Annotated in this window: 49 protein-coding genes and 1 riboswitch (1 of these 50 cut by a window edge); of the genes, 30 read left to right on the forward strand and 19 right to left on the reverse strand. The window is 74.5% G+C overall.

Annotated elements, in window-relative coordinates:
* A partial coding sequence (locus tag FHS34_RS17785; RefSeq protein ID WP_184966393.1) for an MBL fold metallo-hydrolase occupies window positions 1–319 on the reverse strand: 319 nt, incomplete at its 3' end.
* A 308-nt stretch (window positions 320–627) separates the two neighbouring features.
* Here FHS34_RS17785 and FHS34_RS17790 point away from each other — a divergent pair.
* From FHS34_RS17790 to FHS34_RS17805, 4 genes are all read left to right on the forward strand, one after another.
* Window positions 628–1,116, forward strand: coding sequence for a GNAT family N-acetyltransferase (locus FHS34_RS17790; RefSeq protein ID WP_184966395.1), 489 nt, complete (start codon window positions 628–630; stop codon window positions 1,114–1,116).
* A gap of 354 nt (window positions 1,117–1,470) precedes the next feature.
* Window positions 1,471–1,839, forward strand: coding sequence for a hypothetical protein (locus FHS34_RS17795; RefSeq protein ID WP_184966397.1), 369 nt, complete (start codon window positions 1,471–1,473; stop codon window positions 1,837–1,839).
* A gap of 52 nt (window positions 1,840–1,891) precedes the next feature.
* Complete coding sequence (locus FHS34_RS17800) at window positions 1,892–3,646, forward strand: sodium/solute symporter (protein WP_184966399.1); 1,755 nt, start codon at window positions 1,892–1,894, stop codon at window positions 3,644–3,646.
* A gap of 34 nt (window positions 3,647–3,680) precedes the next feature.
* Window positions 3,681–4,895 (forward strand): sensor histidine kinase, encoded by a 1,215-nt coding sequence (locus FHS34_RS17805; RefSeq protein ID WP_184966401.1) that lies wholly within the window; start codon window positions 3,681–3,683, stop codon window positions 4,893–4,895.
* A 28-nt stretch (window positions 4,896–4,923) separates the two neighbouring features.
* Here the strand turns inward: FHS34_RS17805 and FHS34_RS17810 are convergent, their stop codons facing one another.
* The 7 genes from FHS34_RS17810 to FHS34_RS17840 all read right to left on the reverse strand — a co-directional run bounded on the left by FHS34_RS17810 (window position 4,924) and on the right by FHS34_RS17840 (window position 12,201).
* A complete protein-coding gene (locus FHS34_RS17810; RefSeq protein ID WP_184966403.1) occupies window positions 4,924–6,354 on the reverse strand; it encodes an amino acid permease in 1,431 nt (476 codons plus the stop codon).
* A gap of 201 nt (window positions 6,355–6,555) precedes the next feature.
* Window positions 6,556–7,245 (reverse strand): GntR family transcriptional regulator, encoded by a 690-nt coding sequence (locus FHS34_RS17815; RefSeq protein ID WP_184966405.1) that lies wholly within the window; start codon window positions 7,243–7,245, stop codon window positions 6,556–6,558.
* A gap of 22 nt (window positions 7,246–7,267) precedes the next feature.
* A complete protein-coding gene (locus FHS34_RS17820) occupies window positions 7,268–8,269 on the reverse strand; it encodes a proline racemase family protein (protein WP_184966407.1) in 1,002 nt (333 codons plus the stop codon).
* An 11-nt stretch (window positions 8,270–8,280) separates the two neighbouring features.
* Window positions 8,281–9,177, reverse strand: coding sequence for a dihydrodipicolinate synthase family protein (locus tag FHS34_RS17825; RefSeq protein ID WP_184966409.1), 897 nt, complete (start codon window positions 9,175–9,177; stop codon window positions 8,281–8,283).
* A 69-nt stretch (window positions 9,178–9,246) separates the two neighbouring features.
* Window positions 9,247–10,749, reverse strand: coding sequence for an NAD(P)/FAD-dependent oxidoreductase (locus FHS34_RS17830; RefSeq protein WP_184966411.1), 1,503 nt, complete (start codon window positions 10,747–10,749; stop codon window positions 9,247–9,249).
* On the reverse strand, window positions 10,742–11,044 hold the full coding sequence (locus FHS34_RS17835; RefSeq protein ID WP_184966413.1) for a (2Fe-2S)-binding protein: 303 nt from the start codon (window positions 11,042–11,044) through the stop codon (window positions 10,742–10,744). The genes FHS34_RS17830 and FHS34_RS17835 overlap by 8 nt, the downstream gene beginning before the upstream one ends.
* The gene (locus FHS34_RS17840; protein ID WP_184966414.1) at window positions 11,041–12,201 is read right to left on the reverse strand and encodes an NAD(P)/FAD-dependent oxidoreductase; all 1,161 of its coding nucleotides are present in this window, start codon (window positions 12,199–12,201) and stop codon (window positions 11,041–11,043) included. Before FHS34_RS17840 ends, FHS34_RS17835 begins: the two co-directional genes overlap by 4 nt.
* Before the next feature lie 183 nt (window positions 12,202–12,384).
* Between FHS34_RS17840 and FHS34_RS43465 the strand changes: the two genes are divergently transcribed.
* From FHS34_RS43465 to FHS34_RS17880, 10 genes are all read left to right on the forward strand, one after another.
* The gene (locus FHS34_RS43465) at window positions 12,385–12,507 is read left to right on the forward strand and encodes a putative leader peptide (protein ID WP_263978406.1); all 123 of its coding nucleotides are present in this window, start codon (window positions 12,385–12,387) and stop codon (window positions 12,505–12,507) included.
* 79 nt (window positions 12,508–12,586) lie between these two features.
* Complete coding sequence (locus FHS34_RS17845; RefSeq protein ID WP_184966415.1) at window positions 12,587–13,474, forward strand: glutathione S-transferase C-terminal domain-containing protein; 888 nt, start codon at window positions 12,587–12,589, stop codon at window positions 13,472–13,474.
* 78 nt (window positions 13,475–13,552) lie between these two features.
* A riboswitch (SAM riboswitch) is annotated at window positions 13,553–13,663 on the forward strand.
* A gap of 32 nt (window positions 13,664–13,695) precedes the next feature.
* Window positions 13,696–13,845, forward strand: coding sequence for a hypothetical protein (locus tag FHS34_RS17850; RefSeq protein WP_184966417.1), 150 nt, complete (start codon window positions 13,696–13,698; stop codon window positions 13,843–13,845).
* 171 nt (window positions 13,846–14,016) lie between these two features.
* Window positions 14,017–15,000, forward strand: a complete 984-nt coding sequence (locus tag FHS34_RS17855; RefSeq protein WP_184966419.1) for an amino acid ABC transporter permease — start codon at window positions 14,017–14,019, stop codon at window positions 14,998–15,000.
* Window positions 14,997–15,788: an amino acid ABC transporter ATP-binding protein gene (locus FHS34_RS17860; protein WP_184966421.1), complete on the forward strand. Its 792-nt coding sequence runs from the start codon at window positions 14,997–14,999 to the stop codon at window positions 15,786–15,788. The genes FHS34_RS17855 and FHS34_RS17860 overlap by 4 nt, the downstream gene beginning before the upstream one ends.
* 55 nt (window positions 15,789–15,843) lie before the next feature.
* Complete coding sequence (locus FHS34_RS17865) at window positions 15,844–16,863, forward strand: ABC transporter substrate-binding protein (protein WP_184966423.1); 1,020 nt, start codon at window positions 15,844–15,846, stop codon at window positions 16,861–16,863.
* A 60-nt stretch (window positions 16,864–16,923) separates the two neighbouring features.
* Window positions 16,924–17,733, forward strand: a complete 810-nt coding sequence (locus FHS34_RS17870) for a GNAT family N-acetyltransferase (RefSeq protein WP_184966425.1) — start codon at window positions 16,924–16,926, stop codon at window positions 17,731–17,733.
* 14 nt (window positions 17,734–17,747) lie between these two features.
* Window positions 17,748–17,861: a putative leader peptide gene (locus FHS34_RS43800; protein WP_313149281.1), complete on the forward strand. Its 114-nt coding sequence runs from the start codon at window positions 17,748–17,750 to the stop codon at window positions 17,859–17,861.
* Between the two features lie 125 nt (window positions 17,862–17,986).
* Window positions 17,987–19,189, forward strand: a complete 1,203-nt coding sequence (locus FHS34_RS17875) for an LLM class flavin-dependent oxidoreductase (protein WP_184966427.1) — start codon at window positions 17,987–17,989, stop codon at window positions 19,187–19,189.
* 25 nt (window positions 19,190–19,214) lie between these two features.
* On the forward strand, window positions 19,215–20,591 hold the full coding sequence (locus FHS34_RS17880) for an NtaA/DmoA family FMN-dependent monooxygenase (RefSeq protein WP_184966437.1): 1,377 nt from the start codon (window positions 19,215–19,217) through the stop codon (window positions 20,589–20,591).
* Window positions 20,592–20,841: 250 nt separating this feature from the next.
* On the opposite strand, the gene absR1 is transcribed toward FHS34_RS17880, so the two are convergent.
* Complete coding sequence (absR1, locus tag FHS34_RS17885) at window positions 20,842–21,927, reverse strand: beta-glucuronidase AbsR1 (RefSeq protein ID WP_184966439.1); 1,086 nt, start codon at window positions 21,925–21,927, stop codon at window positions 20,842–20,844.
* A 95-nt stretch (window positions 21,928–22,022) separates the two neighbouring features.
* Here absR1 and FHS34_RS17890 point away from each other — a divergent pair, with 95 nt between their 5' ends.
* Window positions 22,023–23,762 (forward strand): LuxR family transcriptional regulator AbsR2, encoded by a 1,740-nt coding sequence (locus tag FHS34_RS17890; protein WP_184966441.1) that lies wholly within the window; start codon window positions 22,023–22,025, stop codon window positions 23,760–23,762.
* A gap of 190 nt (window positions 23,763–23,952) precedes the next feature.
* Here the strand turns inward: FHS34_RS17890 and FHS34_RS17895 are convergent, their stop codons facing one another.
* The gene (locus tag FHS34_RS17895) at window positions 23,953–26,565 is read right to left on the reverse strand and encodes a CHAT domain-containing protein (protein ID WP_221509107.1); all 2,613 of its coding nucleotides are present in this window, start codon (window positions 26,563–26,565) and stop codon (window positions 23,953–23,955) included.
* A 75-nt stretch (window positions 26,566–26,640) separates the two neighbouring features.
* Here FHS34_RS17895 and FHS34_RS17900 point away from each other — a divergent pair, with 75 nt between their 5' ends.
* Genes FHS34_RS17900 through FHS34_RS17910 form a run of 3 tightly spaced genes read left to right on the forward strand, consistent with a single transcriptional unit; the run spans window position 26,641 to window position 29,185 of the window.
* On the forward strand, window positions 26,641–28,065 hold the full coding sequence (locus tag FHS34_RS17900; RefSeq protein ID WP_184966445.1) for a S8/S53 family peptidase: 1,425 nt from the start codon (window positions 26,641–26,643) through the stop codon (window positions 28,063–28,065).
* Window positions 28,062–28,700, forward strand: a complete 639-nt coding sequence (locus FHS34_RS17905) for an RNA polymerase sigma factor (RefSeq protein WP_184966447.1) — start codon at window positions 28,062–28,064, stop codon at window positions 28,698–28,700. Before FHS34_RS17900 ends, FHS34_RS17905 begins: the two co-directional genes overlap by 4 nt.
* Complete coding sequence (locus FHS34_RS17910; RefSeq protein ID WP_184966449.1) at window positions 28,697–29,185, forward strand: hypothetical protein; 489 nt, start codon at window positions 28,697–28,699, stop codon at window positions 29,183–29,185. Before FHS34_RS17905 ends, FHS34_RS17910 begins: the two co-directional genes overlap by 4 nt.
* Window positions 29,186–29,220: 35 nt before the next feature.
* On the opposite strand, the gene FHS34_RS17915 is transcribed toward FHS34_RS17910, so the two are convergent.
* From FHS34_RS17915 to FHS34_RS17945, 7 genes are all read right to left on the reverse strand, one after another.
* Window positions 29,221–30,012 (reverse strand): N-formylglutamate amidohydrolase, encoded by a 792-nt coding sequence (locus FHS34_RS17915; RefSeq protein ID WP_184967186.1) that lies wholly within the window; start codon window positions 30,010–30,012, stop codon window positions 29,221–29,223.
* A 207-nt stretch (window positions 30,013–30,219) separates the two neighbouring features.
* The gene (locus FHS34_RS17920; RefSeq protein WP_184966451.1) at window positions 30,220–32,439 is read right to left on the reverse strand and encodes an NADP-dependent isocitrate dehydrogenase; all 2,220 of its coding nucleotides are present in this window, start codon (window positions 32,437–32,439) and stop codon (window positions 30,220–30,222) included.
* Window positions 32,440–32,476: 37 nt separating this feature from the next.
* The gene (locus FHS34_RS17925) at window positions 32,477–32,947 is read right to left on the reverse strand and encodes a DUF4186 domain-containing protein (RefSeq protein WP_184966453.1); all 471 of its coding nucleotides are present in this window, start codon (window positions 32,945–32,947) and stop codon (window positions 32,477–32,479) included.
* 67 nt (window positions 32,948–33,014) lie between these two features.
* Window positions 33,015–33,932, reverse strand: a complete 918-nt coding sequence (locus FHS34_RS17930; RefSeq protein ID WP_372478581.1) for a restriction endonuclease — start codon at window positions 33,930–33,932, stop codon at window positions 33,015–33,017.
* 207 nt (window positions 33,933–34,139) lie between these two features.
* The gene (locus FHS34_RS17935; protein ID WP_184966455.1) at window positions 34,140–35,234 is read right to left on the reverse strand and encodes a mechanosensitive ion channel family protein; all 1,095 of its coding nucleotides are present in this window, start codon (window positions 35,232–35,234) and stop codon (window positions 34,140–34,142) included.
* 186 nt (window positions 35,235–35,420) lie between these two features.
* Window positions 35,421–36,959, reverse strand: coding sequence for an amino acid permease (locus FHS34_RS17940; RefSeq protein ID WP_184966457.1), 1,539 nt, complete (start codon window positions 36,957–36,959; stop codon window positions 35,421–35,423).
* 250 nt (window positions 36,960–37,209) lie between these two features.
* Window positions 37,210–38,196 carry a hypothetical protein gene (locus tag FHS34_RS17945; protein WP_184966459.1) on the reverse strand — a complete coding sequence of 329 codons (987 nt, stop codon included), beginning with the start codon at window positions 38,194–38,196 and terminating at the stop codon, window positions 37,210–37,212.
* Window positions 38,197–38,451: 255 nt separating this feature from the next.
* Between FHS34_RS17945 and FHS34_RS17950 the strand changes: the two genes are divergently transcribed.
* From FHS34_RS17950 to FHS34_RS17960, 3 genes are read left to right on the forward strand one after another with little or no spacing between them, the layout of a single operon-like run.
* Window positions 38,452–39,882, forward strand: coding sequence for an FGGY family carbohydrate kinase (locus FHS34_RS17950; RefSeq protein WP_184966461.1), 1,431 nt, complete (start codon window positions 38,452–38,454; stop codon window positions 39,880–39,882).
* Window positions 39,879–41,309: an FAD-dependent oxidoreductase gene (locus FHS34_RS17955; RefSeq protein ID WP_184966463.1), complete on the forward strand. Its 1,431-nt coding sequence runs from the start codon at window positions 39,879–39,881 to the stop codon at window positions 41,307–41,309. The genes FHS34_RS17950 and FHS34_RS17955 overlap by 4 nt, the downstream gene beginning before the upstream one ends.
* Window positions 41,306–42,538, forward strand: a complete 1,233-nt coding sequence (locus tag FHS34_RS17960; RefSeq protein WP_184966465.1) for an NAD(P)/FAD-dependent oxidoreductase — start codon at window positions 41,306–41,308, stop codon at window positions 42,536–42,538. The genes FHS34_RS17955 and FHS34_RS17960 overlap by 4 nt, the downstream gene beginning before the upstream one ends.
* 273 nt (window positions 42,539–42,811) lie before the next feature.
* On the opposite strand, the gene FHS34_RS17965 is transcribed toward FHS34_RS17960, so the two are convergent.
* Window positions 42,812–43,576 carry a crotonase/enoyl-CoA hydratase family protein gene (locus FHS34_RS17965; protein WP_184966467.1) on the reverse strand — a complete coding sequence of 255 codons (765 nt, stop codon included), beginning with the start codon at window positions 43,574–43,576 and terminating at the stop codon, window positions 42,812–42,814.
* Between the two features lie 45 nt (window positions 43,577–43,621).
* Window positions 43,622–44,635: a lysylphosphatidylglycerol synthase transmembrane domain-containing protein gene (locus FHS34_RS17970; protein WP_372478580.1), complete on the reverse strand. Its 1,014-nt coding sequence runs from the start codon at window positions 44,633–44,635 to the stop codon at window positions 43,622–43,624.
* 168 nt (window positions 44,636–44,803) lie between these two features.
* Here FHS34_RS17970 and FHS34_RS17975 point away from each other — a divergent pair, with 168 nt between their 5' ends.
* From FHS34_RS17975 to FHS34_RS18015, 9 genes are all read left to right on the forward strand, one after another.
* Window positions 44,804–46,714, forward strand: coding sequence for an ABC transporter ATP-binding protein (locus tag FHS34_RS17975; RefSeq protein ID WP_184967190.1), 1,911 nt, complete (start codon window positions 44,804–44,806; stop codon window positions 46,712–46,714).
* Between the two features lie 203 nt (window positions 46,715–46,917).
* Window positions 46,918–47,454: a 2Fe-2S iron-sulfur cluster-binding protein gene (locus FHS34_RS17980; RefSeq protein WP_184966471.1), complete on the forward strand. Its 537-nt coding sequence runs from the start codon at window positions 46,918–46,920 to the stop codon at window positions 47,452–47,454.
* Window positions 47,455–48,450, forward strand: coding sequence for an FAD binding domain-containing protein (locus tag FHS34_RS17985; RefSeq protein ID WP_184966473.1), 996 nt, complete (start codon window positions 47,455–47,457; stop codon window positions 48,448–48,450). It abuts the gene before it with no gap.
* Between the two features lie 18 nt (window positions 48,451–48,468).
* A complete protein-coding gene (locus FHS34_RS17990) occupies window positions 48,469–50,592 on the forward strand; it encodes a xanthine dehydrogenase family protein molybdopterin-binding subunit (protein ID WP_184966474.1) in 2,124 nt (707 codons plus the stop codon).
* Window positions 50,589–52,961 (forward strand): glycoside hydrolase family 65 protein, encoded by a 2,373-nt coding sequence (locus FHS34_RS17995; RefSeq protein ID WP_184966476.1) that lies wholly within the window; start codon window positions 50,589–50,591, stop codon window positions 52,959–52,961. The genes FHS34_RS17990 and FHS34_RS17995 overlap by 4 nt, the downstream gene beginning before the upstream one ends.
* A 123-nt stretch (window positions 52,962–53,084) precedes the next feature.
* Window positions 53,085–54,281, forward strand: coding sequence for an exo-beta-N-acetylmuramidase NamZ family protein (locus tag FHS34_RS18000; RefSeq protein ID WP_184966478.1), 1,197 nt, complete (start codon window positions 53,085–53,087; stop codon window positions 54,279–54,281).
* 72 nt (window positions 54,282–54,353) lie between these two features.
* A complete protein-coding gene (locus tag FHS34_RS18005) occupies window positions 54,354–55,334 on the forward strand; it encodes a GNAT family N-acetyltransferase (protein WP_184966480.1) in 981 nt (326 codons plus the stop codon).
* Complete coding sequence (locus tag FHS34_RS18010; protein ID WP_225817522.1) at window positions 55,331–56,698, forward strand: ABC transporter substrate-binding protein; 1,368 nt, start codon at window positions 55,331–55,333, stop codon at window positions 56,696–56,698. Before FHS34_RS18005 ends, FHS34_RS18010 begins: the two co-directional genes overlap by 4 nt.
* Window positions 56,692–57,484: the 5' portion of a carbohydrate ABC transporter permease gene (locus tag FHS34_RS18015; RefSeq protein WP_184966482.1), read on the forward strand. The gene runs 170 nt beyond the window's last position; 793 of the gene's 963 nt are visible here — the first part of the coding sequence; its start codon is at window positions 56,692–56,694; its stop codon lies off the right edge, out of view. Before FHS34_RS18010 ends, FHS34_RS18015 begins: the two co-directional genes overlap by 7 nt.

A 57,484-nucleotide genomic window follows, 5' to 3' on the forward strand; every position in this document is an offset into this window, starting at 1 on the left:
CGACGACGGGAATGTCGGACCGCTCGCGCAGCAGGTACGGCACGCCGCCGATGTGGTCCTCGTGGCCGTGGGTGAGGACCACGGCGACGATGTCGTCGAGCCGGTCCCGGATCGAGGTGAAGTCCGGCAGGATCACGTCCACGCCGGGCTGGGTCTCCTCGGGGAACAGCACGCCGCAGTCGACGATGAGCAGCTTGCCCGCGTGCTCGAAGACGGTCATGTTGCGGCCGATCTCACCAAGGCCGCCCAGGGCGACGACCCGCAGCCCTCCTTCGGGAAGGGGCGGCGCGGCTTTCAGCTCGGGGTGCGGATGACTCATACCCTGACGGTACCCGGAGAGCGGGACAGGGTGATCCATTGCCTGTGCCGTCTCCTTTCCCGACGGAGCGGGGCGCCCGCGGTGGGTGCCCCGGCGCGACCGGAGCGTGACCGGGGCAGGCCGGCGGCCGGAACGGGGAGCGGCGGAAGCGGTGCCATCTTCCCCGGCCGGCCACGTTCGCGCGGTGCCGGCGGCGAACGTGGCCGGCCGGGGCCTGGGCGAGCGGTTCCCGGGAGCGGTGCGGGAACGCCTGCCCGAGCAGCCGACCCGGCGCACGAAGGCGCTTCCCGGTGCGAAATACTCTCCCGATGAGTTCACGGACTTCCCCGACCAGCCAGCCGATCACGATACGGAGGGCCGTCGCGCGGGATGCCAAACGGCTCACGCGGCTCGTGCGGGGCTCCAGCGCCTACGAGGGCAAGTACGCAGCCGCGGTCGCGGGCTACCGGGTCGGTCCCGATTACATCGAGGCCCACCGCACCTTCGTGGCCGTAGACGCCGACGAGCACGGAGGCCGGGTCCTCGGGTTCTACTCGCTCGTCCTCGCTCCACCGGAGCTCGACCTGCTGTTCGTCGCCGACGAAGTGCAGGGGCGGGGTATTGGACGGCGACTCGTCGCGCACATGCAGTCCGAGGCCCGTGCCGCCGGGATCGACCGTCTCAAGGTCGTGTCGCACCTTCCCGCCGAGGACTTCTACCACCGCGTCGGTGCGGTGCGGACCGGGACCGCGTTCGCGAACCCGCCCGCCGTGCCGTGGGACCGTCCCGAGTTCGAGTTCCGCATTCCTCCGGGATGACGCGGTGTGCCGGTCGGCGGGGCACCGGCTGCGCCCGCACGGTGGCGGATCGCAGGACCCGCCGGACGCCGCGCGCTCCGTGTGTGCCGTCGCTTCTGCCCCTGAGCGGTGATCGCCCGCGCGACCGGCCTCCCCGGGCGCGCGACCGGAGCCGGTGGGTGAACCTGTGTCCTCGGAACGCGAGCCGGAGGCCGTGGGGGAGTGGTCCGGCTCGGTCTTCGCGCATGATCCGCTCATCACGAGGGCCACGGCGGACGGCCGCGACCGTGGCCGCCGGCCGGAAGCTGTCCCTTTGGTTTCCCGGTGCGTAGACTCCACAGCGAAGTGTGATCTTCGCGGGGCGGAGGACGCGGCATGGGTGCACCCGGGACTCCCCGACGTGAAGTGGTCACGGGGGCTCCCCGCGCCTCGCACCGGCCCGCCCGCCCCGTCCGGGTGCACGCGGCGGACCCCGCCGCCGACCCCCTCGCCGTCCAGGCCCTGATGCGACGTCAACTCCGGCTCGGGGCAATGGTGTTCGGTGTGCTGGCCGGAGGGACCGGACTGCTTCCCCTCGCCTTCTCCGCCCTGCCGGACCCCGCGGTGCGGCCGGGCAGCGCGCTGATCGTCTGGGCCGTTCTCGGTGTCGCCGTCTACCCCGCCCTCGTCGTCCTCGGCCGGTGGTACGTCGTACGCGCCGAACGCGTCGAACGGGACACCGCCGCGGACCTCGAAAGGTCCTGACGGTGACCGACGTCCGGCCCCCCGGACCCGGCCGCGCGCCAGGGGCCGCCGGGTGAACCAGACCTACGGCATCGTGGCCGTGTCCGCGGCGCTCGTCGCGACCCTGGTGATCGGCTCGACGGGGCTGCGCGTCTCCCGCACCACGTCCGACTTCTACGTCGCCTCCCGTACCGTCCCGCCGTACCTCAACGCCATGGCCGTCAGCGGCGAGTACCTCTCGGCGGCCTCCTTCCTCGGCATCGCCGGACTCGTCGCCGCCCAGGGCGTCGAGATGCTCTGGTTCCCCGTCGGCTACGCCGCCGGCTATCTCGTCCTGCTCGTGTTCGTCGCCGCCCCGCTGCGCCGCTCCGGCGCCTACACCCTTCCCGACTTCGCCGACTCCCGGCTCGAGTCCAAGGCCGCCCGGCGCGTCGCGGGCGTCCTCGTCGTCGGTGTCGGCTGGCTCTACCTGCTGCCCCAACTGCAGGGCGCGGGACTCACCCTCGGCCTCGTCACCGGCGCACCACGCTGGCTCGGCGGCGTGCTCGTCGCCGTGGTCGTCACCCTGGCCGTGGCCGCCGGCGGCATGCGCAGCATCACCTTCGTCCAGGCGTTCCAGTACTGCCTGAAGCTGACCGCGCTCCTCGTCCCCGCGGTCTTCCTGGTCATCGCCTGGCACGGCGACCCGCATCCGGCCCGTGCCGTGGACGAGCCGCCGACCTTCCGCCGGCACACCCAGGTCACCGTCGAGAGCACCGTCCGCATTCGGATCGACGCCCCGCTGCGGGCGGTGGTGACCGGCACCGTGGACGGCGAGGGCCACGACGGCGGCCGGCTGGTGCTGGACCCCGGGGTGCACGAGGTCCGGGCCGGGACGACGCTCCGGTTCCCGCCCGAGGCCCCGGTGCCGGGGCGCGAGGGCGACGACGTCCGGCGCGGCGGCGCCGCCGGCTGGGCGGCACCGCTGTCCGGCGGCAAGGACGATCACCCGCTGTACACCACGTACGGGCTGATCTGCGCCACCTTCCTCGGCACCATGGGGCTGCCCCACGTCCTCGTCCGCTTCTACACCAATCCCGACGGCCGCGCCGCCCGGCGCACCACGGTGATCGTGCTCGCCCTGGTCGGCGGCTTCTACCTGCTGCCGCCCCTCTACGGCCTCCTCGGCCGGCTCTACGCCCCCGACCTGCTGCTCACCGGCAACACGGACGCCGCCGTCCTCGTGCTGCCGGAACGGCTCCTCGGCGGCGTCGTCGGCGACCTCCTCGGCGCGCTGATCGCCGCCGGCGCCTGTGCCGCCTTCCTGTCCACCGCCTCCGGGCTCACGCTGTCCGTCGCGGGCGTGCTCAGCCAGGACGTGCTGCCGACGCTCGGCGTCCGCCGCTTCCGGCTCGCCACGCTCCTGGCGGTCGCCGTGCCGGTCACCGTGAGCGTGGCCGCCAGCAAGCTCCCCGTCGCCAACGCCGTGGGGCTCGCCTTCGCGGTGGCCGCCTCCTCCTTCTGCCCGTTGCTGGTGCTGGGCATCTGGTGGCGCGGACTCACCGCGCCCGGCGCGGTCGCGGGGCTCCTCACCGGCGGGGGCAGCGCCTTCACCGCGGTCGCGCTGACCATCGCCGGCCCCCTGGCCGACGGCTGGACACACACCCTGCTCGCCTGGCCGGCCGTGTGGACGGTGCCGCTCGGCTTCCTCACCATGATCCTGGTCTCCCTGGCCACCCGGGACCGGATCCCGGCCGGCACCGAGGCGGCCATGGCCCGCCTCCATCTGCCCGAACGCCCGGCCGGCCGGGGCGCGCCCACCACTCGCCGAGGAGTGACGACCCCATGACCCTCCCACGGACCGCAGCCGCCCGGACCCGCGCATGACCGGGCTGCTCGTCGCCGTGGGCGGCACCCTGCTCTTCGCCGCGGGCCTCGCCGCGGGACGGCTGCTCGCCCGCCGGTCCGCCGAGGGCGGCACGGACCTCGGCTCCCCGGTGGAACGCGCCACCTTCCACACCCTGCACACCGCCTCCGTGGCCGCGCCCCCGCTGCGCGCCGGGCTCACCGAGGACGCGGCCCGCAAGGCGGTACGACGGCTCCGGCCGCTGTTCGGCACGGCCGCGCTCGGCCTCACCGCCGACGACCGGCTGCTGGCCTGGGACGGTCCGGGCCGGCACCACGAGGACACGGTCCTGGACCGGGGGCGCCAAGTGCGGGACACCGGCCGCACCCAGACCTTCGCCGTCGACTGCCGGGACCCGGACTGCCCCGTGCGCTGGGGCGCCGCCGCACCGCTCACCGTCGAACAGCGGGTGCTCGGCGCCCTCGTCGTGCTCGGCGGCACGGAGTCGGCGTCCGTGGTCCGGGCCACCCGGGAGGTGGCCCGCTGGGTCTCCGTACAGCTCGAACTCGCCGAACTCGACCGGACCCGCACCGGGCTGATCGAGGCGGAGATCCGGGCGCTGCGCGCGCAGATCTCCCCGCACTTCATCTACAACTCCCTGGCGACGATCGCCTCCTTCGTCCGCACCGACCCCGAGCGGGCCCGCGAACTCCTGCTGGAGTTCGCCGACTTCACCCGCTACTCGTTCCGCCGGCACGGCGAGTTCACCACCCTGGCCGAGGAACTGCGCTCCGTCGAGCAGTTCCTGGAGCTGGTCCGCGCCCGGTTCGGGCAGCGGCTGGAGGTGACCCTGCAGATCGCCCCGGAGGTGCTGCCCGTGGCGGTGCCCTTCCTCTGCCTGCAGCCGCTGGTGGAGAACGCGGTCAAGCACGGGCTGGAGGAGAGCGTCGAGCGCAGCCGGATCACCATCAGCGCGCAGGACGAGGGGGCGACGGCCCGCATCGTCATCGAGGACAACGGGGTCGGCATGGAGCCGGACCGGCTCCGCCGGATCCTGCGCGGCGAGGGCAGCCCCTCGACGGGCATCGGGCTGCGCAATGTGGACGAGCGGATGCGGCAGGTCTACGGCGACGACCACGGTCTGGTGATCGAGACCGGCGTCGGGGCGGGGATGAAGATCACGGCCCGCATCCCCAAGTACCGGCCCGGAGTGCACAGCGCGCCGCCCCGCACGGCGTCCGGGAGGGGATGACCGGCCGCCGGCGGGAGGGGCGAACAGGTCACGGCACCTCGGTGGCCGGTGCCTGCTGCCGCTGCCGCCGGGCGGCCATCACGGCGTAGACGATGATCCCGGCGAACAGGAACAGCACGCCCTGGTACACCGCCGCGTAGCCGGCGCCCGCCATCAGCCAGACCGAGAAGGCGGCGGCCACCGCGGTGACCACGGAGTCCCGCACCAGCCGCGCCCGGTCGACCGCCTCGGGCCGGCCGGCCACGAGGTGGAAGATCTGCGCGGCGGCGGCCAGCAGATACGGCACGGTCGCGGTGAACGTGGTGACGAGGACCAGCACCTCGAAGACCTTGCCCGAGCCCGAGAAGTAGTTGTAGACGGTGAGCATCGAGGCGAGGACGACGGTCACGCCGACGCCGACCGTGGGCACGCCCCGCCGGCGGCGCGTGAAGGCGTTCGGGAACAGACCGTCGCGGGCCGCCGCGTACGGCGTCTGGGCGCTGAGCAGGGTCCAGCCGTTGAGGCAGCCGGTCATCGACACCAGGGCGGCGAGCGCCACCGCCGTACCGCCCCAGGCGCCGCCGAACATCGTGTTCACGGCGTCCGAGAACGGCGCGGTGGAGGTCACCAGACGGTCGTGCGGGACCGTGCCGAACACGGACAGCGTGCCCAGCAGGTACACCAGCGCGGCGCCCGCGGTGCCGATGACGGTGGCGCGGCCGACGTTGCGCCGGGCGTTCTTGACCTCGCCCGCGCTGACGGCGGCGGACTCCACCCCGAGGTAGGAGAAGAGCAGCAGGGCGGCCGACGCGGACACCGCGCCGACGGCGCCGTGGCCACTGGTGTTGAACGGCCCCAGCCGGTCGGGGTCGAAGAAGAACAGACCGCCGACCGCGACGAGCAGCAGCGGCACGAACTTCAGCACCGTCGAGACCAGCTGGACGGCGCCCACGTAACGGGTGCCGGCGAAGTTGGCCAGGGCGGGCAGCCACTGCAGGGCCAGCGCGGCCAGACAGGCGGTCCAGCGGTGACCGTTCACCGGGATCAGCACGTCGAGGTAGCCGACGGCGGCGACGGCGAGCGCGGCGTTCGACACCCAGGTGGTGATCCAGTACGACCAGGCCGCGAGGAAGCCCGCGAAGTCACCGAACGCCTCGCGGGCGTAGACGTACGGACTGCCGGTGCGGGGGTCGCGGGCGGCGAGCCGGCCGAAGACCAGGGCGAGCGCGATGGCGCCGACGGTGAGCACCACGAAGGCGACCAGGCTGACCGTGCCATAGGGGGCGATGGAGGCGGGCAGCAGGAAGATACCGCCGCCGATGATGTTGCCCATGACCAGCGCGGTGGCCACGGGCAGGCCGAACCGGCGGGCATGCCTGCCGGTGTCGTGGTCCGGGTCCTCGACGGGAACCGTGGGGGGCTCCGCGGTGATCTCCGCGGGGGCCGGAGCCGGCTGCGGGACGGTCCCGGTGCTGTGCATGGGTGGTGCGCCTCTCATGGAACTGACGTCCCGGGATCGCCGGGACGGGCCCCATGGTCGGGGATGCGTCGATCTGACACAAAATCGCCGCTCGTTGTTTCGCGCAGGACGCCTGTGCGCGCAAAAAGCGTCGTGGCACGGCCTTCGCGCCGCCGGATGTCCGGTGCCGCGCTCCTCGGGGCGTGGAGGGGACGGGCGCCGTCAGTCCGCCGCCCACAGGCCGCGCACATGACCCAGATGCCGGGTCATGATCGCGTGCACGGCCTTCTCGTCGCGCTCCAGCAGGGCGTCCAGCAGCTCCAGGTGCTCCTCGGCGGAGGCGAGCAGCCGGCCCGCCTCCACCAGCGCGGTCAGACCGTACAGGCGGGAGCGCCCCCGCAGGTCGGCGACGACCTCGACCAGGTGGGCGTTGCCCGCCAGGGCGAGCAGACCGAGGTGGAAGCGGGTGTCCGCCTCCACATAGGCGATCAGGTCGCCCGCCACCGCGGCGGTGACGATCTCCCGGGCGGCCGGCCGCAGCGCCTCCAGCGAGACCCGGTCGGCCGTGCGGGCCAGGGCCACCACGGTGGGGATCTCGATGAGCGCCCGGATGTGCGTGTACTCGTCCAGCTGCCGGTCGGAGACGGCGGTGACCCGGAAGCCCTTGTTGGGCACGGTGTCGACCAGCCCCTCCTTGGCGAGGTCCAGCATCGCCTCGCGTACCGGCGTCGCCGAGACGCCGAACCGGGTGGCCAGTGACGGCGCCGAGTACACCTCGCCGGGCCGCAGCTCGCCCGCGATCAGCGCGGCGCGCAGGGCGTCCGCCACCCGCTCGCGGTAGCTGCTCCGCCGGCCGCCGAGCCGGGGGAGCGCGGGCATCTCCGTCGGCGCCCCTCGCGTGTTCTGTGCCATGTCACGCATCACCGGGGTGAGTCTAGAGGACGAATCCTTCCGGGAACGGATCGGTCGGGTCCAGCAGGTACTGCGCGGTTCCCGTGATCCACGCGCGGCCGGTGAAACTGGGCAGCACGGCCGGCACCCCGGCCACCTCCGTCGTCCCCAGCAGCCGCCCGGTGAAGTGGGTGCCGATGAAGGACTCGTTCACGAACTCGGTGTGCAACGGGAGTTCACCGCGCGCGTGCAGTTGCGCCATGCGCGCGCTCGTCCCCGTGCCGCACGGGGACCGGTCGAACCAGCCCGGGTGGATGACCATGGCGTGGCGTGAGTGCCGGGCCGTCGCGCCGGGCGCGTACAGGTGGACGTGGTGGCAGCCGCGGATCGACGGATCCTCCGGGTGCACCGGCTCCTCCCGTTCGTTGACCGCGCGCATCAGTGCCAGGCCCGCCGCCAGGATGTCGTCCTTGCGGGCGCGGTCGAAGGGCAGCCCGAGGGCGTCGAGCGGGAGGATCGCGTAGAAGTTGCCGCCGTAGGCCAGGTCGTAGGTGACCGTGCGGCCGTCGGGCAGGGTGAGCCCCCGGTCCAGGGCGACGGCGAACGAGGGCACGTTCCGCAGCGTCACGTCGCGCGCGGCGCCGTTCTCCACCGCCACCTCGGCGACCACCACGCCGGCCGGGGTGTCGAGCCTGATGGTGGTCACCGGCTCCACGACCTCCACCATCCCGGTCTCGACCAGCACGGTCGCCACCCCGATGGTGCCGTGCCCGCACATCGGCAGATAGCCGGAGACCTCGATGTAGAGCACGCCCCAGTCGCAGTCGGGGCGGCTCGGCGGCTGCAGGATGGCGCCGCTCATCGCCGCGTGGCCACGCGGCTCGTTCATCAGCAGGCGCTTGAGGTGGTCGCGGTGTTCCCGGAAGTACAGCCGCCGTTCGTTCATGGTCGCGCCGGGGACGGTGCCGATGCCGCCGGTGACCACGCGGGTCGGCATGCCCTCGGTGTGCGAGTCCACGGCGTGCAGGACGAGCTTGCTGCGCATGGTCCGGCTCCTTACGCGAGGCCCGCGGCGACGGCCTTCTCGGTGGCCGCACGCACCGCGGCCTCCTGGTCGGGCAGCAACGGTACGCGGGGCGGGCGCACCGGGCCGCCGTACCGCCCGGCCACGTCCATGGAGAGCTTGATCGCCTGGACGAACTCCACCTTCGAGTCCCAGCGCAGCAGCGGGTGCAGCTGCCGGTACAGGGGGAGCGCGGTGTCGAGGTCGCCGGCCGTCGCGGCGCGGTACAGCTCCGCCGAGGCGCGCGGCAGCGCGTTGGGGTAGCCGGCCACCCAGCCCTTGGCGCCGGCCGCCGCCAGCTCCAGCAGCACGTCGTCGGCTCCGATCAGCAGATCGAGCTCCGGTGCGAGTTCGGCGATCCGGTAGGCGCGGCGGACATCACCGGAGAACTCCTTGACGGCGTGCACGAGCCCCTCGCCGTGCAGCCGGGCGAGGAGTTCGGGCACCAGGTCGACCTTGGTGTCGATCGGGTTGTTGTACGCCACCACCGGCAGGCCGGCCTGCGCGACCTCGGTGTAGTGGGCGACGACGGAACGCTCGTCGGCGCGGTAGGCGTTGGGCGGCAGCAGCATCACCGAGGCGCAGCCGGCCTCGGCCGCCTGCTCGGCCCAGCGGCGGGCCTCGGTGGAGCCGTACGCGGCGACGCCCGGCATCACCCGCTCCCCGCCGATCGCGGCCACGGCGGTCTCCACCACCCGGGCGCGCTCCTCGGGGGTGAGCACCTGGTACTCGCCGAGGGAGCCGTTCGGTACGACGCCGTCGCAGCCGTTCGCGACGAGCCAGGCACAGTGCTCGGCGTAGCGGTCGTGGTCGACGGAGAGGTCGTCGCGGAGCGGGAGGGCGGTGGCGACGAGGATGCCACGCCAGGGACGGTTCTCGGGGTGCGTCATGGGCGATCCCTCATTCAATGGGGTGTGACATATTACTGGTGTCGGTGCGGAGGAACGGGGCGGCGGGTCTCAGTCCGTTTCCGGCGGACCGGCGTCCGCCACCGGGTGGCCGACCTCCGCCGCCGTACGGCCGACCTCCGCCTCCGCAAGGTCGTCACCGGTCTCCGGCAGGCCGGTGTCCGTGTCCGGCAGGGCGGCCAGGACGCCGAGCGGTACCGGACGGGCGAGCGGCCGGCGCCCCGCGGTGAGCGGGCAGCCGGTCAGACCCGCCACCGCCGGAGCGCACATCCGGCCCTGGCACCAGCCCATCCCGGCCCGCGAGAGCAGTTTCACGGTGCGCAGGTCCCCGGCGCCGAGCGGGTCCACGGCGCCGCGCACCTCCCCGGCGGTGACCTCCTCGCAGCGGCACACCACCGTCTCGTCCGGAAGCCGTTCCGCCCAGCCCGCCGGCGGCGCGTACACCGCGTCGAGGGCGGCGGCGAACTCCCGCAGCCGGGTCCTGGCCCGGCCGGCGGCGGCCCAACGGCGCGGGTCGGGGGCGGTGCCGCGCAGCCGGGCCGCGGCCGAGCGTCCGGCGATGTGCCCCTCGGCGAGCGCGAGCGCGGCCCCGCCGATCCCGGTGGCCTCTCCCGCGGCCCAGACGCCGGGCACGTCGGTGCGCTGCTCGTCGTCGACCCGTACGGCGGTGCCCGACAGGGAGCAGCCGAGGGTCTCGGCGAGGTCGGTGTGCGGCAGCATGCCGTGGCCGACGGCGAGGGTGTCGCAGCGGATCCGGCGGTAGCTCCCCGGCCGGAGGCTGCCGTCCCGGTCGAGCGCCGCCACCGTCACCGCCTCCAGCCGGTCGGTGCCGTGCGCCGCCACCACCGTGCACCGGGTCAGGACGCGTACCCCGTGCCGCAGCAGCCGGGCCGCGTATCCGGCGCCTTCGGCGAGTTTGCCCGGCTGGGCGGCCAGGGCGGGTGCCTGGCGCAGCAGCGCGGCGGGACCCGCGGACTCGGCCAGCGCCGCGACCCGGGCACCGGCCGCGGCGAGCCCGCCGGCCACCGGCAGCAGCAGCGGGCCGGTCCCGGCGACCACGGCCGTCCGTCCGGGCAGCACCAGGCCGCCCTTGAGCATGGCCTGCGCGCCGCCCGCCGTGACGACGCCGGGCAGGGTCCAGCCCGGGAAGGGCAGCACCCGTTCGTAGCCGCCGGTGGCGAGCAGCACGGCGTCGGCGCGGACCACGACGCCCTCCTCCTGCGCCGGGCCGCGCAGGGCGTGCACACCGAACACCCCCGCGGCCGGATCCCGCGCCACACACCACACATGATGATCCGTCAGGTGAAGGATGCGGCCGGCCGCGCGGTGCCGGTCGAGGCCGGCCCGCAGCCGTTCCCAGGTGCGCCACTGGTGGTGCAGCGCCTGGGGCCGGCGGGCGCCGAGGGCGGCGGCCGGCTGCCGGTAGAACTGTCCGCCCGCCTGCTCGGCGGCGTCGACGAGGGTGACCCGCACGCCCCGTTCGGCCGCCGCCAGGGCCGCGGCGAGGCCGGCCGGGCCCGCGCCGACGACGGCGAGACGCGGTCGCTCAGTCATCGTCCCGTCCCGTCCCCTCCTGCGTGCGGATCACATCGCCGGGGCGTACCGGCACCAGACAGGCCCGTTGGTTCGGCCGGCCGTTGACGGTCACCAGGCAGTCGAAGCACACCCCGATCCCGCAGAACACCCCGCGGGGCCGGCCGGCGCCCCGGGTGCTGCGCCAGGCCGTCACGCCCGCCGCCCACAGCGCCGCCGCGACCGTCTGGCCCGGCAGCGCCGCGAGGGGCCGGCCGTCGAAGGTGACGGTGCGGGAAGCGCCCGGCCGGGCCCGGACCAGTTCCATGGGATTCACCGGGCATCGCCTCCATCGGTGTCGAACCGTTCCGGCCGGAACGGCGCGGGATCCAGCTCCGGGGTCTTCCCGGTGAGCGCCTGTGCGACCAACCGCCCGGTGCCGGTGGCGAGTCCGATGCCGGCCCCCTCGTGTCCGCAGGCGTGGAACAGGCCGGGCGCCCGCGGGTCGGGGCCGATGGCCGGCAGGTGGTCGGGCAGATAGGGGCGGAAGCCCGCGTACGTGCGCAGCGCGCGGACCCGCTCCAGGAACGGGAACAGCCCGATCGCCCCGGCGGCGAGCGCCCGTACCGCGGGCAGGGAGAGCGAGCGGTCGAAGCCCACCCTCTCCCGGGTGGCGCCGATCAGCACCGGTCCCGCGGCCGTGCCCTCCACGACCGGTGAGGTGCGCAGGGCGGCGGAGTCGCTGGCGACGTCGGCCACATAGTCCGCGGCGTACACCTTGTGCCGGACCGTCCGCGGCAGAGGTTCGGTGACCAGGACGAAGCCGCGCCGGGGCAGCACCGGCAGCCGGACGCCGGCGAGCGCCGCGAGGTCGCCGCCCCAGGTGCCGGCGGCGTTCACCACCGCCGGGGCGTGGATGTCGCCGCGGTCGGTGCGCACGCCGTACACCGTGCCGTCCGCCGCGCGCAGCACGCCGGTCACGGTGTGGCCCGGGTGCAGCCGGGCGCCGGAGGCGCGGAGCAGCCGGGCGGCCGCGAGCGCGGGCATGACCTGGGCGTCCTGCGGATAGTGCACGCCGCCCGCCATGCCCGGCGCCAAGTGCGGTTCCAGTTCCGGCAGTCGGTCCGCGTCGACCGGTTCGGCCGTGACGCCGGCGGTGCGCTGACCCGCGGCGAAGTCCCGCAGCGCGGCCAGGACGCCGGGAGTCGAGGCGACCACCAGGCCGCCCTTGGGCTCGTACTCGATCGCGGCGCCCAGTTCGTCGCCCAGTTCGGCCCACAACCGGGCGGACAGCAGGGCGAGTCGCAGTTCCGGGCCCGGTTCCTTGTCGGAGACGAGCAGATTGCCCTCGCCGGCGCCGGTGGTGCCGCCGGCCACCGGACCCCGGTCCACCACCCTCACGTCGAGGCCGGACCGGGCGGCGTACAGCGCACAGGCCGCGCCCACCATGCCGGCTCCGACGACCACGACATCGCAGGTCAGTCGCTTCGCCACGCCAGTACTATGTCACATGTCTCTCTCGCTGAGGAGACCCCGCACCGTTCGGGCGCGCCCGGCCGCGCGCCCTCGACCGCCCTCGTCACCCGCCCGGAGTCCCAGGCGTGGACGCCCCCTTGACGTCGTACGGAGCCGGATCGACACTCCAGGAAGGGAATCCTAGTGAACGGGTAGGGAATCATGACGCGCCGCGAGACGGGCACCGGCCGGACACGCCGGACGCCGTTGTGCGCCCCCCTGCTCACCTCCCGCCGCCACATCGACCTCCAGCGCGTCTGCAGCGCGATCAGCCGCCACCGCTGAACCGGGCCCCTCGCCCGCCGCCGGCCGGCCGCGCCCGTGCCTGAGCACCCGTCCGCACGCCCACGACCCGGGGAGAGCCATGTCCGTCACTCCGCTCGCCGCCGTCCCCTCCGCCCGTCGCCCCGCCCCCGTCTTCCGGGGCCGGATCGGCCGGGACGCGCGCAGCGGCCACTACGCCGTGCCGCACCGCTACCGGCTCCATCTGTCGACCGCGTGCCCCGAGGGGCTGAGCCTCGCCGTCGGGCACAGCCTGCTCGGACTGGGCGCCAGCTGTCCGGTCACCCTCCTGCCCCCGGTCCCGGACTGTCCGGGCGGCGGCCACGCGGCGCTGCGCCCGCTGTACGAGGCGAGCGCCCACCACTACACCGGCCCGGCGCTCGCGCCCGTCCTCAGCGACGACTGGTCCGGACGCATCGTCAGCACCCACACCCCCGAGATCCTGCGCGACCTGGACCGGTTCCGGCACGACGGCCGCACCCGCCTGTATCCCGCCGGCCTGGAGTCCGTGATCGAGGCGGTGGAGCGGATGTGCGCCGAGGGCATCGAAGCGGCGGCCCAGCGCGCCGGCCGGGCCGGCGCCGGTCCCGAGGAGCGGTCCGCCGCGCTCGACGTGCTGCTGGACACCCTGGGCCGGCTGGAACGGCGGCTGAGTGAGGAGGAGTACCTGGCCGACGGCCGGCTCACCGCCGCCGACATCGAGCTCTGGGTCTCCCTGGTGCAACTGGACACCGTCCACCGCTGCCACCTCGACGCCGCCGCCGTCCACCGCATCGCCGGCCACCGCGCGCTGTGGGCCTACGCCCGGCGTCTGGCCGCCCGTCCCGCCTTCGGCCGCCATCTCGACCTCGACGGCATCGCCCGCCGCCACCACGGCCGCTGCCAGGGACTGGAGGCCGCCGGAGCCGCGGTCCAGATCCTGGACTGGGCGAGCCACGCCGCGGGCTCCCCGGACACTCCTCGCAGGTGAGAGCGTCCCTTCCGGGTCCACCTGTCGGACGGCCGTTGACATTCGAACGGGCAACTGCCTTACTTACGGCCCAAGAACGGTCATGAGCGTCAGCGCCAAGCCCTGGCTCGCTGACCGGCAACCCTCGCACCGCGGTGGGGTGCCCCAGGTGACGACCGGACCGGACGACGTTCTCGGTAAGCGCGAGGCCCCACGGGGCCGGAACAGTGACAGGTGACGCCATGGACGCAGCTCCCAGGACGGCCGCGAGCCGTTCCCAGGGCCGCGTACCGTCGTCCGCCGGTCTGCTCGTCGCCGACCGCGCCGTCGATCTGCTCCGCGTGAACAGCGCACTGTGTACCGCGCCGGGCTCTGCCCGCCGCCAGGGCTGACCTCTCCTTCCAGCCCCCGCGTTCCCGCCGCGCACCCTCCGCCCGGTGTGCCGTTGTCCGCCCAGCCCCCGGTTCCGCGCCGGCCCGTGGGCCACCTCGTGCCGTAGCGCCGACGTGGCCCACGCCCGCCCGTCCGCGGCCCCGGGGTGTCCGACTCCGCCGGAGCCCCTCATGAGTGAACCCCCAGGCGCCGCCGTCTCCCTCGCCGAGGCGCCCACATCCACCGACATCCCGTCAAGAAAGCTGACCGCTCAGCGAGTTCAGCCGTTGCGCCGGCCCGGCCGGTGGATCGTCACCGCCGTCGTCCTCGTCCTCGTCGCGCAGATCCTGCACGGGCTTGTCACCAACCCGTTCTACCAGTGGGACCGCTTCCGCTACTGGTTCCTGCGCCCGACCGTCCTCGACGGCCTCCTCGTCACCCTCGAAGTCGCCGCGCTCAGCGCCGTCCTGGGCCTCCTCGGCGGCATCCTGCTGGCACTCGGCCGGCTCTCCGGAAGCCCCGTGCTGCGCGCGGTCAGCTGGACGTACACCTGGCTGTTCCGCTCCATACCGCTGATCGTCGTGCTGATCTTCCTGTACAACTTCAGCGCCCTGTACAGGACACTGAGCCTGGGTGTGCCCTTCGGACCGGCCTTCATCAGCTTCGACGAGTCGAAGCTGGCCACCGACATGACCATCGCCGTCATCGGCCTCAGCCTCAACGAGGCGGCCTACGCGGCCGAAGTGGTCCGCGGCGGCGTCCTCTCCGTCGACCAGGGACAGCACGAGGCGGCCGCCGCGCTCGGCCTGCCCCGCGGCTACCAGTTCCGCAGAATCGTCTTCCCGCAGGCCCTCAGGTCCATCACCCCGAACTACGTCAACCAGCTGATCGGCCTGATCAAGAGCACGTCCCTGGTGTTCTACGTCTCCCTGCTCGACCTGTTCGGCTCGGTGCAGTCGATGGGCAACACCTACCCCGGCGACATCGTGCCGCTGCTGATGGTCGCCACCGTCTGGTATCTGATCCTCACCAGCGCCGTGTCCGTCGTCCAGTTCTACGTCGAGCGGTACTACGCCCGGGGCGCCACGCGCTCCCTGCCGCCGACCCCGTTGCAACAAGCCCGGACCGCACTGACCGAGCTGCGGGCCCGGCTGCGCAGGGAGGCCGCCGTATGACCACCGCCCCGATCCTGGAGAAGACCGCACCCGCCGCGCTGGAGGTGCACGACGTCCACAAGTGGTACGGCACCCACCGCGTGCTCGACGGCATCGACCTGACCGTCCGCCCCGGCGAGGTCACGGTGATCCTCGGCCCGTCCGGCTCCGGCAAGTCGACCCTGCTCCGGGTCGTCAACCACCTGGAGAAGCCCGAGATCGGCCACGTCAGCGTGGGCGGCGAACTCATCGGGGTGAAGCGGCACGGAGGACGGCTGAGGGAACTCAGCGAGCGCGCCATCCTCGCCCAGCGGAGCCGTATCGGCTTCGTCTTCCAGAACTTCAACCTCTTCCCGCACCTGACCGTCCTCGACAACGTCGCCGCCGCCCCCGTCGCCACCGGCAGGCTGAGCAGGCCGGCGGCCCGGGAGCTCGCCCGCGAACTGCTCGAACGCGTCGGTCTCGGCGACCGCACCGGCGCCTACCCGCGGCAGCTGTCCGGCGGTCAGCAGCAGCGCGTGGCCATCGCCCGCGCGCTCGCCCTGCGGCCCGGGATCATCCTCTTCGACGAGCCGACCTCGGCGCTCGACCCCGAACTCGTCGGCGAGGTGCTGGCCGTCATCAAGGACCTCGCGACCAGCGGTACCACGCTCGTCATCGTCACCCACGAGATCGGCTTCGCCCGCGAGGTCGCCGACCGGGTCGTCTTCATCGACGCCGGCCGGATCGTCGAACAGGGCCCGCCCGCCCAGGTGCTGGACAATCCCCGGCACGAACGGACCCGGGACTTCCTCGGCAAGGTCCTCTGACCTCGCCCCGCCCCGCAATGAGACTCCAGAAAGATCCCGAAAGACAAGGACAGCCATGCCCAGCCAGTTCTCCCGACGCAGCCTGATACGCGGACTCACCGCGGCGACCACGACCCTCTCCCTCGCCGGCGCTCTCGCCGCCTGCGGCGGAGACAGCGACGCCGCCACCACCACCGAGTCGGCCGGCACGGTGACCGTGGGGCAGCTGTCCAACGGAGCCGCCAAGGAGACGAAGCTGAAGGTCTCCGAAGTGAAGTCCATCAGCGCCGAACTGCCCGCCTCCGTCCGCAGGAGCGGCAAGCTCGTCATCGGCGTCGGCGCCCTGCCCTCGGGATCCGCGCCGCTGAACTACGTGGGCAGCGACCAGAAGACCCTCACCGGCTCCGAACCCGACCTCGGCCGCCTGGTGGCCGCCGTCCTCGGCCTCGAGCCCGAGATCAAGAACTCCACCTGGGAGAACCTCTTCGTCGGGGTCGACAGCGGCAAGGTCGACGTGGCGTTCTCCAACGTCACCGACACCGAGGAACGCAAGAAGAAGTACGAGTTCGCCTCCTACCGCAAGGACAACCTGGCCTTCGAGGTGCCGAAGAAGAGCACCTGGAACTTCGACGGCGACTACCGGAACCTCGTCGGCAAGACGGTCACGGTGGGCTCCGGCACCAACCAGGAGAAGATCCTCCTGGAGTGGAAGGCCAAGCTGGCCAAGGAGGGCAAGAAGCTCACCGTCAAGTACTTCCCGGACCAGAACGCCATCAACCTGGCGCTGAGAAGCGGCAAGGTCGACGCCTACTTCGGTCCCAACCCCGCCGTCGCCTACCGCTCCCGGCAGACCGCGAACACGCCCAACCCGACCCGCAACGCGGGTACCTTCTCCGGCGCCGGCGAGACGCTCCAGGGTCTGATCGCCGCCACCTCCAAGAAGGACAGCGGCCTCGCCAAGCCGGTCGCCGACGCCATCAACCACCTCATCGAGAACGGGCAGTACGCCAAGTGGCTGGCCGCCTACAACCTCTCCAACGAGGCCGTGGCGAAGTCGGAGATCAACCCGCCCGGACTGCCGCTCGACAACTCCTGACCGGCCGTCACCGCATCCTGTCCCTCCCCGCACATCGCACCAGGAAAGGACTCCGCCTCCGTGGCACACCCGACCGACGTCCGCGGCGGCGGAGCCCCGTCCCTGCCCGATGCCCCCGTCCTCGACAACGCCGTCTGGGCCGCCCTCACCGGACCGCACACCCACCTCGCCGAGCGGCACGGCCGCGCGGCCCGCTACCGGGCGGACCGCTACGCCTTCGCCGCCCTGGCGGACCCCGCGGACCCGGCCGCCTGGACCGACCTGCACACGCTCCTCGGGCCCGGCGCCCGCGTGCGGGTCAAGCCCGTCGACGAGGTGCCGGACGGCTGGGCCGTCCTCGGCGGCGGCGAGGGCGTCCAGCTCGTCGACACCGCGCTGCGGGCCGAACCGGACCCGGAGGCGGTACGGCTGGGTCCCGACGACGTCCCCGAGATCCTCGGCCTGGTGGCCCGCACCCGGCCCGGCCCGTTCCTGAACCGCACCATCGAGATGGGCACCTATCTCGGCATCCGGCACGAGGGCAGACTCGTCGCCATGGCGGGCGAGCGGCTGCGGCTGCCCGGCTGGACCGAGATCAGCGCCGTGTGCACCGACCCCGCACACCGCGGCCGGGGACTGGCGACCCGGCTGGTGCGCGCCGTCGCGGCGGGCATCCGGGACCGAGGGGACACGCCGTTCCTGCACGCCGCCGCCGACAACGCGACCGCGATCCGGCTGTACGAGTCGATCGGCTTCGCCCTGCGCCGCCGCAACCGCATCGCCGAACTCCGCAGCCCGGGAACACCGGGCGCCGGCCGGACGTTGAGTGTCACGACGAGATCCGCCAGGCGGGCGCCGACCCGGCCCGCCGCGCCCGCCGGAGGGAGGTGACGGCCGTGACCCGAGTGCCCCCGTGGACCCGCCCCCAGCGCGTCCCGCACCCGTACCGCTCCGTCCGTCTGCACTCCCGGCCGCACATAGATCTCCAGCGCGTGTCCGCCGCGCTCTGTCGCCACTGACCTCCCCCGGCCCCCCCGGCCCGGGTCCCCCCGCCGCGCCCGCCCCCGGCCGACGCCGCCTGCCCCGGCCGGCGCCCGCCCCGCGAGCCGGTGTTCCTCGTACGGACATCAAGGAAGGCACCGCCGTGTCCTCGACTTCCCCCGCGCACCTGCATCTCGCCGTGGCCCTGGAGGGCACCGGCTGGCATCCCGCGTCCTGGCGCGAGCCGGTCGCCCGCCCCCGGGACCTGCTCACCGCCGGATACTGGACCGATCTGATCACCGAGGCCGAGCGCGGCCTCCTCGACTTCGTCACCATCGAGGACGGCCTCGGCCCGCAGTCCTCCCGGATCCTCGCCCCCGACGAGCGCACCGACCAGGTCCGCGGCCGGCTCGACGCGGTCCTCGTCGCCTCGCGGGTCGCCCCCCTCACCCGGCACATAGGCCTGGTCCCGACCGTGGTGACCACACACACCGAGCCGTTCCACATCTCCAAGGCGATCGCCACCCTGGACTACGTCAGCGCCGGGCGCGCGGGCGTGCGTGTGCGGGTCACCGCCCGCCCCGACGAGGCCGCTCACTTCGGCCGGCGTACCATCCGCCGGATCGACTCCTTCGAGGGCCCGGCCGCGCAGGAGGTGATCACCGAGCTGTTCGACGAGGCCGCCGACTACGTGGAGGTGGTGCGCCGGCTCTGGGACAGCTGGGAGGACGACGCCGAGATCCGGGACGCGGCGACGGGCCGCTTCATCGACCGGGACAAGCTGCACTACATCGACTTCGAGGGCCGCTTCTTCAGCGTCAAGGGCCCCTCCATCACCCCCCGCCCGCCGCAGGGCCAGCCGCCGGTCACCGCCCTCGCCCACCAGCCCGTCCCGTACCGGCTGGTGGCCCGCCAGGCCGACATCGGCTACGTCACCCCGCACGACCGGGCGGAGGCCCGCGCGATCGTCGCCGAGATCCGCGCCGGACAGGCGGAGGCCGGCCGCGCCGACGAGACGCTGCACGTCTTCGGTGACCTCGTCGTCCTTCTCGACGACAGCCGGGCCGAGGCGGAGGCCCGCCGCGAGCGCCTCGACACCCTCGCCGGCGAGCCGTACACCAGCGACGCCCGGATTTTCGCCGGCACGGCCGCCCAACTCGCCGACCTGCTGGAGGACCTGGCCGGCGGCGGCCTGACCGGATTCCGGCTGCGGCCCGCGGTCGCCGGCCACGACCTGCCCCGGATCACCGGGGACCTGGTGCCCGAACTACAGCGCCGCCACCGCTTCCGGGACGCCTACGAGTCCGGCACCCTGCGCGGCCTCCTCGGCCTCACCCGCCCCGCCAACCGCTACGCAGCAGTCTGAAAGCCGGAGAGGACGACCGTACGCCATGAGCAAGCCGTTGAAGCAGATCCACCTGGCCGCCCACTTCCCCGGCGTCAACAACACCACCGTGTGGAGCGACCCGGCCGCCGGCAGCCACATCGAGTTCAGTTCCTTCGCGCACTTCGCGCGGACCGCGGAACGCGCCAAGTTCGACTTCCTGTTCCTCGCCGAGGGACTCCGGCTGCGCGAACAGGGCGGCACGATCTACGACCTGGACGTGGTCGGCCGGCCCGACACCTTCACCGTGCTGGCCGCGCTGGCCGCCGTCACCGAGCGGCTCGGCCTGACCGGCACCATCAACTCCACGTTCAACGAGCCGTACGAGGTGGCCCGCCAGTTCGCGAGCCTGGACCACCTCTCCGACGGCCGCTCCGCCTGGAACGTCGTCACCTCCTGGGACGCCTTCACCGGCGAGAACTTTCGCCGCGGCGGCTTCCTGCCGCAGGACGAGCGCTACTCCCGCGCCAAGGAGTTCCTCGCCACCGCGCACGAGCTGTTCGACTCCTGGCGCGGCGACGAGATCCTCGCCGACCAGGCCACCGGCACGTTCCTCCGGGACGCCAAGGCCGGGGCGTTCGTGCACCAGGGACAGCACTTCGACATCCACGGCCGGTTCAACGTCCCGCGCTCCCCGCAGGGCCGCCCCGTGATCTTCCAAGCGGGCGACTCCGAGGAGGGACGCGAGTTCGCCGCCTCCGGCGCCGACGCGATCTTCAGCCGCTACTCCACGCTGAAGGAGGGCCAGGCGTTCTACACGGACGTCAAGTCCCGCCTCGCCAAGTACGGCCGCCGCCCCGACCAGCTGCTCATCCTGCCCGCCGCGACCTTCGTCCTCGGCGACACCGACCAGGAGGCCGCCGAACTCGCCCGCGACGTCCGCCGCCAGCAGGTCAGCGGTGCCACCGCCATCAAGCACCTGGAGTTCGTCTGGAACCGCGACCTGTCGGCGTACGACCCCGAGGGCCCGCTGCCCGACGTCGACCCGGTGGTCGCCGAGGAGCACATCTCCCGGGGCCGTGCCCAGGTGCGGATGTACCGCGACCCGGTCGCCATCGCGCGCGAGTGGCGGCAGCTCGCCGAGGCCAACAAGTGGTCCATCCGCGACCTGGTCATCAACACCGGCAACCGGCAATCCTTCGTCGGCTCCCCGGCCACCGTCGCGCAGACCATCAACGACTTCGTGCAGGCCGACGCCTCCGACGGCTTCATCCTCGTCCCCCACATCACCCCCGGCGGGCTGGACGCGTTCGCCGACCAGGTGGTCCCGCTGCTCCAGGAACAGGGCGTGTTCCGCACCGAGTACGAGGGCACCACCCTGCGCGACCACCTGGGCCTCGCCCACCCCGACGCCGACGCCCCCGCGGAGCGGGCCGCGTCGTGAGAGAGCCGTTCCAGGCGTCCCCCGAGGACCGGGGGACCGCGACGCGCAGGGCCACGGGGTGTTCCGCGGCGGCAGCGCCGGTGATCCGGTGCCCCGGTGAACGGCCGGCACGACGCACCCGCGCCGTGCCCGGTCAGGCCGGGCACGGCGCGGGAACGGCGGCGTGGCCGCGGGCGTCACCTCCCCCGTGGGTGACGCCCGCGGCCTTTCCCCCGGCGCCGGTCTGTGGCCCCCCGCCGTCCGTGTGCCGTCACCAGCACATGACCGCCGTCTCTCCCGAACCCCACGTGGAGTACAGGCGGACCCGGACGGCATAGCGTCGGCCCCTGACGAGCCGGACGCGGACGGCGGCGTTGTCCGGGGTGCCGCCGTCGTCGTGTCCCGCGAGGAAGCGCGGTTCCCCGTCACGCTCCTCGAAGACCACCAGCACGCTGTCGGCGTCGCCGAAGGTGCCCACCGTGTACGCGCGGGTCTCCGGCGGCTCGACGGCGAAGTCGGCCTGCCCGCCCGCCCCGAGACCGAGCGGCGCCGACCGGAACGGCAGCAGCGCGGCCGGACCGGACGGACCCATGGGCGGGTACCAGCGGAGCGCGAACTCCTTGTCGGCCGGGGACAGGGCGCCGGGCGGACGCAGCCCCCCGCGGTACCGCTCCGGCTCCAGCACCAGCCCCGGTCCGAACGGCAGCGTCATGACCGACTGCGGATCCCACACCGGGCCGCCCGCCTCCCCGGCGTCCAGCCGGCGCAGCACGTTCGTGTACGTCGTCTCCCGGCTCCAGAAGTTCGGCGGGCCCGCCAGCTCGGCGTACACGGCCTCGTCGTCCCAGTGCAGCCCGGCGAACGGGCTCTGGTGCTCGTGCACCATGCCGAGCGCGTGCCCGATCTGGTGCAGGACCACCCCCCGCTCCCCGGGTCCGGTCACGTCCCAGCCGAGGTTCATGGTGCGTTCGCCCCGGCCGGCCGACAGCGCGTCCCGGCCGATCGCCGACCAGGAGCCGGCACCGGCCTGGAACCCGATCCGCAGCTCCGCCTCGTGGCGGTCGCCGGTCTCGGCGAAGGTGACGCCGATGCCCAGGTCCTGCCACTCGCCGAAGCACCCGCGGACCACGTCCCGCTGCTCCTCCCCGCCGGCCCACGGCACCCGGCGCGGTTCCCCGGTCCCGGGGACCGGGACGACCGACGCGTCGGAGCGGGCGTCCAGGAAGCAGTAGTGCAGCACCGTGCCGTCGACCCACATCCGCCGCCCGGCGAGCAGCGCGTCCTGCCGCTCGGCGGTCAGCCCCGGGGCAAAGGCCGGGGCCGGCTGCCGCGGGAGCGAGCAGAGGCGTCGGGTCATGCGGCCAGCCTGCCCGCCCGCCACGGCCGGACGCCTGAGTCGGGGGCTACTCAAGTCGCCCTGTATCAGAACTGAGTACGCGTGCTCTGAACGGTGTGAGGACCTACGAGCAGGACGCGAAGACCCTGGAGTCGCCCTGGCCGTTCACCGGCCGGGTGGACGAACTGGAGCTGGTGCGCGGTGCGTCGGCCGCGGGCCGGCCCGGCATCGTGCTGACCGGCCCGGCGGGCCACGGCAAGACCCGGCTGATCACGGAGGCGGTCCGGGGCACGGACCACGCCCGGGTGACCGGCACGCCCGAGGCCCGGGAGCTGCCCCTCGCCGCGTTCGCGCACCTGCTTCCCGACACCGTGTCGCTGCCCCGCGCGGTCCGCATGCTGTCCGGCGTGCGGGTCCTCGTGGTGGACGACGCGCAGCTGCTGGACGAGACCTCCGCCGCCCTGGTGCACCAGCTGGCCGTGCACGGGCGCACCCGACTGGTCGTGGCCGCGACGGACGGCGTGCCCGCGCCCGCCGCGGTGTCCCGGCTGTGGACCGGGGAGCTGCTGCCCCGGCTGGCCCTCGGCCCGCTGTCCCGCGAGGACACCGCCCAGCTGCTGGCCGGCGCCGGGCTGGAGCCGCTCACCGTGGGCCGGCTGCACCGGGCGTGCCGGGGCGATCTGCGGCTGCTGCGCGATCTGGTGGCCGCGCTCACCGGGGCCGGCCGGCTGACGCCCGTGCCGGGCACCGGCGAACGGGCCTGGCGGGGTCCGCTGCCGGTCACCCCGGCCGTCCGTGAGCGGCTCGCCCCCGCGCTGGAGCGGTCCGGCCCGGGCGGACGCGACGCCCTCGAACGCCTCGCCTTCGCCGAGCCCCTGCCCGTGCCGCTGGACGAGCTGGAACCGGACGTCCTCGAACCCCTGGAGGCGGACGGCCTGATCCACGTCGACGACCAGGGGGGCGTCACCCTGGCCCACCCCCTGCACGGCGCCGCGCTGCGCGCCGTGGCCGGCACGCTGCGGGCCCGGCGCCTGGCCCGTGCCGTCGACGCCCACGGCCCCGCCCTCGCCGTCGAACAGCGCACCCTGATCCGGCGGATGGAGCAGTTCGACGTCCGGCCGGTGCCGGCGCCGGTGGGGGAGTGGCTGGTGGCGGAGGGCGTCCCGCTGCCCGCCGGGTACGCCCGGGTCCGCGCCCGGTTCGCGCGCCTGCGGGGCGAGCTGCGGGAGGCGGCGGCCTGGGCCCGCGAGGGACTGCGGGAGACTCCCTCGGACACCGGCTGCCGGGCCGAACTCCGCCTCGCCGAAGGACAGCTGCCCGAAGGGCGGCCGGCCGGCGGCGGTGACCCGGACGACGTCCACTCCGTCTACGCGGCCGTGCGCCTCGGTGCGCCGGAGCGGGCGGCGGGCCGGTTGCCGGCCGGCAGTGTGCTGGCCCGGCACGCGGACGCGCTGGCCCGCGGGGACGGCGCCGCCCTGGACCGGGCCGCGGAGGCGCTGGCCGAACGGGGCTTCCTGCTGTACGCGGCGGAGGCGCGGGCGCAGGCCGTGCGGGCGCACCGGGATCCGCGCGCCGCGCGGCTGTCCCGGACCCGGGCCGTCGCCCTGGCCCGCCGCTGCCAGGGGGCCCGCACCCCGGCGCTGACCGGGCTCGTCCTCGGTGAACTCACCGTCCGGCAGCGGCAGATCGTCGCTCTCGCGGCCGCGGGTCTGAGCAATCGGGAGATCGCCGAGAAGCTCACGCTGTCCGTGCGGACCGTCGGCAATCACCTGTACAGCGCGTACACGCGGCTCGGCACGGGGGACCGGGGAGCACTGCCCTGGCTGGTGGACGCGCCCGAGCGGGAGACGGCGTAGCGGGTGCAGGGCGCCGGCAGGCCGCCGCCGGTGGCGGGCCGGTCGTCGGGCGCGGGCCGGTCGTCGGGCGCGGGCCGGTCGTCGGGCGCGGGCAGGTGCCGGCCGCGCGGCTGCCGCGCCCCGCGTCCGGACACCGTCCGCTCGCTCGGGTGTCCTCGTTCCGGTGCCGTCGGCCGTGCCGGATCCGTCCTCACGCCGCCCCGAACGCCGCGAACGCCCAGCCCGTCGCCTGGTGGACCGCGTCGCCGGGCAGGGCCGCGCGGGCGTCGCGGAGGGCCTCGGCCAGGGAGAGGCCCGCGCCGAGGCCCTTGTGCAGCGCGAGCATCAGCGGCACCACGGCCGCGTCGTTCACCGGTGCGCTGCTCGCCACCACCCCGGCCGTGCCCAGCGGCAGCAACGCCGTCACCAGGCCGAGGAGTTCGTCCGCGCCGACCGAGGCGAGACGGGCGGTGTCACAGCTGGACAGGATGATCCGGTACGGGCTGCGGGCCAGCCGCTCGAAGTCGTGCACGATCAGCGGTCCGTCGGCCATCCGCAGGGCGGAGAACAGGGGGCTGTCCGCGCGGAACGTACCGTGCGCCGCGAGGTGTGCGAGACTCGCGCCGTCGAGTTCCGCCAGCACCCGGGGCACCTGGGCGTCGTCGCCCTCCAGGACCGTCGCCGTGCCGTACCGGTCGGCCAGTCCGGGCACCTCCGCGCCGCCCGTCGCCAGGCCGGGGCCGCGCACCAGGACCGGCCGGCCGGCCGGCGGCGGCGCCGTCTCCCGGGCGCGCAGCCAGCTGCTCGCCGACGGAGACACACTGAGCACCCGCTCCCGCAGCGCGGGCAGCAGCGCCCACGGCACCCGGTGCAGCGCCCCCGGCGGCACGATCACCACCGGGCCCGGGCCGAGCCGCGGCACCGCCCCGGCCAGCAGCAGCTCCTGCAGCCGCCGGCCGGCCGCCTCCACCAGCGGCAGCCGTGCCTCGGCCCCCGGGTGGGCGAGCCGGCGCAGCCCCGCCTGCACATGCTCGGCCTCCGCCACCGCCTCCGCCAGCGAACCGCCGGCGAACCGCCGTACCCTGCCCTGCCCGCACAGCAGTACGTGCACCCGGCCGTCCACCACGGCCAGTTCGAGCAGCCGCACGTCACCGAGCCGGTCCAGCAGCCGGCCCACGTCGAACCGGTCCCCGGTGTCACCGGCGGCCCCGCCCATGTGCCGGGTACGGGAACGGATCTCCCGTTCCAGGCGCCGCCGCTCGCGCTCCAGCGCGGGCACCGGGCGGCCGTCCATCCGGGCGGCCTCCGCCCGGGCCGCGATCTCCCGGTAGGCGGTCAGCCCGCTCAGCAGCGCCGGATCGTCGGGCGGCCGGGTCGGCGGTGCGGTCAGCACGGTCGCCCGCCACCGCTCGCTCCAGCCCAGCAGCCGTCGCGGACTGCCCTGGGCGAGGCTCACCTCCTGGGCCAGCGCGGCCAGTTCGGCGCCCTGCGCGCTCGCGTGGGCCCGCAGCTCCGAGGCGCCCAGCGTCATCCGGTGGTCGTCCAGCACGTCCAGGCCGCGCCGGCACGCCTCCAGCACACCCCGCCGGGAACCGGCCGCCCGCGCCCGCAGCGCCTGGGCCGCCCAGCCGGTCACCCGGGCCGGCGCGGGCCCGCAGTGCCGGCTGCGGGCGGCCACCGCCAAGTGCCGTTCCGCGTCCGCCGTCCAGCCCAGTGCCAGCGCGATCCGGCCGGCGAGCAGCGAGGCCTCCGGCGCGGCGGGCGAGCCGAAGGAGGCCAGCCGCTCGGCCACCGCCGCGGCGTCCGCCACCATCCGCCCCGACCGGCGTCCGGCCGCCGTCCGCGCCTCGATCAGCACCAGCCGGGCGTGCGTCTCCCACCACGTCCGGCGCTGCGCCGCGAACAGCCGTACCGCGAGGGCGGCGCGGGCGATGGCGGTGTGCGCGTCCCCCGCCGAGCGGGCGGCCCACGAGGCGGCCAGCAGCAGCTCGGCCTTGCGGGTGGACTGCCCGCCGATCCGGTCCAGCAGGGTGATCGCGGCGTCCGCCTCGGCCAGCGCCTCCGGGGCGAGCCCCGCCGCCATCAGCACCTCGCAGCGCCGGATCGACAGGTTGTAAGTGGGGGTGCCCAGCTTGGCGTAGCGCTCCTCGGCCTCGTCCAGCAGCCGCAGCGCGGCCGGCACGTCCCCCGACCGGAACGCGGCGAGGCCCCGGCTCTCCACCGCGTCGGCCTTGTCGTGCTCCTGGCCGGTGGTGTCCCACAGCCGTTCCGCCGCCGTGAAGTCGGCGACCGCCCGGTCCACCGCGCCGAGCGCCAGGTGCACGGTGGCCCGCAGGGTCAGCGCCCGCGCGGTCCAGATGTCGTCGGCCAGCTGCCGCAGCACCGGAAGCGCCCGCCGCACGTCCTCCAGCGCCTCCCGGTGCCGCCCCAGCACCCACCACACATAGGCCCGCCGGTACAGCACCCGGGCCCGGGTGTGACCGCCGCCCCGGGCGACCCCCCGCTCGAAGGAGGCGAGCCCCTGCCGTGTGCGCCCCGCGTGCACCAGTGCGACCCCCAGGGTCGCGAGCACATCGGCCTCCCGGTCGGCCGACTCGGCGCGGGCGGCCAGGTCCCGGGCCCGCCGCAGATGCCGGAGCGCGACGCGCAGATCGCCGAAGTCGCGCTGCCAGATGCCGAGCACCTGGTGGGCCACGCTGGCGTGCAGCGGGGACGGGCCGGTACGCAGGACGTGTTCCGCGCGTGCCCGGGCCTCGCCCGGATCGGCGAACACCATGGGCAGCAGTTCGAGAACCGGCTCGCTTCCCGCTGTCACGTCTCGCATGGTAGTGGCCTGCTGTATCAGACGGCGGCCCCGCGGCTCTCACTGTCGCACACCGTCTCCAGGGGGAGGACACGCATGGCGCCACAGCGATTCCACGAGCAGTTCCACCACATCCAGCGCTCTCTGCCGGACGTCCCGTTGACCATGGGACCGGACGACGCCGCGGGACACCTCTACGAGAAGGGTGTCGTGCTCGTCCGGGACGGCGAGGAGGCCCGGTTCGTCGAGGACGCCGTGCGCGGCCACTTCACCGAGACCGCGGGGCTCGTCCCCGACCATGTGCGCCGTGTGGGCCCGCAGGCCGGCCGCACCGGCGTGACCCGGATCCGGGTCGGCGACCCGGCGGAGGGCGAGGACACGGTGCCGCACGCCCTGCGCGCCGTACGGGAGGCCGAGGGCCGCCGGGGACGCAGGCTGGCGGGGCGCAACCACGTGCTGCACATCGCGGTCAACGCCTGCCCCGGCGACGAGCCGGTGCCCGTCCCGCGCACCGGTACCGCCAACCCGGGCACCGCCGAGGGGAGTTACGACCCGGCCACCGCGGTCGGCGTCCTGGTGGTCGACACCGGCCTGGTGCACGACCACCGCTCCTGCCCGCTGCTCGCCCACACCACCGGCGACGCCCAGCTGACCGAGACCGACGGCGACGGAGTGCTCCGCCAGTACGTCGGCCACGGCACGTTCATCGCCGGGCTCCTCGCGGCCGTCGCGCCCAACACCGACATCACCGTCCGGGGCACCCTCAACGACGCCGGTGCCGTCCTGGAGTCCGAGTTCGGCGCCCTGCTCTTCGAAGCGGTCGACCGGGACGGCTGGCCGGACATCATCAGCCTGTCCGCGGGCACCCCCAGCGCCGACACCGACGGCCTGATCGGCCTGGACGCGTTCATGCGGGAACTGCGCGACCGGCACACCCTGCTGGTGGCCGCCGCGGGCAACAACGGCAGCGACACCCCGTTCTGGCCCGCCGCCTACGCAGGCCTGCCCGAGTTCGCCGACAGCGTGCTGTCGGTGGGCGCCCTGCGCGCCGACGGCGAGGGGGCGGCCTGCTTCACCAACCACGGCCCCTGGGTGCGGGTCCACGCCCCCGGCGAGCGCCTCACCAGCGCCCTCACCGGGTTCACCGCGCCCGTGCCGTACGTCTACCAGCACTCCACCTACGACAGCTGCCGGTTCGGCGCCGACTACGCCTGCACCTGCCAGTACCCGCGCCACACCGGCGCCTTGAGCGAGGGCCGGGAGAGCACCGGCGCCAAGCCGGACCAGGTGATGTTCGACGGACTCGCGCAGTGGAGCGGCACCTCGTTCGCCACCCCGGTGGCCGCGGGCCTCGTCGCCGCCCGGATGACGGCGTACCGGGAGCGCGACCCGCGGGCGGCGGGCGCCGGCCTGCTGGCGGCCACCACGGACCGGGCCGAGGTGCGCGGGGCGCACGTCCCGGTGCTGCGTCCGCCCACCTGGCGCCCCGTGCCGGCCGTCGTCGCGGCTCAGCCCGCATGAGGTCCGGAACCCTCCACTCCACGGCGTACGATGACGTGCCGTACACAAGGGGTGGAGCCGTGGACCGAACAGAGGTCGGCGCGTTGGTCCAGTCCGCCGTCGACGGGGACGCCGCGGCCTGGAAGGCGCTGGTGGAAGGGATGAGTCCCCTGGTGTGGTCGGTGGTGCGCGCACACCGGCTCTCGGACGCCGACGGGCACGAGGTCTTCCAGACCGTCTGGTTCCGCTTCGCCCAGCACCTGGGCCGGATACGGGAACCCGACAAGGCCGGTGCCTGGCTGGCGAGTACGGCCCGCCACGAGTGCCTGAAGGTACTCAGGGGCCTGGCCCGGCTGACCCCGACGGACGATCCGAGGGTGCTGGACCGGCCCAGTGAGGACCGGACGCCCGAGGAGACGCTGATCGACTCGGAGGACGCGGCGGACCGGGCCGAGCGGGTCCGCCGGCTGTGGCAGGAGCTGGACGGACTGGGCGAGCGCTGCCGGCAGCTGCTGCGCGTGCTGATGGCCTCGCCGCCGCCCAGCTACGGGGAGATCTCGGCCGCGCTCGGCATCGCGGTCGGCAGCATCGGCCCGCTGCGCCAGCGCTGTCTGCGCCGGCTGCGGGCCCGGATGGACGCGCGGGGTGCGGTGTGAACGCGGACGACGAGAACGGGACGGCCGGGGAACCGGGCCCGGACCAGGACGCGTTCGCGGACGCGCTGCTGGAGGAGGAGCTGCGTCAGGCCGCCGCCGTCCTGGACCCCGTCCCGGCCGAGCTGGTGCAGACGGTCCTGGACGCCTTCGTGCTGCACGACCTGGACGCCCGGCTCGCCGAGCTGACCTTCGACTCGGTCGTGGACGCGCTGCCGGTCAGGGGGGTCGTGGACGCGCCGCGCATGCTGACGTTCCGCTCGGGCGAGGTGACCGTCGACGTGGAGGTCACCGGGGACGGGCTGATCGGTCAGGTGCTGCCGCCGCAGTCGGTACGGATCGAGGTGCTCGGCGGTCCGGGTGCCGCCCGCCCGGTCACCGCCGACACCCTCGGCCGGTTCACCAGCGACACCCCGCCGGCCGGCCCGTTCGCCCTGCGGCTGCGCACCGGCGCGGAGGTGATCGTCACCGAGTGGCTCCGGGCCTGAGCCCACCCGCCGGCCGGATCCCGCCGGCCCGGCGGCTACAGGGCGTCGACCAGCGCGGCCAGCGCGGTGGCGAGCCGTTCGAGCCCCGGTCCGGCGGGGCCGCCCGGCTCGGTCATGTAGGTGTCCCGCCGGATCTCCACCATGAGCGCGCCGACACGGGTGTTTGTGCCGTAGAACTCCAGCGGCACGTACGTCCCGGCGAACGGGCTGTCCAGCCCGGTCTCCCCGCACCCGGCGAACGCCTTGCGGGCGGCCTCGGTCAGCTCCGCCGGGGTGTGGAAGGCGTCCGTGCCCAGGCACACCGGCGGGCGCGGCCCGGCGCCGTGCAGTTCGTAGGGGAGCGGCTCGGACGGGTACGAGTGCACGTCGATGATGACGGCGCGCCCCGTCGCGGCCAGCCGTCCGGCCACCGCCTCCGTCATGGCCGCGGCGTACGGCCGGAACCAGCGGGCGAGCAGCGGCTCCGGGTCGGCGCCGGCGGGCCGCAGCTCCCCGCGGTGCGTCGTCCGCGTGTACACGGCGCCCATGCCGACGGCCGCCATCTCCTCCCGCTCGTCCGGGAACCGCTCCGGGTCCACGACCAGCCGCGACAGCCGGTTCACGAACCGCCAGGGCGCGAGCCCCGCCAGCTCGGCGGCCCGCCCGGCGATCTCGGCGGTGTGGGCGTCCGTGATGTGGTCCAGCTCCCGCTCCAGCGCGGCGTCGTCCAGCACGATGCCGTCGCGTACGTCCCCGGGTATCGCCCGGGCCGAGTGCGGCACATGCAGCAGCACCGGCGACTCGGCGGCACCGGGAAGGAGTTCGAACGAAGGGGCGGACTCGGTCACGGGCTGCTCCGGGGTGTCGTCGGTGAGGGTGTGCACGATCAAGCTGCCACACGGCACTGACAACGGGGCGGGTACCCGGCCGCCGGCCGCCCGGGAGCGGGGCGGGCGAGCCGCCCCCGCGAACGGCTCCGCCCCGGCCGGGCGGTGCCGACCGGGGCGGAGCCGTCAGGGACCGGCGGGCCTCGGGGGACCGCCGGGACGCGGGTGTCAGCTCAGGGACGCCAGCGCCTCGTTCCAGGTGGCCGACGGGCGCATGACCGCGTCCGCCTTGGCCTTGTCGACCTGGTAGTAGCCGCCGATGTCGGCCGGCTTGCCCTGGACGGCGTTCAGCTCGTCCACGATCTTCGCCTCGTTCGCGGCGAGCACCTCGGCGAGCGGCGCGAAGGCCTTCGCCAGGTCGGCGTCGTCGGTCTGCCGCGCCAGCTCCTGCGCCCAGTACAGGGACAGGTAGAAGTGGCTGCCGCGGTTGTCGATGCCGCCGACGCGACGGGTCGGGGACTTGTCCTCGTTGAGGAAGGTCGCCGTGGCGCGGTCGAGGGTGTCGGCGAGGACCTTGGCGCGGGTGTTGCCGGTGGCCGCCGCGAACTGCTCGAAGGACGGGACGAGCGCGAAGAACTCGCCCAGGGAGTCCCAGCGCAGGTAGTTCTCCTTGACCAGCTGCTGGACGTGCTTCGGCGCGGAGCCGCCGGCGCCCGTCTCGAACAGGCCGCCGCCGGCCATCAGCGGGACGACCGACAGCATCTTGGCGCTGGTGCCCAGCTCCAGGATGGGGAAGAGGTCGGTCAGGTAGTCACGCAGCACGTTGCCGGTCACCGAGATGGTGTTCTCGCCGCGGCGGATGCGCTCCACCGACAGCTTGGTGGCCTCGACCGGGGACAGGATCCGGATGTCCAGGCCCTCGGTGTCGTGCTCCGGCAGGTACTGCCGGACCTTGGCGATGAGCTGCGCGTCGTGGGCGCGGTTCTCGTCCAGCCAGAACACGGCCGGGTCGCCGGTGGCGCGGGCGCGGGTGACGGCCAGCTTGACCCAGTCGCGGATCGGGTCGTCCTTGGTCTGGCAGGCGCGGAAGATGTCGCCGGCGGCGACCGGCTGCTCGATCAGCACGTCGCCCGCGGCGTCGACCACCCGGACCGTGCCGGCCGTGGCCAGCTCGAAGGTCTTGTCGTGGGAGCCGTACTCCTCGGCCTTCTGCGCCATCAGACCGACGTTCGGCACCGAGCCCATGGTGGAGGGGTCGTAGGCGCCGTGGGCCCGGCAGTCGTCGATGACGGCCTGGTACACACCGGCGTAGGAGGAGTCCGGGATGACGGCGAGGGCGTCGTGCTCCTGGCCGTCCGGGCCCCACATGTGACCGGAGGTGCGGATCATCGCCGGCATCGAGGCGTCGATGATGACGTCCGACGGGACGTGGAGGTTGGTGATGCCCTTGTCGGAGTCGACCATTGCCAGGGCCGGGCCCTCGGCGATCTCGGCCTCGAAGGAGGCCTTGATCTCGGCGCCCTCGGGCAGGTTCTCCAGGCCCTTGAGGATGCCGCCGAGGCCGTCGTTCGGGGTGAGGCCGGCCGCCTTGAGCGTCTGGCCGTACTTCGCGAACGTCTTCGGGAAGAAGGCGCGCACCACGTGACCGAAGATGATCGGGTCGGAGACCTTCATCATCGTGGCCTTCAGGTGCACGGAGAACAGGACGCCCTCCTGCTTGGCGCGGGCGACCTGCGCGGCGAGGAACTGCTCCAGCTCGGCGACGTGCATGACGGAGGCGTCGACGACCTCGCCCGCGCGGACCGGCACGGACTCCTTCAGGACGGTGGTGGTGCCGTCCTCGCCGACCAGCTCGATCCTCAGCGTGCCGGCCTCGGCGATCACCACGGACTTCTCGGTGGAGCGGAAGTCGTTCTCGCCCATGGTCGCCACGTCGGTCTTGGACTCACCGGTCCAGGCGCCCATGCGGTGCGGGTGGGTCTTGGCGTAGTTCTTCACCGAGGCCGGGGCGCGGCGGTCGGAGTTGCCCTCACGCAGCACCGGGTTGACGGCGGAGCCCTTGATCTTGTCGTAGCGGGCGCGGATCTCGCGCTCCTCGTCGGTCTTCGGGTCGTCCGGGTAGTCCGGCAGCGCGTAGCCCTTGCCCTGGAGCTCGGCGACGGCGGCCTTCAGCTGCGGGATGGACGCCGAGATGTTCGGCAGCTTGATGATGTTGGCCGCGGGGGTCTTGGCCAGCTCGCCCAGCTCGGTCAGCGCGTCCGGGATGCGCTGGTCCTCGTTCAGGTACTCCGGGAAGACGGCGATGATGCGCCCGGCCAGCGAGATGTCCCGGGTCGTCACGGGCACACCGGCCTGCGAGGCGTACGCCTGGATCACCGGCAGGAACGAATGCGTCGCCAGGGCCGGGGCCTCGTCTGTGTAGGTGTAGATGATGGTCGAGTCAGTCACCGGGTGCTCCGCTCCACGTCTGCAACATTGCTCGACATCAAGATATCTCGTGATCGGGGTCGGCTCGACAGGGGTCCTGGCCGGAAAATGTGCCGGACGTCATCTCGCGCGCGATCCAGCGGCAGATGACGTCCACCACGTAGATGTGCTCGGCCCGGGTCAGCTCCCGCCCCTTCGGTACGCCGTGCCAGCGCCGCAGGCAGCCCCGGCAGCAGGTGGCCGTCGCGTGCTGGGCCACGAAGACCGGGTGGCCGCGGTAGGGCGTCTGCTTGCCGTCCTTGTACGGCTCGGCCGGCGCCAGCCGCCGGGCGATCAGGTCGTAGGCGTGCCACCGGATGGTGGCCGGCCCCTTCAGCTCGGCGGTCGCCCGGTCCCGCCCGCGCAGGTGGAACTTCGCCCGGAACGGCTGCCGGGCGATCGCGTCGAGCCGCTGGTCGAGAGCGCGGGGATCGGTGGCCGGACGGCCGGGCGCGTCGGGGGCGGGGTCGGGAGAGGGGGAGGAAGTCATGCTCCTTCGAGCGTAGCCCGCCGGGCGCGGGCGACGGCCGGGGTGGGCGCGCCGTGGGCTCCCGAGGTCAGGAGCCGGCGTCCGGCCGGTGCCAGGGGCTCGGCCCCGTGCCCCGGTGCCAGGCGTTCAGATCGTCGCCGTTCACGCAGACGATCCCGCACTGACGGGCGTACTCGAGAGCGGGTTCCGTGAAGTCGCTCGTGGTGACGACGGCCGCGACGTCCGCCTCGTGGATGGTGAAGCAGGTCCCGCCGAAGCGCTGTACGTCCTGGGAGCCGACCTTGTGGTCCTCACCGTAGTACTTGCACTGGATGACCACGCGCCGCCCGTCCGGGGCGACCGCGACGACGTCCGCTCCCAGGTCGCCGGCGCCTCCCACCACCTCCGCCTCCCGGCAGTCGTCACGGACGCACAGCTCGGCCACCGCCTGCTCGAAACCGTCGGGGTCGAGCCCGGCCCAGCCGGTCCCAGGGTGATCCTCACCGCACGTGTCCAGGGGTACGGTGACGGTCGGCGCCGGTTCCGGAGCGGGCCCGTCCACGCCCCACCCGGGGCCCGCAGGCACCGGGTCGCCGAACGGCCGGTCCGGCGCGCCGGTCCGTACGGCGGGGCCGGCCGCGTCGTGAGGGACCGCGGCGTCCAGCCCGGCGGACGCCGTCTCGGCCGCCGCCTGAAGCGCCCGGGCGGCCCGGCGGGCGCATCCCCCGGCGGACAGGCGGTGCCACCTCGACCGGAACCTCAGAGCTCCGGCCAGGCCGAGTATCGCCAGCACGACGGCCCAGACCGGGCGGCGTTCGACGATCCCCGCCGCCGTACGCGCCACGAACGCGAGGACGCACAGGAGGACCGCGAGGAGGAGGAAGAACATCGCGGTGGTGCGCAGATCGAAGCGCCCCCTGCGCTGCGTCCATCGGTCCCGGTGCACGGGAACGGTCATGCGGGCCACCTCCAGGTCGACGAGGTCGAAGATCTCCCGACTACGCATGCCCAAGATCACCGGGCGCTCTCCCGGGTCCGTGCCCGACTTCCGCACGGCGCGGCGCCGGACGTGTCCGGCGCCTGCGCCGCACCGGTGCGCGGACGGCCCGTGGAGGGGGCGGCGGCGGGCCGCGCCGGCAGGTGCGTGCACCCGTCCGCCCACGGCCCCCGGCGCCCCGTTCGGTCGGCGCCCCCGCCCGGTCGACGCCCCCGCCTAGTCGGCGACCGCCGGGTCGACGTGGGTGACGTCCTCCCCGCTCCGCTGCTGCGGGATCACCACCGACCCCTGCTGGAGCGCCACGGTGCGGGTGGGGGCCGGGATGCGGATGCCCTCCGCGCGGTAGCGGCGGTGCAGGCGCTTGATGAACTCGTGCTTGATCCGGTACTGGTCGCTGAACTCGCCCACGCCGAGGATCACCGTGAAGCCGATCCGGGAGTCGCCGAAGGTGTGGAAGCGGATGGCGGGCTCGTGCTCGGGGACCGCGCCGGTGACGTCCGTCATGACCTCCGTGACCACCTCCGCGGTCACCCGCTCGACGTGCTCCAGGTCGGAGTCGTAGCTCACGCCCACCTGCACCAGCACGGTCAGTTCCTGCTCGGGGCGCGTGTAGTTGGTCATATTGGCCTTGGCGAGCTGGCCGTTGGGGATGACCACCAGGTTGTTGGAGAGCGCGCGGACGGTCGTCTGCCGCCAGTTGATGTCCACGACATAGCCCTCCTCCCCGCTGCTGAGCCGGATGTAGTCACCCGGCTGGACGGTCTTGGAGGCGAGGATGTGGATGCCGGCGAAGAGGTTGGCGAGCGTGTCCTGCAGGGCCAGGGCGACCGCCAGACCGCCGACGCCCAGGGCGGTGAGCAGCGGCGCGATCGAGATGCCGAGGGTCTGCAGGACGACCAGGAAGCCGATCGCCAGCACGAGCACACGGGTGATGTTGACGAAGATGGTCGCCGAACCCGCAACCCCCGAGCGGGACTGCGTGACCGAGCGGACCAGGCCGGCGATCACCCGCGCCGCGGAGAACGTCACCACGACGATCAGCCAGACCCGGAGCACCTCGTTGGTGTGGTGCTGGACGGAACGGGTCAGCGGCAGCACCGCCGCGGCCGCCGAGGCGCCGCCCGCGATCGCCGCCCAGGGGACCACCGAGCGCAGCGCGTCCACGATGACGTCGTCTCCGCTCCAGCGGGTCCGCTTGGCGTGCCCCGCGAGCCAGCGCAGCAGCGTGCGCGACATGAAGGCGAGCACCAGGCCCGCTCCCAGGGCGATGCCGGCGAGGACGAGGTCGTCCAGGGTCAGCGAGCGGTTCACCGGTCACCTCCGGGGCGCGCTGCCACTGCGGGAGGCCGGTCGTGAAGTCTCGTCACTTAGTCACCTGCTCGATGTCCGGGATGTGCGACCGCGCCGGCCCCGGAACTCCGGTGACCGGCGCGCTCGTTCATCCTGCCGTATCCGGCACACCAGTTCTTACCGGGTCCGGCGGCTTCGGGCAGTGGTTCAGACGATGCCCTCGGCGAGTTCCGCCTGGTCACGGTCGCTGCCGTACGCGGCGGTGGTGGGGGTGCCGTACGACCGGCGGGCGACGTACCACCAGACGCTGGCGAGGACGAGGACCACGGCGAGGGCGATGGAGGCGTAGTTCATCGTGTCGACCGTGACCGGTGACGCCTGCGGCAGGCAGAACAGCACCGTCACGCACGCCACCCAGCCGACCGCGATCCAGCCGATCGGCCTGCTCCAGCGGCCCAGATGCCACGGCCCCGGCTGGAAACGGTCGCCCGCGCGCAGCCGGAGGAAGACGGGGATCGCGTAGGCGGGGGTGATGCCGATGACGTTGATGGCGGTCACCGCGTTGTACGCCGTCGCCGAGTACAGCGACGGCAGGGCGAGGACGCCCGCCACGACGACGGCCAGCCAGACGGCGGCGACCGGGGTCTGGGTGCGGCCGCTCACCTTGCGCCACAGGTGCGAGCCGGGCAGCGCCCCGTCCCGGCTGAACGCGAACACCATCCGGCTGGCCGCGGCCACCTCGGCGTTGCCGCAGAACAGCTGGGCGATGATGACCACGAGGAGCAGCGCGCTGGCGCCGTCGGTGCCGAGACCGTCGAGCATGATCTGGGCGGGCGGCACACCGGTGTCCGTGGTGCGCGTGGTGTCGTAGTCCTGGATGGCGAAGGTGAGTCCGGCCAGCAGCACGAACCCCGCGATCCAGGACACCCAGATGGCGCGGACGATGCCGCGGGACGCCGCCACCGAGGCGTGCGAGGTCTCCTCCGACAGGTGCGCGGAGGCGTCGTAGCCGGAGAACGTGTACTGGGCCAGGAGCAGGCCGATCGCGGCCACGTACAACGGGTTGTCCCAGCCAGTCTCGTTGACGAACTCGGTGAACACGAACGACGGCGAGCGGTGGTGGTCGGGGACGATCGCCAGCACGCCGACGATCAGCGCGACGCCCGCCAGGTGCCACCACACGCTGACCGAGTTGAGCAGGCTCACCAGGCGGACGCCGAACAGGTTCAGCACCGCGTGCAGCAGCAGGATGGCGCAGAAGATCAGCATGGTCCTGCCGGGCGTCGGCTCGAAGCCCCACTGGATGTTGGCGAACGCGCCGGCGAACAGGGCCGCGCCGTAGTCGATGCCGGCGATCGCGCCGAGCAGTCCGAGCAGATTCAGCCAGCCCGTGTACCAGCCCCAGCGGCGGCCGCCGAGCCGGTCGGCCATGTAGTACAGGGCGCCGGAGGTCGGATAGGCGCTGGTGACCTCGGCGAGCGCGAGCCCGACGCACAGCACGAACAGGCCGACGCCGGCCCAGCCCCACAGCATCACGGCGGGGCCGCCGGTGGCCAGGCCGAAGCCGTACAGGGTCATGCAGCCGGACAGGATCGAGATCACCGAGAAGCTGATGGCGAAGTTGCCGAAGCCGCCCATGCGGCGGGCCAGCACCGGCCGGTAGCCCAGTTCGCGCAGGCGCTGTTCCTCGTCCTGCTGCGGCAGACCGGGGGAGGGGGCGGGCGAGGGATCGGGGGTGGGGGACACGCGGGGACCTCCGGGATCGGGCGGTTGTCGAGACAGTTGTCGAACGGGACCTGCTGGGTGGTGCGGAGGAGCGCTCAGCGGTGGTGCGGAGGGGGTTCGGCGGTGGTGCGGAGGAACGGTCGGCGGTGGTGCGGACGTGCGTTCAAGGGCGGTGCGGAGGGGCGTTCGGGAGTGCGGCGGGTGGTTCAGGAGGGAGAGACGGGGCGTTCGGGGGCGGGAGCGGGCGTCCCCGCCTCGGTGTCCGGCACGTTCAGGGGCGTGAGCCGTCCGCGGCGGCCGCACAGCGGTCCCGGGCCTGGACGAAGATCTCCACGGCACGGTCCCGGTCCCGGGTGCGGTACATCCAGGGCGGGGGCGTGAAATAGGGGCCGATCGCCTCGAACACCCGGGCCGCGTCCGGGAACTGCAGCGAGCCCCACAGGGCGTGGGCCAGGTGGTTGAGGTCGGGCAGCGCGCGTTCTGCGGGCGGGGTCCGTTCGAACCAGTCCCGCAGCGCGCGCCGTGCCTCGCGGGCCGCTTCCTCCACCACCCAGTGCAGGTCCAGCGCCGCGTCGTGCCCGCTGTCGCGGCGGTAGCGCTCGACGCGGACGTACAGCGGCAGCAGGTGCAGCGCGGAACCCGGCGGGGCCTGGCCGGCGGCCCACTGCGCGTACCCGGCGGCCTCCGCGAGCCGTCCCGTGCCGCCGCGCGCGTACAGGAACTGCAGCATCCGGTGGTGGGCCTCGCGGTTGAACGGGTCGCGCTTGCCGGCCTCGGCCAGCAGCCCCCAGGGACCCGGCGGCAGCATCGGCTCCGGCGGCCCGGCCCGGTGCTCCTCCCAGCGCTGCTCGGGATCGAGCTGGGCCAGCGCCAGCAGACACACCCAGGGCACGGGATCCCCGGGCGCGGCCACCGTGGCCGACTGGGCGGCGTCCCACGCCTCGATCCACAACTCATGGGTACGGCGGTGCTGTTCCCGCCGGGCCCGCAGCGCCCGCTCCACGCCGACCCGGGCGTGCATGACCGCGCCGTGGACACTGTCCGGCTCCTCGGCGAGCCACGCACGGACGACGTCGGTGCCGGCGGCCGTCGCCGCCAGTACCTGGGTGCGCTGGGTCCACTGCCACCACTGCGTGGTCTCCGCGAGCAGGGTGCGCATGGCCATCCAGCGGCCGGTGCGCAGGTCCTGGAGCGCGGAGCGCAGGGCGTGGTCGGGGCCGGCGGGATCGTAGGAGGGGCGGACTCCGTCTCTGGCCATCAGCCGCCGGCCCCCGGCCACTGGCGCACGGGCGAGGTGGCGGGGTGACGTTGCAACAGCCCTCCCCTGGGCGGTGGTGGAGCGGTCTTCGTGTGGTCGGCGGTCACTATAGAGGCGGAGGTTCCGGCGTACCATTGTTGCCAAGTCAACCATCCTGCAAGGCGAGTTGACCGAGCGCCGGAACACCTTGACGCCGGACCCGGTGCGGCGGCAGGCTGGCGCGGTGATCTTCAGGACCGGAGCGAAGGGCGCGCGATGACGGGGCCGGTGCTCGCCGTCGACCAGGGCACGTCCGGCACCAAGGCGCTGGTGGTCTGCCCGGAACGCGGTGTCCTCGGCACCGGGTTCGCCGAGGTGCGGCCCCGTTATCTGCCCGGCGGCCTCGCCGAGGTGGACCCGGCCCAGCTGTACGACTCGGTCGTCGACGCCGGCCGGCGGGCACTCGCCGAAGCCGGTGAGGACGTCGTCGCGCTCGGCCTCGCCAACCAGGGCGAGACCGTCCTCGCCTGGGACCCGGCCACCGGCCGCCCGCTGACCGACGCCCTGGTCTGGCAGGACCGGCGCGCCGAGACCGTCTGCGCCGAACTGGCCGAACAAGCCGAGGAGTTGCGGCGGCTGACCGGCCTGCCCCTCGATCCGTACTTCGCCGCGCCCAAGATGGCCTGGATCCGCCGTCACCTCACCGGCGAAGGCGTCGTCACCACCTCCGACGCCTGGCTGGTCCACCGCCTCACCGGCGCCTACGTCACCGACGCCGCCACCGCCGGCCGCACCCAGCTGCTGGACCTGGACCGCGCCGAGTGGTCCCCGCGCGCCCTGGACCTCTACGGCCTGGCCGGCGAGCGCCTGCCCGAGGTCACCGACACGGCCGGGCCGGTGGGGACGACCACGGCCTTCGGCCCCGAGATCCCGCTCACCGGGCTGATCGTCGACCAGCAGGCCGCCCTGCTCGCCCAGCGTGTCACCGGCCCCGGCGCCGCCAAGTGCACCTACGGCACCGGCGCCTTCCTGCTCGCGCACACCGGCGACCGCCCCCGGCGCGGCGACTCCGGCCTGGTCGCTTGCGTGGCCTGGCGGCTCGCCGGACGCACCAGCTACTGCCTGGACGGCCAGGTGTACACCGCCGCCTCCGCCGTCCGCTGGCTCACCGACCTCGGCGTCATCTCCTCCGCCGCCGACCTCGACCCGGTCGGCGGCGCCGTTCCCGACAGCGGCGGCGTCACCTTCGTCCCGGCCCTCGCCGGACTCGCCGCCCCCTGGTGGCGCGGCGACCTGCGCGGCTCCCTCACCGGACTCGGCCTCGACACCACCCCCGGGCACCTGGTGCGCGCCCTGTGCGAGGGCATCGCCGCCCAGGTCGCCGAACTCGCCGAGGCCGCCGCCGGCGACCTCGGCGCGCCGCTGGAGACGCTCCGCGTCGACGGCGGCCTCACCCGCTCCGCGCTGCTCATGCAGACCCAGGCCGACCTGCTCCAGCGCCCCGTCGAGGTGTCCGCGCTGCCCGACGCCACCGCGCTCGGCACCGCCGCCCTCGCCCGCCTCGGCGCCGACCCCGCGCTCGGCGTCGAGGACGCCCTGCCCGACTGGAAGCCCGCCGCCGTGTACGAGCCCCGCATCCCGGCCGGCCGGGCCGCCGAACGCCGCGCCGGCTTCCGCACCGCCGTCGCCGCCCTGCTCGGCCCGTGACCGTCACCGCGGACGGCCCGCTGCCGTCGACGCCGTACGACGTGGCGGTCGTCGGCGCCGGCGTGGTCGGCTGCGCCGTCGCCCGCGAACTCGCCCGTCACCCCCGGCTGCGCATCGCCCTCGTCGAGGCCCAGGACGACGTCGGCCAGGGCACCTCCAAGGCCAACACCGCGATCCTGCACACCGGTTTCGACGCCACCCGCGGCACCCTGGAGGCCCGGCTGGTCCGCGAGGGGTACCAGCGGCTCAGCGCCTACGCCGCCGAGACCGGCATCCCCGTCGAACGCGTCGGCGCCCTGCTGGTCGCCTGGGACGAGGAACAGCTCGCCGCGCTGCCGGGGCTGGCCGCGAAGGCCGGGCGCAACGGCTGCCACGACACCGTCCTGCTGGGCCCCGGCGAACTGTACGCCCGCGAACCCCACCTCGGCCCCGGCGCGCTCGGCGCCCTGCACGTCCCCGGCGAGAGCATCCTCTGCCCCTGGACGACGACCCTGGCGTACGCCACCCAGGCGGTCCGCGCCGGAACCGACCTGCACCTCGACACCCCCGTGCGGGCGGTGGAGCGGACGGCGGACGGACACCGGCTGACCACCGGCCGGGGCATCCTGCACGCCCGCCACCTGGTCAACGCGGCCGGCCTGCACGCCGACACCCTCGACCGCGCGCTCGGTCACGAGGACTTCACCGTCACCCCCCGCCGCGGCCAGCTCCTGGTGTACGACAAGCTCGCCCGCCCCCTCGTCCGGCACATCCTGCTGCCCGTACCGACCGCCCTCGGCAAGGGCGTCCTGGTCGCCCCGACCGTCTACGGCAACGTCCTGCTCGGCCCCACCGCCGAGGACCTGCACGACAGACGGGCCACCGAGACCACCGCCGACGGACTGGCCGCGCTGCGCGACCAGGGCCGGCGCATCCTGCCCGCCCTGCTCGACGAGGAGGTCACCGCCGTCTACGCCGGGCTGCGCGCGGCGACCGAGCACGAGGACTACCGCATCACCGCCCACCCCGGGCAGGCGTACGTCACCGTCGGCGGCATCCGCTCCACCGGCCTGACCGCGTCCCTGGCCATCGCCGCCCACGTCACCGGCCTGCTGGCTGGCACCGGACTCGACCCCGGCCCGGTACGCGAGCTCGAACCGGTGGCCATGCCCAACCTCGGCGAGGCCTTCCCGCGCCCCCACCAGCGGCCCGACCTCATCGCCGCCGACCCCGAGTACGGCACCCTCGTCTGCCACTGCGAGCGCGTCTCCCGCGGGGAGATCCGCGACGCCCTCGCCGGCCCGGTCCCGCCGCGCACCCTGGAGGGACTGCGCCGCCGCACCCGGGCACGGGCGGGCCGCTGCCAGGGGTTCTACTGCGGCGCCGCGGTACGAGACCTGTTCGAACGGGGACGCTCCGCGGCGGAGCCAAAAGGGGACAGGGCATGACGGCCGCCCGCCGGGTCGACGTCCTCGTCGTCGGCGCCGGACCCGCCGGGCTCGCCGCCGCCGCGCGGCTGGCCCTCGCGGGTGCCGGGCGCGTGGAGGTGCTGGAGCGGGAGGCGCGGCCCGGCGGAGTGCCCAGGACCTGCGCGCACGGCGGCTTCGGCACCTGGACCCGTCCGCTCACCGGCCCCGGTTACGCCCGCCTGCTCACGGAGGCCGCCGAGCGGGCCGGCGCCACGCTGCGGACCGGGGTGACGGCACTGGACTGGGCGGCGGCGGGCCCGGTGCTCACCGTGGTGGGCCCCGGTGGGCCGGAGACCGTCGAGGCCCGGGCGGTCGTCCTCGCCACCGGTGCCCGCGAACGCCCCCGCACCGCCCGGCTGGTGCCCGGCACCCGTCCGGCCGGCGTCTACACCACCGGCGAACTCCAGCGGGCGGTCCACCTGTTCGGACAGCACATCGGCACCCGCGCGGTGGTGGCCGGCGCCGAGGAGGTCTCCTACGCGGCGGCCGGCACCCTGCGCGCGGCCGGCGCCGAGGTCGTCGCCCTGGTCACGGAGCACCCCAGCGCCCAGGCCGGCCCCGCCCGCGCCCAGGCCGCCCGGCTGCGTCACGGCATCCCGCTGCTGACCGGCACCACCGTCACCGAACTCCTCGGCCACGGGCGGCTGTCCGGTGTCCGCGTCCGGCACCGGGACGGCCGTACGGCCGTACTCGCCTGCGACACCGTGGTGTTCACGGGCGACTTCGTCCCCGACCACGAACTGGCCCGGCGCGGTGGTCTCGCCATGGACCCCGGCACCCGGGGGCCGGCCGTCGACGGCTCCGCGCACACCTCACGCCCCGGTGTGTTCGCCGCCGGCAACCTGCTGCACGCCGTGGAGCCCGCCGGCACCGCGGCCCGCGAGGGCGCCCGGGCGGGCCGCGCGGTCCTGGACCACCTGGCGGGCGCCCCCTGGCCGGACCCGGGCGTACCCGTGGTCGTGTCGGAGCCGCTGCGCTGGATCGCCCCGAACCGCGTCACGCCGGCCGCCCGGCCCGGCGGCCACGTCCTGCGCACCGGCGTTCCGCTGCCGCACCCCGTCCTGTACGTCCGCCAGGACGGCCGCCTGCTGCACCGCCGGCGCCTGGGCCCCGGCACCGCCCACCCGAACCGCACCCTGACCCTCCCCGCCCACTGGCACGACCGTGTCGACCCCGAGGGCGGGGAGGTACGGGTCAGCACGGACTGAGCCCGGCCGCACCCGCGCAGGGCTGGGGGAGGGGGGAGGTGCGGACGGGCACGGAGCGAGCGGGGTCGCAGCCGGGTCGTGCCGGGGGGTGCCGTAGCCGGGTCGGACCCGAGGAACGCGGGTGGGCACGGACCGCGCGAGGGCGTCGCCGCGGCGAGCCACCGGAGGGCGGCCGGTGTCCGGTGTCTTTCAGCGTGCGCCGGGGCGAGGGCGGCTGATGTTCTTCCGGGCGTGCCGGGGTGTCGGCGACCGTGGCCGGTGTCCGGCCGCGGCTCACAGGTCCGTGAACGACCCGTGCCGTCCGGCACCGGACGCGAAGCGGGCGGCGCCCTCCGTGCTCCGGGCCAGCGCCCCCATGCCGTGCCGGAGTTCGGCGCGCAGGGCGGACTCCTCGTCCAGGCCCTCCTGGTCCAGCACCGACGCCCGGTCGCTGCGCAGACAGGACTGCGGGAAGCGGGCGACGGCCGCCGCGAGCGCCTCCGCCTCGGCGCGGGCGGTGCCGGCCGGCACCACCCGGTCGGCGAGCCCCATGGCGTGCGCCTCGCAGGCCGGCACCGGGCGGCCGGTGAGGATCATGTCCAGGGCCCGGCCGGTGCCGACCAGCCGGGGCAACCGGACCGTGCCGCCGTCGATCAGCGGCACCCCCCAGCGGCGGCAGAACACCCCGAACACCGCGTCCTCCTCCGCGACCCGCAGATCGCACCACAGGGCGAGTTCCAGACCTCCCGCGACCGCGTGCCCGGCCACCGCGGCGATCACCGGCTTGGACAGCCGCATACGGGTCGGCCCCATCGGCCCGTCACCGTCCTCCGCCACCACGTTGCCGCGTTCCGTGCCGATCGCCTTCAGATCCGCGCCCGCGCAGAAGGTGCCGCCCTCGCCCCACAGGACCGCCACCCGGGCGGCGTCGTCCGCCTCGAACGCCCGGAAGGCGGCGGCGAGTTCGGCGGCCGTAGGGCCGTCCACGGCGTTGCGTGCCTCCGGCCGGGACAGGACGACCGTGGTGACGTGCTCCCTGTGTTCCACGCGGACCGGCACGATGGACTCCTTCTCCCAGGGGCGGCTCGAAGGGCCCACTGTGCCTCAGATGACCTTGAGCCGCACCAGTGCCCCCAGCGTCAGTGCCCCCGGCACCAGCGGCACCCACACCGTGATGATCCGGTAGGCCAGCACCACCGCCGTGGCCACCGCCGCCGGGCCGCCGACCGCGATCAGTGCCACGATCAGCGCCGCCTCGACGGAACCGAGTCCGCCGGGCGTCGGCACCAGGGCCACCGCGACGGTCGCCGCGAGGTAGGCGAGCGCCATGTGGGCGGCCGGCACCGGCAGGCTGAGCGCCTGGCCGACGGCGGCGAGCCCGGCCGCCTGGAGGGCGGGGAAGGCCAGCGAGCCGCCCCACAGGGCCAGGGCGCGGGCCGGCCGGGCGTGCACCGAACGTGCCTCGCCCAGGGCGTCCCGCACGAACGAGGACACCCGCCTGCGCAGCGGCCGGACGAGCACCGGCACGGCCCCCGCGACGGCCAGCAGACCGGCCGCGCCCAGCAGCAGCGGGAGCGCCGGGCCGGCCGGCAGCAGGGTGCCGAGCCGCAGCGCGTCCGGGAAGGCGATGAGCAGCGCGGCCAGCAGACCGAGCCGGCCCACGCACTCCGCGAGCAGATACAGGGCGAGCGCGGCCGAGGAACGGGCCAGTGGCACCCCGCAGACGCTCATGAAGCGCAGGTTCACGGCGCCGGCGCCGAGCCCGGTGGGCAACAGGTGGTTGGCCGAGGCCGCCGCGAGCTGGGTGGCCAGCAGCCGGCCCTTCGGCAGCGGCTGGACCACCGCACCCTGCCGGGTGACGGCCGCGGCCACCCAGGTCAGACAGGTGGCACCGGCCGCGGCGAGCAGCCACGGCCAGGACGCCGTGCGCAGCTGGCGGAAGCCCTCGGCGAGCATCGAGCGGTGCCGGACGGCGGCCACCGCGACGAGCACGACCGGCACCAGGCACAGCACCGGGCGGACCGGGACGCGGCGGGGGAGCCGCCGCGGGGACCGTCCCCGGGAAACCGGGGGGAGCGGGGGGAGCGGAGGAACCGGGGGGAGCGGAACGGCAGTCACATTCGCACAGGTTTTCCGGGCCGTCCCAACGGCGGGTGGCGGAATCGGGGACGAGGGCTTACAGGGCAGGGTCATCGGGGCCTTCGGACGCGGGGACGCCGGTGCGGGTGAAAAAGCGCGGACCTTGACCTCAACGATGCTTGAGGTTCTACGTTCTTCAGCATGAGCATGGAGACCACCGCCTGGACGCAGCTGCACAGCGTGATGAACGCGCAGTCCGAGCGTCGCCCGTTCGCCCGCGCCACGCTGCGCCGCATCGCCGCCTTCGCCCGCCCGCACCGCGCCGGCATCGTCCGGTTCGTGCTGCTCGGGGTGGTGACCGCGCTGCTCGCGGTCGCGACCCCCGTGCTCGCCGGCCGCGTCGTCGACGCGATCGTGGCGGGACACGACTCCGGCACGGTGGTACGGCTCTCCCTGCTGATCGCGCTCGTGGCGCTCGTGGAGGCGGGGCTCGGCATCGTCGGCCGGCGCCTGTCGGCGACGCTCGGCGAGGGGCTCATCCTCGACCTCAGAACGGCTGTGTTCGATCATGTGCAGCACATGCCTGTCGCGTTCTTCACACGTACGCGTACGGGCGCGCTGGTCAGCCGTCTCAACAACGACGTGATCGGCGCCCAGCGGGCCTTCGCCAACACCCTCTCCGGCGTCGTCAGCAACCTGGTCACCCTGGTGCTCACCCTCGCGGTGATGCTCACCCTGTCCTGGCAGATCACCCTGCTCGCGCTCATGCTGCTGCCGCTGTTCGTGCTGCCCGCCCGCCGCATGGGCAGCCGGATGGCCCGGATGCAGCGGGAGGCGGCGGCGCTGAACGCGGCCATGGGCACCCGGATGACCGAGCGGTTCTCCGCCCCCGGCGCCACCCTGGTCAAGCTCTTCGGCCGCCCGGAGGAGGAGTCGGCGGAGTTCGCGGCGCGGGCCGCCCGGGTGCGGGACATCGGGGTGCGCACGGCGACCGCCCAGTCCGTCTTCATCACCTCCCTCACCCTGGTCTCCGCCCTCGCCCTGGCCCTCGTCTACGGCCTCGGCGGCTGGTTCGCGCTGCGCGGCGCCCTGGAGCCCGGCGCGGTGGTCTCCCTGGCCCTGCTGCTGACCCGGCTGTACGCCCCGCTGACCTCGCTCGCCGGGGCCCGGGTGGAGGTGATGAGCGCGATCGTCAGCTTCGAGCGGGTCTTCGAGGTGCTGGACCTGAAGCCGCTCATCGTGGAGAAGCCGGACGCCCGGGAGGTCCCCGAAGGCCCGGTCGCCGTCGAGTTCGAGGACGTCCGCTTCGCCTACCCGGCCGCAGACCAGGTCTCCCTCGCCTCCCTGGAGGAGGTCGCCGCCCTCGACACCCGCGGCGGCTCCGAGGTCCTGCACGGCATCTCCTTCCGCGCCGAACCCGGCGAGACCGTCGCCCTGGTCGGCTCCTCCGGCGCCGGCAAGTCGACCATCGCCCAGCTCCTGCCGCGCCTGTACGACGTCGACGCGGGCGCGGTCCGCATCGGCGGCACCGACGTCCGGGACCTGACGGCCGCGTCCCTGCGGGCCACCCTCGGCATGGTCACCCAGGACGGCCACCTCTTCCACGACACCGTCCGCGCCAATCTGCTGCTGGCCCGCCCCGACGCCGCCGACGACGACCTGTGGGACGTCCTCGGCCGCGCCCGCCTCGCCGACGTCGTGCGGTCCCTGCCCGACGGCCTGGACACGGTCGTCGGCGAGCGCGGCTACCGGCTCTCCGGCGGTGAACGACAGCGCATGACCATCGCCCGGCTGCTGCTGGCCCGCCAGCGCGTGGTGATCCTGGACGAGGCCACCGCCCACCTGGACAACACCTCCGAGGCGGCCGTGCAGGAGGCGCTGACCGAGGCACTGGAGGGCCGCACGGCCGTGGTCATCGCGCACCGCCTGTCCACGGTCCGGGCCGCCGACCGGATCCTGGTCGTGGAGTCCGGCCGGATCGTGGAGCGCGGCACCCACGAGGAGCTCCTGGCGACGGCCGGCCGGTACGCCGAGCTGCACCGGACCCAGTTCGGCCGCCGGGACGGCGCGGCTCCCGGGCCGGTCCCGGCGGACGCGGCGGCCCCGGCGGCCGGCTGAGGGCCGCTCGCCGCCCCGGTGCACCGGCCCGTCCGCCGTCACGCCGGCGGCAGCGCCGCGGGATCCCCGACGCCGGCGGCGACGCGGCCGGCCCGGAGAACCGCCCGTGATCCGAACGGAGGGCCCGCGGACGTGTGAGCAGGGCGTGAGCTGGATACGCGGAACGCACGGCAGCACCGTCCGTCCGGAAGGTCATCCCCGCCATGACCAGCGCACACCAGCCCGGCCACCACTCCGAGGTCACCCTCCGGGTCAACGGCAAACCCCACACCCTGCGCGTCGACCACCGGCGTGTCCTGCTCGACCTGCTCCGTGAGGAGCTGGACCTCACAGGGTCCAAGAAGGGCTGCGACCACGGCCAGTGCGGCGCCTGCACCGTACTGGTCGACGGCCGCCGCGTGAACAGCTGTCTGCTGCTCGCGGTCGCCCTCGACGGCAGCGAGATCACCACCGTCGAGGGCCTCGGCGGCGACGGCGACGAGCCGCACCCGCTCCAGCGGGCCTTCCTGGACCGCGACGCCCTCCAGTGCGGCTACTGCACCCCCGGCCAGCTCTGCTCCGCCCTGGGCATGCTCGCCGAGGCCGCGGCCGGCCACCCCTCCCACGTCACCGATCCCGCGGCCCCCTCCGGCCCGCCCGTCCCGCTGGACCGGACCGAGATCCGCGAGCGGATGAGCGGCAACCTGTGCCGCTGCGGCGCCTACCCCCGCATCGTCGAGGCGATCGAGGACGTGATCTGAGTGAACGGCTTCGGATACCTCAGGCCCGACAGCGTCCAGGAGGCCGCCGAGGCGTACGCCGCCCACCCGGGCGCCCGCTACCTCGCCGGCGGCACCAACCTGGTCGACCTGCTGAAACTCGGTGTCGAGCGGCCCGGCACGCTCATCGACATCGGGCGGCTGCCGCTGGACACCGTCCAGGAACTGCCCGACGGCGGCCTGCGCGTCGGCGCCACCGTCCGCAACAGCGACCTCGCCGCCGACCCGCGCGTCCGGGACCGCTACCCGGCCCTCTCCCAGGCGCTTCTCTCCGGCGCCTCCGCGCAGCTGCGCAACGTCGCCACCACCGGCGGCAACCTGCTCCAGCGCACCCGCTGCCCCTACTTCCAGGACCTGGACAAGCCCTGCAACAAACGGGACCCGGGCAGCGGCTGCGGCGCCCGGGACGGCGTCCACCGCGACCACGCCGTCCTCGGCCACTCACCCCAGTGCATCGCCACCCACCCGTCCGACATGGCCGTCGCCCTGGCCGCGCTGGACGCCCAGGTCGAGCTGTACAGCACCGACGGCACCCGGCGCCTGCCGGTGGCCGACTTCTACCGGCTGCCCGGCGAGCACCCCGACCGGGACACCTGGATCCGCCCCGGCGAACTGATCACCGGTGTGCGGCTCCCGGCCGCCACGGCCGGTGTCCCCTCCGCCTACCGCAAGGCCCGGGACCGGGCGTCGTACGCCTTCGCCCTCGCCTCCGTCGCCGTCGTCCTGCGGGTCGAGGACGGGGTCGTCGACCAGGTGGGCCTCGCCTTCGGCGGGCTCGCCCACCGCCCCTGGCGGGCCCGGCACACCGAGCTGGCCCTGCTGGGCGCCCCCGCCACCCCCGCCGCCTTCGAAGGGGCCGTGGCCCTCGAACTCGCGCACGCCGAGCCGCTGCGGGACAACGCCTACAAGGTGCCCCTCGCCCGCGGCCTCGCCCTGGACGTCCTGAACCGTCTCGCCCCGGCCCCGGCAGCGGCCTGAGCCGTCACAGGAGGACCCATGACCGGCACGACCGGAACCGCGCCGTCCAAGGACCACGGCACGACGGGCCCGACCGGAACCGCCCTGGGCGCACCCGCCGAGCGCCGGGAAGGGCGCCAGAAGGTCACCGGCGCCGCCCGGTACGCCGCCGAGTACGCCCTGCCCGGCCGCGCCCACGCCTGGCCCGTGCCCGCCGCCGTCGCGCGCGGGCGGGTCACCGGCGTCGACACCTCCGCCGCCCTCGCCCTCCCCGGCGTCCTCGCCGTCCTCACCCCCGGTGACGCCGCCGGGCTCGCCGCGCCCGAGGACGGCACACTGGCCGTGCTGCGGAGCGCGGACGTGCCGCACCGGGGCTGGTGCGTCGCCCTGGCGGTCGCCGAGACCCCCGAGACCGCCCGCGCCGCCGCCCGGGCCGTCCGGGTCACCTACGGCACCGAGGCCCACCACGTCGACCTCACCGAGGACGCCCCCGGCGGCTACGAGCCGGACGAGGTGGCCGGCGGACCCGGCCGCGTCGAACACGGCGACCCGGAAGCCGCGTTCGCCGCCGCCGACGTGCGCGTCGACGTCACCTACCGCGTGCCACCGCTGCACAACCACCCCATGGAGCCCCACGCGACCACCGCCCACTGGGAGGGCGACCGGCTCACCGTGTACACCTCCAGCCAGGGCGGCACGACCGTCAGGGCCACGCTGGCCCAGCTGTTCCGGCTGCCCGAGGAGCGGATCACCGTCGTCGCCGAGCACGTCGGCGGCGGCTTCGGCTCCAAGGGCACCCCCCGCCCCGACGTCGTCCTCGCCGCACTCGCCGCCCGGCACACCGGCCGGCCGGTCACCCTGGCCTACCCCCGCCGCCTGCTGCCCACCGTCGTCGGCCACCGCGCCCCCACCGTGCAGCGGCTGCGGCTCGGCGCCGGCACGGACGGCCGGCTCACCGCCCTGCTGCACGAGGTGACCACCCACACCTCGCACGTGAGGGAGTTCGTCGAGTACGCCGCGGTGGTCTCCCGCGTCATGTACGCCACCCCCGCCCTGCTCAGCACCCACCGGGTGGTCCCGCTGGACGTGCCCAGCCCGTCCTGGATGCGGGCCCCCGGCGAGGCACCCGGCATGTACGCCCTGGAGTCCGCCGTGGACGAACTCGCCGACGCGCTCGGCACGGACCCCGTGGAGCTGCGCGTGCGCAACGAACCACGGCGGGAGCCGGGCAGCGGCAAGCCGTTCAGCAGCCGGCACGTCGTGGAGTGCCTGCGCGAGGGCGCCCGCCGCTTCGGCTGGGCCGGCCGCGACCCGCGCCCCGGAGTGCGCCGCGAAGGCCCGCTGCTCGTCGGCACCGGCGTGGCCGCCGCCACCTACCCCTTCCAGGTCGCCCCCTCCACCGCCACCGCCGAGGCCCGGCCCGACGGCACCTTCGTCGTCCGGGTCAACGCGGCCGACATCGGCACCGGAGCCCGTACCGTCCTCGCCCAGATCGCCGCCGACGCCCTCGGCGTGCCCCTGGAGCGGGTGCGCACCGAGGTGGGCCACAGCGACCTGCCGCCGGCCCCGCTGGCCGGGGGCTCCTGCGGCACCGCCTCCTGGGGCTGGGCCGTGCACGAGGCGTGCGCCCGGCTCGCCGCCCACCCCGAGGAGGGCCCGACGGTCCACGCGGACACCACCGGGGAGGCCGACGCCGACAGCCCCTACGCGCGGCACGCGTTCGGCGCCCACTTCGCCGAGGTCGCCGTCGACACCGTCACCGGCGAGGTCCGGGTCCGCCGGCTGCTCGGCGTCTTCGCCGCCGGCCGGATCCTCAACGCCCGCACCGCGCGCTCCCAGTTCACCGGCGCGATGGTCATGGGCCTCGGCATGGCCCTCACCGAACACAGCACCCTGGACCCCGCGTTCGGTGACTTCCCCGAGTCCGACCTCGCCTCCTACCACGTGCCCGTCCACGCCGACGTCCCGGACATCGAGGCCGACTGGCTCGACGAGGACGACACCCACCTCAACCCCATGGGCAGCAAGGGCATCGGGGAGATCGGCATCGTCGGCACCGCCGCCGCGCTCGGCAACGCCGTCCACCACGCCACCGGCATCCGCTTCCGCGAACTCCCCCTCACTCCCGACCGGATCCTCGCCCGCCTGCTCTGCGAGGGGTGACGGTGACCGGTCCCACCTGGGAGTACGACGGCTACCGCCCCGCGGAGGAACGCCTGCGGGAGTCCCTGTGCACGCTCGGCAACGGCTACTTCGCCACCCGCGGGGCGCTGCCCGAGTGCACCGCCGACGACGTCCACTACCCCGGCACCTACGCGGCCGGCTGCTACAACCGGCTCACCTCCGAGGTCGCCGGGCGCCGGGTGGAGAACGAGGACATGGTCAATCTGCCCAACTGGCTCCCGCTGCGCTTCCGGCCGGCGGGCGGGAACTGGCTCACCCCGGACAGCGCCGCCGTCACCGAGCACCACCAGGTCCTCCACCTCGGCCCCGGCCTGCTGGAGCGCCGCACCCGCTACGCCCTCGACGACGGCTCGCTCCTCGTCCGCCAGCTGCGCCTGGTGCACCTGGACGAGCCCCATCTCGCCGCCCTGCGCACCGAGTTCACCGTCACCGGCCGGCCCCTCGACCTGGACGTGGAGGCCGCGCTCGACGGCAGCGTCACCAACTCCGGCGTGCCCCGCTACCGGGACCTGGACGGCCGCCACCTCACCCACGTCCACGTCGGCACCAGCGCACCCGGCACCGTCTGGTTGCGCTGCCGCACCCGCACCTCCGACATCCGCCTCGGACTGGCCGCCCGGCTGACCGCCGGGGTGCCGGTCACCCACGCCAACGAGGCCCACCGCGCCGTACAGCGGCTGCGCCTCGGCCTGCCGCCCGGCCGGACCGTCACCGTCGACAAGTGCGTCGCCCTGCACACCTCCCACGACCCGGCCATCAGCGACCCGCTGCGGGCGGCCGTCGACCACGTCGCCGCCGCCCCCGCGTTCGAGGAACTGCTTCGGACCCACCGCGCGGCCTGGGAGCAGCTGTGGCGGCGCACCGCGCTCGACGTGCCCGGCGAGGCGGGCAGCATCCTGCGCCTGCACCTGTTCCACGTGCTGCAGACCCTCTCGCCGCACACCGCCGACCTGGACGTCGGCGTCCCCGCGCGCGGACTGCACGGCGAGTCCTACCGCGGCCATGTCTTCTGGGACGAACTCTTCGTCCTGCCCTACCTCAACCTCCACCTGCCCGAGGTCTCCCGCGCACTGCTCCGCTACCGCCACCGCCGGCTGGACACCGCCTGCCACGCGGCCCGTGAACTCGGCCGGCGCGGCGCGCTCTTCCCCTGGCAGAGCGGCAGCGACGGCCGCGAGGAGACCCAGCGGCTGCACCTCAACCCGCGCTCCGGCCGCTGGCTGCCGGACCACTCCCGGTTCCAGTACCACGTCGGCTCGGCCGTGGCCTACAACGTCTGGCAGTACTGCGAGGCGACCGGCGACACCGAGTTCCGGCACGGCGAGGGCGCCGAGATGCTCCTGCAGATCGCCCGCTTCTGGGCGGACTCGGCGACCTGGGACGACCGGCTGCGCCGGTACCGGATCCGGGGCGTGGTCGGCCCCGACGAGTACCACGACGCCTACCCCGGCGCGGACCGGCCGGGCCTGGACGACAACGCCTACACCAACGTCACCGCCGCCTGGGTGCTCGCCCGCGCCCTGGAACTGCTGGACGGCCTGCCCGAGCCGCGCCGCCGCGAACTCACCGAGCACATCGGCCTGGCCGAGGACGAGCCCGCCCGCTGGGAGGAGGTCTCCCGCCGGCTGCGCGTCCCGTACCACGACGGGGTGATCAGCCAGTTCGAGGGCTACGCCGACCTGGCCGAGCTGGACTGGGACGACTACCGCAAACGGTACGACGACATCCGGCGCCTGGACCGGATCCTGGAGGCGGAGGGCGACACCGTCAACCGCTACAAGGCGTCCAAGCAGGCCGACGTCCTGATGCTCGGCTACCTCTTCTCACCCCTCGAACTCCGCTCCCTCTTCCAGCGGTTGGGATATCCGCTGGAGGAGCACACCTGGTCCGCGACCGTCGACCACTATCTGCACCGCACCAGCCACGGCTCCACCCTCAGCGGCCTGGTCCACGGCTGGATCCTGACCCGCGCCCGCCGCGCCGCCGCCTGGAGCTTCGTCCAGGAGGCACTCCGCGGCGACATCGCCGACCTGCAGGGCGGCACCACCGGCGAGGGCATCCACCTCGGCGCGATGGCCGGCACCCTCGACCTCGTCCAGCGCGGACTGACCGGCCTGGAGACCGGCGGCGGCGCCCTGTGCCTCGACCCGGTCCCGCTGCCCGAGCTGTCCTCGTACGGCTTCACCATCCGCTACCACGGCCACTGGGGCGTCCGGCTGTGCCTGCGCAGCGGCCTGCTGGAGATCGACGTACCGGCCTCCGACCGCGCCCCCATCGACATCCGCCTGCGGGACCGGGCGGTGCCCGTGGGGCCGGGGGAGACGGCCCGGCTGGTGCTGCCGGACTGAGTCGTTCGGTCGTATACGTGTACGGCGTGACGCGAACTGGCGGCGAATCATTGCAAAATTCCCGGACATACGCATAAATGTCGTCCACCGCTTGGAGATGTCACCGGCAGACGGGGCCACAGGATGAGCACGGACGACCGCGCCGCGGTGACGCCCGGGATCGCGCGACTGCACGCGTCACCCGGACGCGCCGGGCCCGGCCGGCTCGGGCTGGTGACCAACCACACCGGCGTCCTGCCCGGACTGCGCCCCGCCGCGCCCGCGCTGCTGGAGGCCGGGGTGCGGCTGGTCGCCCTGTTCGGTCCCGAGCACGGGCTGCACGGGACCGGCCAGGCCGGCGAGAGCGAGGCCGCCCGCACGGACCCCGCCACCGGCCTGCCGGTCCACGACACCTACCGGTGCGGCGGCGAACGCCTGGACGCAGCTCTGCTCGGCAGCGGCGTCGACGCGCTGGTGTACGACCTGCAGGACGTCGGGGCCCGGTGCTACACCTATGTGTGGACCATGTTCGACCTCATGGTCTCCGCGGCCCGTACCGGCGTCCGGTTCGTGGTCGCCGACCGGCCGAACCCCCTCGGCGGACTCGTCAGCGAGGGCCCGCTGCTCGACGAGGCGTGGGCCAGCTTCGTCGGGCGCGCGGCGGTGCCCGTCCGGCACGGCCTCACCTGCGGCGAACTCGCCCTGCACCTCAACACCTCGGCCGTGCCCCGGGCGGCGGGCCGCGCCGCGGAACTGACGGTGATCGAGGCCGCCGGCTGGCGGCGCGCCATGGACGCGCGGGCCACCGGCCTGCCGTGGATCGCGCCCTCGCCCAACATCCCGACGCCCGCCACGGCCGCCGTCTACCCCGGCACCTGCCTGTTCGAGGGCACCAACCTGTCGGAGGGCCGTGGGACCACGCAGCCCTTCGAGATCGTCGGGGCGCCGTACGTCGACGCCCGGTTCGCGCCCGCGCTCGCCGAACTCGGGCTGCCCGGAGTGCACTTCCGTGACCTGAGGTTCGTACCCGCCTTCCACAAGCACGCCGGACGGCCGCTGCGCGGGGTCCAGCTGCACGTCACCGACCGCGAGGCGTTCGCGCCCGTGCGCACCGCCGTCGCGATGCTCGCCGTGCTGCGGCGGCTGTACCCGGACGACTTCGCCTGGCACACCGCCGACGGAGGCGCGGAGGACACCGGCCACCGCCACTTCGTCGACCTGCTGTGGGGGTCCGACCGGCTGCGGCGCACCGTCGACGCGGGCGACGACCCACGGCCGCTGTGCGCTCCGCCGGCACCACCCGGCCGATGGGCCGGCGACGACCTGCTGCTCTACCCATGACACCACCCCGCCGGGGCCGCATGCCCCGGCCGGCGCCGTCCGCGACCTGCGCAGGAAAGGACCACCCCGTCGATGACCGACCGCACGACGACATCCCGGGCCGAGACGCGTGGATTCCGCGCGGGCGACGGACCGCGGCTGGTGGAGGCGTGGTGCCGCAGCGCGCCCGCCGACCCCGTCACCCTGGAACGCTTCCGCTCCCTGGTGCTGCTCGACGCCAACTTCGACCCGGAGGGCCTCCGGGTCGCCGTCGACGGCGACCGGCTCGTCGGCGCGGCCTACGCCGTGCGCCGGCTGCGCCCGATGGCCGGCACCGACCTGGAGCCGGAGCAGGGCTGGATCCCGTTCTTCTTCGTCGACCCGGACGCCCGCGGGCGAGGCCTCGGCCGCCGGCTGCTCACCGACGCCCTCGACTGGCTGCACCGCCACGGCCGCACCCGGGTGGACTTCTCCTCGTACACCCCCCACTACGTCTTCCCCGGCCTGGACGCGGAGGCGTACCCGGAGGGGGCCGGGCTCCTGGAGTCCCTGGGCTTCCGGACGCTGTACGAGGCCGCGGCGATGGACCGCGGCCTGGTCGGCTACCGCGTCCCGGAGGAGGTCGCGCGCCGCCTGGACGGACTGACGGCGCGCGGCTACCGGTTCGCCACCCCGTCCGACGACGACCTGGTGGACCTCCTCGCGCTCGCCGGGAACCACTTCGGCCCGGACTGGGCCTGCACGATCCGGGACTGCCTGGCCGCGGGCACGCCGCTCGACCGGATCGTCGCCGTCCGGGACCCGTCGGGCCGCATGGTCGGCTGGGCGATGCACGGCGCGTTCGAGTCCGTGGACGAGCGGTTCGGCCCGATCGGAGTGCTGGAGGAGACGCGCGGCACCGGACTCGGCGAAGTCCTCCTCCACCTGGTCCTGGAACGGATGCGGGCCCGCCGGGCGCACTCCGCGTGGTTCCTGTGGACCGGCGAGCGTTCCCCGGCGGGCCACCTGTACCGCAAGAGCGGCTTCACCACGACCCGGAGGTTCCGGGTGATGCGCCGGGAGGCCGCCGGATGACGCCGGTCCGCCGCACCGGCGGCCCCCGGCCGGCCACGCGTCCACCCGGCCTGAGCCGCCGGCACTTCGCGCTCGCGCTTCCCTCCGCGCTCCTCGCCTCCGGATGCGCCGCGCCGCACCAGGGCACCGGACGGCCCGGCGACCCGATCGTCCTCACCCTGCTCTCCCACTACGCGAGCGGGGAACTCAAGGCGGCCCTGCAGGGCCCGGTCGACGAGTGGAACGCCACCCACGACCGGGTCAAGGTGCGCACGACGGCCGTCGAGTTCACGGACCTGCTGACCACGTTCATGGTCCGGCAGGCCGCGGGCCAGGGCGCGGACATCCTCCACCCGTACTGCCTGTGGAACGGCCAGCTGGTCCGGGCCGGCGTCCTGCGGCCCGCTCCGGCCGAGCACGCCGAGGAGATCAGGCGCGGCTACCGCGAGGCCGCGGTCGGCGCCGCCTCCGTGGGGGGCAGGGTCTACGGCTATCCGACCGAGGTGCAGACCTACGCCCTCTACTACAACAAGCGGCTGCTCCGCGAGGCCGGCGCCGACGGCCCTCCGGGCACCTGGCGGGAACTGGAGGAGACGGCCCACCGCACCGCCCGCCGGGACCGGTACGGCAACACCCTGGTCCAGGGGCTCGGGCTGTCCACCTACGACGACTCCACCACCGTCGGCCAGACCCTCGCCCTGCTCAACGCCGCCGGCGGACGGTTCGTCTCCGCGGACGGCAGGACCACCGCCGTCGACTCGGCCGCCGGCCGGGCCGTCTTCGACCTGGAGCACCGCCTCGTCACCGAGGGCGCGAGCACCCCCGGCGTCAACGTCTACCAGGCGTTCCCGTCCGGGCAGGTCGCCATGGTGGTCAGCGCCGGCTGGTGGACCGGGAGCCTGAAGTCCCTGATGGGCGCGGGCTACCGCGATGTCGGTGTCGCGCCCGTGCCGGTCCGGAAGGCGGGCGACCGGCACGCCACCCTGTGCACCGGCTTCATGCTGGGGGTCAACACGGCCAGCAGATTCCCGCGCGAGGCCTGGGAGTTCCTGCGCTGGCTCAACACCGGGAAGGCGGGCGTGAAGGGCGCGGCGAGGGGCGCGACCGCGACCCGGATGAGCGCGCTGCAGGTGTCGGTCGGCTCCCTCACCGGCCGCGCCGACGACATGCGCGCGCTCCTCGGCACGGGCGGCGATCCGAACCAGCGCCCCTTCCTGGACGCGCTCGCGTACGCGGTGCCGGAGCCGAACGTGCCGGGCGCGCAGCAGGCCAAGTCGCTGCTGCGGAAGAACATCGAGGCGCTGTGGACCGGCCAGCAGTCGGTCGACGAGACGCTGCGCACCACCCGCCGCCAGGTCGATCAGGAGATGGCACGCTCATGGTGAACACCCTGGCGCCGGAGACCACCCGGCGGGCCCCGCACAGCCGGCGGGCCGCCGTCGGCGCCGTCGACGGCCGCGGCCGCGCCCGGCGCCGCCAGACCGTCGTCGCCTACCTCTTCCTCGCGCCGGCCCTGCTGTTCTTCGCGGTCTTCCTGATCCTGCCGCTCGGCTTCGCGCTGCTGCTGTCGCTGTCCCGCTGGACCGGGTTCGACCTGGGCGACATCGATCCGGTCGGCCTGGACAACTTCACCGGCCTCCTCGCGGACGGATCGACGTTCCTCACGCCGGTCCTCACCAACACGCTGCTGTTCGCCCTGGGCACCGTGGCCCTCGCGCTGGCCGGCTCCGTCCTCGTCGCCACCTGCATCGACAAGCTGCGCTTCCAGGGGCTGTGGCGCACCCTGTACTTCCTGCCGATCGTCACGACCGTCGTCGCCGTCGGCAACGTGTGGAAGTACATGTACGAGCCGGGCGGCCTGGTCAACGGCGTCCTCAACGCCCTCGGGCTCGGCTCGGTGGCGTTCCTCCAGGACCCGGACACCGCGCTGCCCGCGGTCGTGGTCGTCCAGGCCTGGGCCTCGGTCGGCTCGGCGATCCTCGTCCTGACCGCCGGGCTGAAGTCCATCCCCGGCTCGTACTACGAGGCCGCCGCGCTGGACGGCGCCGGCCCCGGCACCGTCTTCCGGCGGATCACGCTGCCGCTGCTGCGGCCGTCCCTGCTGTTCGTGTGCGTCACCCAGTTCCTCACCGGCCTGCAGTCGTTCGCGCTGATCATCGTGATGACCAAGG

This window comes from Streptomyces echinatus (assembly GCF_014203595.1).
In the GTDB taxonomy this organism is placed as follows: domain Bacteria; phylum Actinomycetota; class Actinomycetes; order Streptomycetales; family Streptomycetaceae; genus Streptomyces; species Streptomyces echinatus.

What these genes read in the sequence shown, in the direction of transcription:
- absR1 (WP_184966439.1), bottom strand. Translation starts at nt 21,927, where the DNA reads ATGACCCGACGCCTCTGCTCGCTCCCGCGGCAGCCGGCCCCGGCCTTT.
- FHS34_RS17900 (WP_184966445.1), top strand. Translation starts at nt 26,641, where the DNA reads ATGGCGCCACAGCGATTCCACGAGCAGTTCCACCACATCCAGCGCTCT.
- FHS34_RS17865 (WP_184966423.1), top strand. Translation starts at nt 15,844, where the DNA reads ATGCCCAGCCAGTTCTCCCGACGCAGCCTGATACGCGGACTCACCGCG.
- FHS34_RS43465 (WP_263978406.1), top strand. Translation starts at nt 12,385, where the DNA reads ATGACGCGCCGCGAGACGGGCACCGGCCGGACACGCCGGACGCCGTTG.
- FHS34_RS17790 (WP_184966395.1), top strand. Translation starts at nt 628, where the DNA reads ATGAGTTCACGGACTTCCCCGACCAGCCAGCCGATCACGATACGGAGG.
- FHS34_RS17850 (WP_184966417.1), top strand. Translation starts at nt 13,696, where the DNA reads ATGGACGCAGCTCCCAGGACGGCCGCGAGCCGTTCCCAGGGCCGCGTA.
- FHS34_RS17930 (WP_372478581.1), bottom strand. Translation starts at nt 33,932, where the DNA reads ATGCGTAGTCGGGAGATCTTCGACCTCGTCGACCTGGAGGTGGCCCGC.
- FHS34_RS18005 (WP_184966480.1), top strand. Translation starts at nt 54,354, where the DNA reads ATGACCGACCGCACGACGACATCCCGGGCCGAGACGCGTGGATTCCGC.
- FHS34_RS17990 (WP_184966474.1), top strand. Translation starts at nt 48,469, where the DNA reads ATGACCGGCACGACCGGAACCGCGCCGTCCAAGGACCACGGCACGACG.
- FHS34_RS17805 (WP_184966401.1), top strand. Translation starts at nt 3,681, where the DNA reads ATGACCGGGCTGCTCGTCGCCGTGGGCGGCACCCTGCTCTTCGCCGCG.
- FHS34_RS18000 (WP_184966478.1), top strand. Translation starts at nt 53,085, where the DNA reads ATGAGCACGGACGACCGCGCCGCGGTGACGCCCGGGATCGCGCGACTG.
- FHS34_RS17795 (WP_184966397.1), top strand. Translation starts at nt 1,471, where the DNA reads ATGGGTGCACCCGGGACTCCCCGACGTGAAGTGGTCACGGGGGCTCCC.
- FHS34_RS17815 (WP_184966405.1), bottom strand. Translation starts at nt 7,245, where the DNA reads ATGGCACAGAACACGCGAGGGGCGCCGACGGAGATGCCCGCGCTCCCC.
- FHS34_RS17855 (WP_184966419.1), top strand. Translation starts at nt 14,017, where the DNA reads ATGAGTGAACCCCCAGGCGCCGCCGTCTCCCTCGCCGAGGCGCCCACA.
- FHS34_RS17925 (WP_184966453.1), bottom strand. Translation starts at nt 32,947, where the DNA reads ATGACTTCCTCCCCCTCTCCCGACCCCGCCCCCGACGCGCCCGGCCGT.
- FHS34_RS18010 (WP_225817522.1), top strand. Translation starts at nt 55,331, where the DNA reads ATGACGCCGGTCCGCCGCACCGGCGGCCCCCGGCCGGCCACGCGTCCA.
- FHS34_RS17960 (WP_184966465.1), top strand. Translation starts at nt 41,306, where the DNA reads ATGACGGCCGCCCGCCGGGTCGACGTCCTCGTCGTCGGCGCCGGACCC.
- FHS34_RS17945 (WP_184966459.1), bottom strand. Translation starts at nt 38,196, where the DNA reads ATGGCCAGAGACGGAGTCCGCCCCTCCTACGATCCCGCCGGCCCCGAC.
- FHS34_RS17830 (WP_184966411.1), bottom strand. Translation starts at nt 10,749, where the DNA reads ATGACTGAGCGACCGCGTCTCGCCGTCGTCGGCGCGGGCCCGGCCGGC.
- FHS34_RS17880 (WP_184966437.1), top strand. Translation starts at nt 19,215, where the DNA reads ATGAGCAAGCCGTTGAAGCAGATCCACCTGGCCGCCCACTTCCCCGGC.
- FHS34_RS17820 (WP_184966407.1), bottom strand. Translation starts at nt 8,269, where the DNA reads ATGCGCAGCAAGCTCGTCCTGCACGCCGTGGACTCGCACACCGAGGGC.
- FHS34_RS17845 (WP_184966415.1), top strand. Translation starts at nt 12,587, where the DNA reads ATGTCCGTCACTCCGCTCGCCGCCGTCCCCTCCGCCCGTCGCCCCGCC.
- FHS34_RS17895 (WP_221509107.1), bottom strand. Translation starts at nt 26,565, where the DNA reads ATGCGAGACGTGACAGCGGGAAGCGAGCCGGTTCTCGAACTGCTGCCC.
- FHS34_RS17810 (WP_184966403.1), bottom strand. Translation starts at nt 6,354, where the DNA reads ATGCACAGCACCGGGACCGTCCCGCAGCCGGCTCCGGCCCCCGCGGAG.
- FHS34_RS17950 (WP_184966461.1), top strand. Translation starts at nt 38,452, where the DNA reads ATGACGGGGCCGGTGCTCGCCGTCGACCAGGGCACGTCCGGCACCAAG.
- FHS34_RS17975 (WP_184967190.1), top strand. Translation starts at nt 44,804, where the DNA reads ATGGAGACCACCGCCTGGACGCAGCTGCACAGCGTGATGAACGCGCAG.
- FHS34_RS17905 (WP_184966447.1), top strand. Translation starts at nt 28,062, where the DNA reads ATGAGGTCCGGAACCCTCCACTCCACGGCGTACGATGACGTGCCGTAC.
- FHS34_RS17860 (WP_184966421.1), top strand. Translation starts at nt 14,997, where the DNA reads ATGACCACCGCCCCGATCCTGGAGAAGACCGCACCCGCCGCGCTGGAG.
- FHS34_RS17980 (WP_184966471.1), top strand. Translation starts at nt 46,918, where the DNA reads ATGACCAGCGCACACCAGCCCGGCCACCACTCCGAGGTCACCCTCCGG.
- FHS34_RS17825 (WP_184966409.1), bottom strand. Translation starts at nt 9,177, where the DNA reads ATGACGCACCCCGAGAACCGTCCCTGGCGTGGCATCCTCGTCGCCACC.